The organism is Leptolyngbya sp. FACHB-8 (assembly GCF_014695575.1).
Lineage (GTDB): Bacteria > Cyanobacteriota > Cyanobacteriia > Elainellales > Elainellaceae > Vacuolonema.
Genome location: NZ_JACJOO010000087.1, coordinates 173014 through 220687, shown reverse-complemented (window position 1 = coordinate 220687; position 47674 = coordinate 173014). Strand labels below are relative to the sequence as shown.

27 protein-coding genes and 1 pseudogene (1 of these 28 cut by a window edge) are annotated in these 47674 nt (G+C 48.2%); 14 read left to right on the top strand and 14 right to left on the bottom strand.

Going from position 1 to position 47674, the window contains the following annotated elements; all coding sequences use genetic code 11:
* Positions 1 to 145 precede the first annotated feature (145 nt).
* Together H6F91_RS25660 and H6F91_RS25655 are read right to left on the bottom strand one after the other, a co-directional pair.
* A complete protein-coding gene (locus tag H6F91_RS25660) occupies positions 146 to 1927 on the bottom strand; it encodes an EAL domain-containing protein (protein WP_347280087.1) in 1782 nt (593 codons plus the stop codon).
* 17 nt (positions 1928 to 1944) lie between these two features.
* Positions 1945 to 5376, bottom strand: a complete 3432-nt coding sequence (locus H6F91_RS25655; RefSeq protein WP_190773236.1) for a PAS domain-containing protein — start codon at positions 5374 to 5376, stop codon at positions 1945 to 1947.
* Between the two features lie 1120 nt (positions 5377 to 6496).
* Here H6F91_RS25655 and H6F91_RS25650 point away from each other — a divergent pair.
* The 5 genes from H6F91_RS25650 (at position 6497) to H6F91_RS25630 (ending at position 16225) form a co-directional block, all read left to right on the top strand.
* A complete protein-coding gene (locus H6F91_RS25650) occupies positions 6497 to 8767 on the top strand; it encodes a PAS domain-containing protein (RefSeq protein WP_206754979.1) in 2271 nt (756 codons plus the stop codon).
* Positions 8768 to 9061: 294 nt separating this feature from the next.
* On the top strand, positions 9062 to 9565 hold the full coding sequence (locus tag H6F91_RS25645; protein ID WP_190773234.1) for a type IV pilin-like G/H family protein: 504 nt from the start codon (positions 9062 to 9064) through the stop codon (positions 9563 to 9565).
* A gap of 324 nt (positions 9566 to 9889) precedes the next feature.
* Positions 9890 to 12145, top strand: a complete 2256-nt coding sequence (locus tag H6F91_RS25640; protein WP_190773233.1) for an O-linked N-acetylglucosamine transferase, SPINDLY family protein — start codon at positions 9890 to 9892, stop codon at positions 12143 to 12145.
* Between the two features lie 16 nt (positions 12146 to 12161).
* Entirely contained in the window at positions 12162 to 14429 is a 2268-nt protein-coding gene (locus H6F91_RS25635) for an O-linked N-acetylglucosamine transferase, SPINDLY family protein (protein WP_190789542.1), read from the top strand.
* Positions 14430 to 14548: 119 nt separating this feature from the next.
* On the top strand, positions 14549 to 16225 hold the full coding sequence (locus H6F91_RS25630) for a glycosyltransferase family 2 protein (protein ID WP_190773231.1): 1677 nt from the start codon (positions 14549 to 14551) through the stop codon (positions 16223 to 16225).
* A gap of 128 nt (positions 16226 to 16353) precedes the next feature.
* On the opposite strand, the gene H6F91_RS25625 is transcribed toward H6F91_RS25630, so the two are convergent.
* Together H6F91_RS25625 and H6F91_RS28090 are read right to left on the bottom strand one after the other, a co-directional pair.
* Positions 16354 to 17460 carry a transposase gene (locus H6F91_RS25625; protein WP_347280086.1) on the bottom strand — a complete coding sequence of 369 codons (1107 nt, stop codon included), beginning with the start codon at positions 17458 to 17460 and terminating at the stop codon, positions 16354 to 16356.
* Positions 17461 to 17478: 18 nt separating this feature from the next.
* Positions 17479 to 17721, bottom strand: coding sequence for a hypothetical protein (locus H6F91_RS28090; protein WP_242035981.1), 243 nt, complete (start codon positions 17719 to 17721; stop codon positions 17479 to 17481).
* A 1-nt stretch (position 17722) separates the two neighbouring features.
* Between H6F91_RS28090 and H6F91_RS25620 the strand changes: the two genes are divergently transcribed.
* A complete protein-coding gene (locus tag H6F91_RS25620) occupies positions 17723 to 18013 on the top strand; it encodes a hypothetical protein (protein WP_190773230.1) in 291 nt (96 codons plus the stop codon).
* A 507-nt stretch (positions 18014 to 18520) separates the two neighbouring features.
* Entirely contained in the window at positions 18521 to 19021 is a 501-nt protein-coding gene (locus tag H6F91_RS25615; protein WP_190773229.1) for a type IV pilin-like G/H family protein, read from the top strand.
* Positions 19022 to 19411: 390 nt separating this feature from the next.
* On the opposite strand, the gene H6F91_RS25610 is transcribed toward H6F91_RS25615, so the two are convergent.
* Both H6F91_RS25610 and H6F91_RS25605 read right to left on the bottom strand, forming a co-directional pair.
* On the bottom strand, positions 19412 to 21553 hold the full coding sequence (locus H6F91_RS25610; protein WP_190789541.1) for a glycosyltransferase: 2142 nt from the start codon (positions 21551 to 21553) through the stop codon (positions 19412 to 19414).
* Between the two features lie 376 nt (positions 21554 to 21929).
* Complete coding sequence (locus tag H6F91_RS25605; protein ID WP_190773227.1) at positions 21930 to 23678, bottom strand: GGDEF domain-containing response regulator; 1749 nt, start codon at positions 23676 to 23678, stop codon at positions 21930 to 21932.
* Positions 23679 to 24992: 1314 nt separating this feature from the next.
* Here H6F91_RS25605 and H6F91_RS25600 point away from each other — a divergent pair.
* From H6F91_RS25600 to H6F91_RS25590, 3 genes are all read left to right on the top strand, one after another.
* The gene (locus tag H6F91_RS25600; protein WP_190773226.1) at positions 24993 to 25895 is read left to right on the top strand and encodes a manganese catalase family protein; all 903 of its coding nucleotides are present in this window, start codon (positions 24993 to 24995) and stop codon (positions 25893 to 25895) included.
* Between the two features lie 407 nt (positions 25896 to 26302).
* Positions 26303 to 27406 carry a spore photoproduct lyase family protein gene (locus H6F91_RS25595; protein ID WP_199308050.1) on the top strand — a complete coding sequence of 368 codons (1104 nt, stop codon included), beginning with the start codon at positions 26303 to 26305 and terminating at the stop codon, positions 27404 to 27406.
* A 316-nt stretch (positions 27407 to 27722) separates the two neighbouring features.
* The gene (locus H6F91_RS25590) at positions 27723 to 29978 is read left to right on the top strand and encodes a DUF1796 family putative cysteine peptidase (protein ID WP_190773225.1); all 2256 of its coding nucleotides are present in this window, start codon (positions 27723 to 27725) and stop codon (positions 29976 to 29978) included.
* 14 nt (positions 29979 to 29992) lie between these two features.
* Here H6F91_RS25590 and H6F91_RS25585 read toward each other — a convergent pair whose 3' ends face one another.
* From H6F91_RS25585 to H6F91_RS25575, 3 genes are all read right to left on the bottom strand, one after another.
* The gene (locus H6F91_RS25585) at positions 29993 to 33184 is read right to left on the bottom strand and encodes a PAS domain S-box protein (protein ID WP_190773224.1); all 3192 of its coding nucleotides are present in this window, start codon (positions 33182 to 33184) and stop codon (positions 29993 to 29995) included.
* Positions 33185 to 33319: 135 nt separating this feature from the next.
* Positions 33320 to 33949 (bottom strand): 2OG-Fe(II) oxygenase, encoded by a 630-nt coding sequence (locus H6F91_RS25580; RefSeq protein WP_190773239.1) that lies wholly within the window; start codon positions 33947 to 33949, stop codon positions 33320 to 33322.
* Positions 33950 to 34078: 129 nt separating this feature from the next.
* Positions 34079 to 36316, bottom strand: coding sequence for a HEAT repeat domain-containing protein (locus H6F91_RS25575; protein ID WP_190773223.1), 2238 nt, complete (start codon positions 36314 to 36316; stop codon positions 34079 to 34081).
* Positions 36317 to 36868: 552 nt separating this feature from the next.
* On the opposite strand from H6F91_RS25575, the gene H6F91_RS25565 reads away from it, so the two are divergent.
* From H6F91_RS25565 to H6F91_RS25555, 3 genes are all read left to right on the top strand, one after another.
* Positions 36869 to 38905 carry a general stress protein gene (locus H6F91_RS25565; protein ID WP_190773221.1) on the top strand — a complete coding sequence of 679 codons (2037 nt, stop codon included), beginning with the start codon at positions 36869 to 36871 and terminating at the stop codon, positions 38903 to 38905.
* A gap of 602 nt (positions 38906 to 39507) precedes the next feature.
* Complete coding sequence (locus H6F91_RS25560; RefSeq protein WP_190773220.1) at positions 39508 to 41808, top strand: hypothetical protein; 2301 nt, start codon at positions 39508 to 39510, stop codon at positions 41806 to 41808.
* Positions 41809 to 41971: 163 nt separating this feature from the next.
* Positions 41972 to 42478, top strand: a complete 507-nt coding sequence (locus H6F91_RS25555; RefSeq protein WP_190773238.1) for a BON domain-containing protein — start codon at positions 41972 to 41974, stop codon at positions 42476 to 42478.
* Positions 42479 to 42560: 82 nt separating this feature from the next.
* Here the strand turns inward: H6F91_RS25555 and H6F91_RS25550 are convergent, their stop codons facing one another.
* Together H6F91_RS25550 and H6F91_RS28660 are read right to left on the bottom strand one after the other, a co-directional pair.
* A complete protein-coding gene (locus H6F91_RS25550) occupies positions 42561 to 43775 on the bottom strand; it encodes a pre-peptidase C-terminal domain-containing protein (RefSeq protein WP_190773219.1) in 1215 nt (404 codons plus the stop codon).
* 888 nt (positions 43776 to 44663) lie between these two features.
* Positions 44664 to 44771 (bottom strand): annotated as a pseudogene (locus H6F91_RS28660) (helix-turn-helix domain-containing protein); the annotation flags it as partial.
* A 421-nt stretch (positions 44772 to 45192) separates the two neighbouring features.
* Between H6F91_RS28660 and H6F91_RS25545 the strand changes: the two are divergent.
* The gene (locus H6F91_RS25545; RefSeq protein ID WP_190773218.1) at positions 45193 to 45726 is read left to right on the top strand and encodes a pentapeptide repeat-containing protein; all 534 of its coding nucleotides are present in this window, start codon (positions 45193 to 45195) and stop codon (positions 45724 to 45726) included.
* A 139-nt stretch (positions 45727 to 45865) separates the two neighbouring features.
* Here the strand turns inward: H6F91_RS25545 and H6F91_RS25540 are convergent, their stop codons facing one another.
* The 3 genes from H6F91_RS25540 to H6F91_RS25530 all read right to left on the bottom strand — a co-directional run.
* Complete coding sequence (locus H6F91_RS25540; protein WP_190773217.1) at positions 45866 to 46051, bottom strand: hypothetical protein; 186 nt, start codon at positions 46049 to 46051, stop codon at positions 45866 to 45868.
* A 162-nt stretch (positions 46052 to 46213) separates the two neighbouring features.
* On the bottom strand, positions 46214 to 46912 hold the full coding sequence (locus H6F91_RS25535) for a 2,3-bisphosphoglycerate-dependent phosphoglycerate mutase (protein WP_190773216.1): 699 nt from the start codon (positions 46910 to 46912) through the stop codon (positions 46214 to 46216).
* A gap of 204 nt (positions 46913 to 47116) precedes the next feature.
* Positions 47117 to 47674, bottom strand: partial view of a glycogen/starch/alpha-glucan phosphorylase gene (locus tag H6F91_RS25530; RefSeq protein WP_190773215.1) — the end only. It continues 1947 nt past the right edge of the window; only the last 558 of its 2505 coding nucleotides appear in the window; its start codon lies off the right edge, out of view — the gene reads right to left on this strand; it ends in the stop codon at positions 47117 to 47119.

Sequence of the window (47674 nt, the reverse complement as noted above, 5' to 3'; positions counted from 1 at the left end):
AAACTCCTGACCTCGGAACTCGACAAGATTTCCCCTGAAAGGGTTGCGTCATTGACGTCCTACGATTTCATTCTCGAAGCCCTATTTGGCGCAGCTTCATATTAAAACGGTATTATTACCCGTATTTCAGCGTGATTGAGAACCTCTATGGGACTAACGATACCGAATGTTGGGAGAGAAATGGTAGAACCTGTTCTTCGGGCAACGGTCTTGAAAAGAAATACCCTTGCCCGTAATCACAACCTAACCCCTGTAAATAGCAAACTTGCTGTTCAGTTTCTATACCTTCGGCAACAGTTGTCATTCTTAATGCACAACTCAGTGTTGCAATGGCTTCCACAATTTTGCCGTCATCACAACTCGTAATTTTGTTGACAAATGAACGGTCAATTTTGATACTATCCACTGGAAATTGGCTGAGGTAACTCAGGGATGAATAGCCCGTCCCAAAATCATCAATGCTGAGCTGAATATCGCGGGCCCGCAGTTCCTTAGTGAGCGCGATCGCCGTCTCCGGGTTCTCCATAATGGCGCTCTCTGTAATCTCTAGTTTCAGATAACGCGGGTCTAGTTGAGTTTCCTCTAATACTTGTTCAATGTCTTCGAGTAGAGTTGGGTGGGCAAACTGACGCACTGACAGGTTGACACTCATAATTAAATGAGAGGAATGCTTCCGCCAGACCTGGAGCTGCTCACAAGCCATCCGTAGAACTTCTATTCCAAGGGGCACGACCAGGCCAGTTTCTTCTGCACAGGGAATGAACTCAGCCGGAGACACCAATCCCCGCTCGGGATGCTGCCATCGGACTAACGCTTCAAACCCAGCAACTTGCAGTGTCTTCAAATCCATAATCGGCTGGTAATGCACCAGAAACTCTTGTCGTTTGAGTGCCCGTTGCATATCCTGTTCTAGTTGCAAGCGCCAGAAAGCCGAGCTGTGCATCTGTCGTTCAAACAGTTGGTAGCTGCCCTTACCCTGTTTCTTAGCCCGATACATGGCGGTATCCGCCTCCTGCAACAGCTCCTCGGCCATGCAGTGCTTCTCCTCACGAATCGTCATTCCCAGGCAGGCCGTTGTGTAAATCTCAAACCCATCCACCTCAAACGGCGAGTTGAAATCCCCCAGGATCCGGTTTGCCATGCTAAAAACAGCGTCCTGGTTCTCGACATCCTTGAGAAACAGGCAAAACTCGTCTTCCCCGGTACGGGCTAGCACATCTCCTGGCTTTACCAGAGTTTGCAGACGCTCTGCAATGCTCGTTAATAACTTATCGCCCGTACCGTGACCGAGGGATGCGTTGATCAGCTTGAATTGATCACAATCCAAGTAGATAAGGCCACACTTTCCTTCATTCCAGTTATTCTGCAGCTCCTGAGTGATGGCTTGCAATAAATAAGTGCGGCTCGGTAGCTGGGTCAGGGTGTCATAGAGAATAATGTTTTCTAACTGAGCTGTTCGTTCACGAATTTTTTCTTCTAATTCTTCGTTAAAACAGCCAAGAGCATCATTCGCTCCCTGCAACTGCACACACAACTGCTGAATTTCCCGATATTGGAAACTAATCCGCAACATGGAACGAATGCGAGATTGCAGTTCCATGCGTTCCAACGGTTTACTAATGAAGTCATCGGCTCCAGCATCTAAGCATTTCGCCACATCTTCCTTGGCGGTGAGAGCCGTCACCATAATGATCGGGATGGTACGCCATTGGGGGTGCGATCGCAAATAGCGGCAAACCTCCAGTCCATCCATCTCGGGCATCATGACATCAAGCAGAATGACGTCCGGCGAGTAGTGCTCTAAGCGCTCAATCGCTCGGCAACCGTTGGAGGCATAGTTCAGGTCATAGTCTTGCCCCTGAAGCAACACCTCAATAACGTCAAAATTTTCGGGTTGGTCGTCTACCACCAGGATAGATGCCTGCATGTTCATCAACGCTCCCTTTAGGCGTGCAAAAGTGTGTGAATGGTACTGGCCAAATGTTTGAGACGAACAGGCTTGGTCAGGTAATCGTTGGCCCCTGCAGCTAGGCACCGTTCGCGATCGCCCGGCATTGCTAAAGCGGTCAGCGCAATAACAGGAACCGTTGCATAGTTATCATCTGTCCGCAATTGACGAATAACTTCTAAGCCATCCATACCGGGCATTTGAATATCCATCAGAATCAAATCAGGCATCTGGATTTTCATGCTCTCCAAAGCATCTTGCCCATTTTTAGCCAAGATCAAACGGTAGCCCTGGTGTTTTAGATAATCGAAAATGCTGTCAATATTGGCTCGATTGTCATCAACAATGAGAATTACTGGCAATTCCTGCCTGCTTATGCCAACATTTTCCAAAGTATCAGCAGCTTGTGTACCAGCTCTGGAAAAACCGCCCCCTATCAAAGCGGAATCTGGCAGTAAACCTGGATCCTCCATCTCCACCTTGTCGCTGAAGCCGTGCGCATCCCGGCAGGGGAGGGAAACCGTAAAGCAGCTGCCTTGGCCCACTTCACTTTTCACCCACACCTGCCCACCATGTAGCTCAACAATGCGCTGCACCAGAGCTAGGCCCAAACCTGTACCGCTCTGCTGCCGGTTGAGGTTACTGTCAATTTGGACAAAGGGTTGAAATAGCTTGTGCTGATCCTCTAAAGCAATGCCAATGCCTGTATCTATCACCCGGAAATAGAGATAGGGAGTTGCTGAGGTATCTTCTCTCCATACCTGCAAGTGCACCTGCCCTCCGGCGGGTGTAAATTTGACGGCATTGGTCAGCAGATTGATCAGCACCTGACGTAAGCGACGATCATCCCCACTAATCATGGAAATATCATCGGCAACCTCGGTTGTTAGACGGATCTGTTTTTGCTGGGCTGCCTGACGCACAAAGGTCATGCTGGTGCTGCATAAGTTGGGGACTAAAACTGGCCCCATATCTAATTCCAGCTTGCCAGCTTCAATTTTTGACAGATCTAGAATTTCGTTGATGAGTTCTAGAAGATGATTACCGCTGCGCTCGATAGTGGCGATCGCCTGGTTCTGCCGCTCATTGACAGTTCCAAAAACTTGCTCCTGTAAACCCTCAGCCATACCCAAAATGGCATTCAGCGGCGTTCGCAACTCATGGCTCATATTTGCTAGAAATTCATCTTTAAGGCGTGTGGCTCGCTCCAGTTCACGATTGGTATGGTCTAACTGCTCATTGGTTCGCCGCAGTTGTTGCTCTGCCTGCTTACGCTCGGTTACATCAAAACTAATGCCAATCATGCGTTCTGGGCAGCCAGCCTCTCCCCGCTGAAGCCGAGCACTAGCCTTGATGTAGCGGATTTGTCCATGAGGCTGTTGGACTCGAAATTCTTCATCAAATTCCTTTTCTCCCTTTATGGTTTGAGTAAGAGCATGCTCAACCAGGGAGTAATCCTCAGGATGAAGCATCTGTAACCAATTTTGGCCGTTAGCAATAAAGGATGCTCGCTCAACGCCATAGAGTTCATACATGCGATCGTCCCAGATCAACACGTCCTCAGCTATGTTCCATTCCCAGATACCAATAGCTCCCGAACGAATTGCCAAAGTCAACCGATCGGACAGATTCTGCATTTGCTCCTGGGCCTGCCGCTGTTCCGTGACGATTTCGGTTGTGATCACGATACCCCCAATGCTTCCATCAGGTCGATGCCAGGGACGCGCTTCCCAATAAATCCAATCGACCTGCCCGTTGGCACGGGGGTAAGGGTAGGCTTCTCGTGTTTCGACAGCCCCCGCCAGACACCGCTGATGGGCCTGCTTCCATGGAAACGGAAGATCGGGAAAAATTTCGTAATGGGAATGGCCAATCAGGGGGCGATCGCCCAGTTCATAATCCTGTCGCCAGCGATTGCTCACCACTAGATAGCGAAAATGCTCATCTAACATGGCCACGGCGACTGGGGCATATTCCACAAACAGCCGAAGTTTGACTTCATTTTCCTGCAATGCTAGCTCTATCTTCTTGCGAGGGGTGATGTCATAGCCAACCGACTGGTATTCCACAACCGTACCTTGAGCATCAAAAATGGCGCGATCTGTCCAGATTTGCCAGCAACAGGTGCCATCAGGAAGAGGGTCGCACTCCTCATAGGTTGCTGTTGGCTTTTCAGGGGTCAGTCCTCGTAATTGCTCCTGCACCATCACTAAATTAGTGTCGGCAATCACATCCCAGAAATTTACCTGGTCATACTGGTTAGGGTCGAGGTTGAAGGATCGGCAGTAGGCTCCGTTGGCGAAAGTCAAATGGCCATCCGGTAGAAAGCGGCAGATCAACGCCGTTTGATCTTCGACAATAGCCCGATACCGAGCCTCGCTCTTTTGAAGGGCTAACTCTGCCCGCTTTCTGGGAGAGATATCAACTTCTGAGCCCACCATACGGAGCAGATTCCCTGCGTCATCCCAAAGCCCCTGCCCCCGATCCAGAATCCAAACACACGTTCCGTCTTTGTGCAGAATCCGATACTCTGACTGGAAATAAGGCGTCTTTTGGGCTATGTGATCGGCAAAAGCAGCCAGAACGCGATCGCGATCCTCAGGATGAATACTTGCTTTCCATTCATCAGGTGCTGTGCCACCTTCATGGTCCTCATACCCCCGCACTGCTTTCCATCGTCGAGAGCGAAAAACTTCGTTAGTCTTGAGATTCCAATCCCAAATACCTGCACTGCTAGCTTCCACGGCCAGTTGCCAGCGCTCCTCGCTCTCCTGTAAGGCCATAGTTCGGCGTTCAATTCGCGCCTCAAGCTCCTGGTTTAATTGCCTCAGGGCAGCCTCGGTTTGTTTTTGCTGCGCGACTTGTCCCAGCTGGCTGGCTATTAATTGCAGCAACTCAACAGAGGTAAGATTTTCCTTCTGAAGCTGTTCAGAGAAAAACACCAACACTGCCACAATTTCATCCGATGCTAGAACCGGAACCCCACAAGCTGTCTGGATTTTCGCGTGATGATTGGTTGCACCACACAGTAAACTTTCTTCAAGTTCTGATTGATCTGTAATCCATTCAAGGTGGCGCGATCGCCCGACTCGCGCCACAAGAAACTCTCCAAGGCAACTCTCGGGCTGCGTACATGGGTTCGAACGGTGACAGTAAGCCGTTCTCAGTATGAATTGTGCTGAGTTTGCTCCTCGTAGCCAAACCTCTCCACAATCCCACCCCACCATCTGGCAAATCCCCATCAGCGCTGCATCTAAAGCCGATTCCCAATGGGGTGATTCACTGATGGCCCGAAGCAGACGATAAACTCTATGAATTTCTGGCTCTTGATGACCAGAATTACTACCAAGATCAGGCAATGGATTTGCTTCCGAATTGAGGGTCAAGACGATTGGAGATGGGAGGCGATTTGAAGAGGAATGACTCATGCCCAGAATTTAAAAGTCACACATTATTGGTAATGACGTGAAAGCTTGAAAAATTTCATCTCAGGAACACAGTAGAAGGTATCGAAAAGCCTTAGAAATGAATGGTCCTTGTGGACGAAGCCCAAAATCAACTTTTCAACACTCTCTTAGGACATGAAGCGCTCTATAAGTATAGGATTCCCAGTCGTGTTCCAAAAGCTATTTTTTTAACAACGATTATTAAATTACTACACCCTAATAGAAAAATACTTCCTGGAGATGCTCTAAACGGATTAACTTTCGTAAAGCCAACCCTGTTTTAGCCAGTACTTGAGATGTTGATTAACCTGGTATATCCATGAAATCAACAGGTTAAATACTGATAGACTGAGAGCTATACTGAGATGAATTAGTTTTCGATAAAATTCATCTGTAAATTACAGTATAAAGTGATTAGAGGAAATAATCAAAACCGTATTTTTTCTGAATTAGCTTGTTCACTATAGCTATAGAACTTTAAGAAAAAGCAGAAGCAAGCGCGAGGGACTCCACCCCTACTTTCTTGGTATTTCAATAAGGCTTGCGATCGCCCTATTTCAGGGTCATCAGTACTCTTACAACTACATGGAAGCTAGATAGTGAACTCCTAATATGTGAGAACCTCTTGCGTAGGAAGGAATGCCATTTCTGGCACTGAAACGTTGCCGCAAAACCGGACTCTGTATCGGACTCATTCACTTTCATGTCATATTCAACAACTTATTGAAGAACAAGGGGCTACCCCCCCCTATCGGGTGTCTTTATGAAGGATTGGTATTTCCTTCCATTCAAGCTCTATCTGTATTTACAGCGCTTTTCAAGCGCTTAAAACTCGGTTGTTTCTGTGAGAGCCGCGTGGGAGTGCGACTCTCACAAAAACAACCGTGGCTGATTCAAGCGCAGAGCGCCGTAATTCTTTTCAAAGCAAGTAGTCCCTTGCTCTTCCCCGTTACCCAAATCTCTATGGGATTCAGCTTCCAACACTGGGAATTCTAAAAGAGTCCGGATAGAATCGTTAAACGGCGGGTGAGAACTTTAGATACCGTCTAATACCGAAGTGCCGTCCTTAAGTTGGCGTACCTCAGAGCCGGATCAGACTGCCATGGATGTTGGGGAGGTTTCGTCGGAATTGTTGCCTGAGTTTATGCCTTCCAGCTCGAACATACCCCAGACAGAGTTACAGCCCCTGCTGGCGATCGCCCTAAACCAGATACCCCAAGCGGTTTATATCAAAGATGACCGCCATTGTCTGGTGTGGGCAAACAATGCGTTTTGCGAATTTGTTGAAAAGAAGCTGGAAGCATTACTGCAACAGCCAGATTTTGAGATTCTCAAACCGGCCCATGGTGTTATTCCTGCCACTGAAGCATTACAGCCATCTTCCCCTTCTCCCACCACTCCTCCCATTAGGTGTCCGGAAGAACGGGCCATCTGCAAATCTAATGGCGAACTTCGCATCGTCACGCTGAACACAACACCGCTACCCGACACGGCACGCCCCTGCTGGCTAGTTAGCCTGACCGACATCACTCAACAAAAGCTTCAAGAACGTGCTCTGGAGCGGCTCACCTACCTCTCTGAAACTATTAGCCAGGCTGTCAACGAAGGGCTATGGGAAATTGAGGTTTCTGCAAAGCGGCCGACCCATGCCTACTACGAGATCTGGTGGTCACAGCAATTTCGCTCATTGTTAGGTTATAGCGATGAGACCGATTTTCCAAATGGGTTGGATAGTTGGATTCAAATCATTCACCCGGACGATCGAGAGTGGGTGCTGACAGAATTGCAAGCCCATCTGGGCGATCGCACCGGCCAAACCTCATTTGATGCGGAGTATCGCATGTTTACCAAAACGGGGGAAATCCGGTGGTTCCGCTCGATCGGCCGAGCCGTACCCGCTGCCCCCAATGCCCCCTGGCGCACGATCGGTATCCTACGAGATACCACTGAACGCAAGCTAGCCGAGGCTGAAACTCGACAGCAGCAACGAATTTTATTGTCCGTTCTAGAAAATATTCCTCATCGAGTCTGGTTGCAAGATAAGGCAGGCCGTTATCTGGCTGCTAATCAGGCCTTCTGTCAAATTTGGCAAAAAACTCCTGAAACCCTTATCGGCAGATTCAACCACCAGATCGTCCCACCCGAGCAGCTCGAGAAATTTCATCAAGAAGATGAGGCTATCCTGACGACCGGCGAGCCATTGACGCTGGAAGAAGAGGTAATGATCGCCAGCGGTGAAACCCGTTGGTTTTCTACCAGCAAAACACCATTACGGGATGAAGCCGGACACATCATTGGTATTACGGGCATATCGATGGACATTACTGTCCGTAAGCAGGCTGAAGAGGATATTCAGCGCATTAATGAGGAACTAGAAAAGCGGGTTGAGCAACGCACGGCAGCCCTGGCGAAGCTAGTCTCGAAGCTGCAGTTTGAGGTGAGCGATCGCCAAAAAGCTGAGGCGGCTCTGCGCCAATCAGAAGCAGAGTTACGCCAACAGGCCATGGATCTAGAGCAAGCGCTGCAACAACTGCAAAATACGCAGGCCCAATTGGTGCAGAGTGAAAAAATGTCGAGCCTGGGGCAACTGGTTGCCGGTATTGCCCATGAAATCAATAATCCCATCAACTTTGTTTATGGAAACTTATTACATGCCAGCAACTACACTCGGGATTTGTTGCAACTGGTAAAGCTGTACCGTAGCTTTTACCCCACGCCTCCTAAAGAAATCATGACCCTTGCCAACCAGATGGATCTGGACTTTGTCATGGGCGATTTACCAAAACTGGTATCCTCCATGCGTTTAGGAGCCGAACGGATTCAGAAAATTGTCATGTCGCTGCGTAATTTCTCACGCATGGATGAGGCCGAGTTTAAGGCCGTGAACCTGCACGAGGGGCTAGAGAGTACTTTACTCATTCTGCAGAACCGAATTAAGCCACGTCCCAGCTTCCCTGGAGTGGAGTTACAGCGTGAGTACGGGGAGTTACCTTTGGTCGAGTGTTACGCCAGCCAGCTCAATCAAGTATTTATGAATATTTTGAGCAATGCTATCGACGCCCTGGAAGAGGCGGTCGAGAGCCGGGCGGAAGAAGGGAATGCCTTTATCCCACAGATTCGAATTCAAACTGGTATATGCCGGGAGAATTGGGTAGCGATCGCTATTTCCGATAATGGTCTTGGTATCCCCGAAACCCTTCAGTCCCGTATCTTTGACCCCTTCTTCACCACAAAGCCCGTAGGTCAGGGGACGGGACTCGGTATGTCTATTAGCTACCAAATTGTCACAGAACGCCACGGTGGCCGTTTAGTTTGCGAATCAGAGCAGGGGGACGGAACTACCTTCCGGGTTGAAATTCCAATTAAGCAATAAGCAGCTATAAAAAAAGAATTAGTTCTCAATGGGGTGATCTCTGCTCATTCAAGTTTTCGTACCCTTTTGGAAACGAGGGCTTGAGTGGGTATGGGCAGGACATATTTCAAAACATAATCCCTTTTTTCAGTAATTTCGGTTAAATTCATTAGATAAGGAAAGTGTTTTCATGAAGCCCCGATGAAGTTACAGGGGTACTTTTATGAAGTGCTTTTGTATTCAGGGCTGTATCTCTATTTTCAGGGTGTTGCAATGTGATAGAAGTCCAATTGCCGCCGAAGCTGAGATCCCTCCATGAAAACCGAGTTTCAAGCGAAGTTCCTGCAACACCTCATTCAACATCCCTCTGAAAGAGGCTTTACGTTGATTGAGCTGTTGGTTGTGATTGTCATTATCGGTATTTTGTCAGCGATCGCGCTCCCCTCCTTTCTAAATCAAGCGAATAAGGCTCGTCAATCCGAGGCAAAGACCTATGTAGGCTCCATCAACCGTGCGCAACAGGCCTACTATATTGAGTACGGCCAGTTTGGTGCCAGCATGGCAAGTTTGGATGCAGGAATTGACCTGGAAACTCAAAACTATGAATACACCATCAACGGCAACCGTAACGGAGATGCAGTGATTGATGCAGTAGCCAGGAAGGAAGCACTAAAGTCCTATGGAGGGCAGGTGAAAGTTGATGGCAATCTTTTAAAGAGTCTTGTTTGCGAGTCTGATATACCGGTTCAGACTGCACCCAGTTGGGATCCAGCTGATTGGCCTGATTGCCCAATCGGGTTTCCCCGGGTCAACCAGTAACACGAACCTGAGTTCGGCCTGAGTTCGTCGCCTGAGCCCGGTTAAGAACGTTTTCGATGGTGCCCAAAGTGCAAGCATCGAGAATGGTGATTTTTGACCGGTTGGAAAGTGCACGTCAGCTCACCCCAAACCAACGTTACATTCGTTCAGACGATCTTTCTGAAACCCTTGACTTTGCCCGCATTTCGTACATGCAAAGTCAAGGGTTCTGTTTTTTGGTGCAAGATATGAGTATTAGAATCTGCCTTGCCCCTGTAATATGCGGGATTATACAGGGCACTCTAATCAATGACATTTTGTGCTTAGTCTCTTTCTGCACCCATCATGCCCTCTTCAAACATAGTTTCCCTGGATGAGCTACAACGTGCTAGTCAGCAAGCTCTTCAAACTGACAACTTTGAAGAAGCCATTACCTATCTTGAACAAATAATTGAGAAACAACCCCAGGCTATACAGTACCGCTTACCCCTGGGCTTGGCTTATTTGCTGATAGGGCAGGAAGAAGCGGCTCAGTTAACGTGGGCGATCGCCTTTTCAGAAGTAGATGAAGCTGACGGAGAATTCCTTCTCGGAGAGCTCGTTCAACTCCTTCAAGCCAAAATTGAAGCTTATGAACGGCAAGAAAAGTGGGGACTTGCTGACCTTCTCTATCAGCATCTCCATCAACTCACACCTACAGATACCAACTCTATTCTTAAAGGTATTCAAACAGCCTTAAAAGGGGAATTGTTGAGCCGTGAACGCTTGGAAAACACAGGGCTGCTGGAAACTTTAGAAACAACTATTCAGCAACCTGAAGCCATCGATTTAGAATTGTTAGACGCAACGCTACAGGAAGTTATTATTCGGGATGACGGGAATCGCGATTTGCTCAGTTGGATTGAAGAGACAGCTCGCTATTTACCTAACCCGGAAGCTGTTACTCATAAGCTTTATGAAAAATCGATCCAGGTTCGGATGCGAAGCCCTTATAACTCTAATTCTTCTAAAGCTTTAGCGTATATTGATGCAGCACTTCGCTTAGACGGAACAAACTTCGGTCTAAAGCATGAGCGAGTTTTCATTTTTATTAAAAGTGCACGTTATCAAGAAGCTGCCACAATGGCTGAAGCACTCTTGATGGACTGTGAAAACAAACAGGAAAAAGTTTTTGCTAAATGTCTTTTGCTTGATGCCCTCATTCATCTATCAGATCGATGGAATGATAGTCAAAGCCATCTAGAAGACATCTTGCAACTTCTTAGGGAGCTGATTCAGGAATACAGCGAAAACCCTGGTTTATATATGCCTAGTGCACTGGCAACTCGGTCTTTGTTTTTCTATCAATATATTAAAGATAACCCCGTTGAATATCGAAGTTTACAGAACCAGCTAGCCCAAATTTATGTAGATAGCATTCAAAAACAGCATGAGGAAAAAGCAGTTATATCCGATCGGGTCCAAGTCTTAGGTACGTCCCGTAAGTTACGCATTGGTTTTCTTTCGGAATGCATGACAAAGCACTCTGTAGGGTGGCTTAGTCGATGGATTTTTCAACATTATGATCGTGAGCGATTCGAGTTTTACTGTTACTTCAAAATCTATACGACCCGCCCCGAAGGGTTAGACGATTTCAGCCAGGAGTGGTTTGCTGACCTATCCACAGGGGCCTGTATCGTGTATGGAGATCCTGAGGAAATTGCAAAAATTATCAAACAGGATGACATTGATATTCTGGTTGACTTAGATAGCGTTACCTCTGAAAAAAATTACGCTACGTTTGCCTTAAAGCCTGCTCGTATCCAGGTGACCTGGTTAGGGTATGACGCTACTGGTCTCCCGACTGTTGACTACTTCTTAGCAGATCGGTTTGTGCTACCCGACCATGCTGATGATTACTACACGGAAACCATTTGGCGAATGCCGACAACCTATATTGCCGTTGATGGTTTTGAAGTGAGTGTCCCATCATTACGACGAGATAAGTTGGATATCCCTGCGGATGCTGTGGTGTATTTCAGTGCACAGACCGCTGCAAAACGCCACCCTGATGCGGTGCGATGTCAAATAGAAATTCTCAAGCAAGTTCCTAACAGCTACCTGCTTCTGAAGGGGAAGGGCGATGCAGATGCGCTTCGCAATTCATTCCTGCAAACAGCAGAAGAAGAGGGTATTGCAGGCGATCGCTTTCGGTTTCTACCCCCTGTTAAGCATGAATCAACTCACCGTGCCAATTTAAGCATTGCCGACGTCGTCCTTGACACCTTTCCCTATACAGGGGCCACAACTACCCTGGAAACCTTATGGATGGGCATTCCTCTGGTCACCCTGGTTGGCAATCAATTCACCAGCCGCAACAGTTACGCCATGCTTCGTCATGCTGGAATTGAAGCAGGCATTGCCTATTCACAGGAAGAATATATTGAATGGGGGGTGCGGCTCGGCTCGGATGCAGCCTTGCGAGAGCAGGTGAAGCGTCAGCTATGGCGATCGCGCCAAACATCCCCACTGTGGAATGCTAAACAATTCACTCGGGATCTAGAAAATGCCTTTGAGCAAATGTGGCAGCAATATCTAGAAACCTCGTCTCAGTCTAACTAATGCAATCTTTTCAACTATGAACTCACCAGAAGTTTTAAAGGAAAAAGGACAGCAAGCTCTCCAGGGTGATGATTTTCTGACTGCTGCTGCTTGCTTTGAAGCACTCGTCGAGCAGGAACCAGAAATACCTCAACATCATCTGGCTTTAGGCCTGGCTTATCTATTAGCTGGGCAGGAAGAAGCAGCTCAGTTGGCTTGGGCGATCGCCTTTTCAGAAGTGGATGAGAACCATGAAAATGAACTTTTTCAGGAGCTAATAAAACTCATTCAGACTAAAACCCAGAACCTTGAGCAGCAGGGGAAATGGGAATTAGCTTACCTGCTATATCAACATCTCCATGAAATTAATCCTCTCGATGTAAATGTAATTCTTCAAAGCATTCAGGCTGCTATGCAAGGGAATCAGTTTGATTCGAACCTACTCATCTGCTCTGGGCTGCTTGAGGCACTGACCAGCCATACCGACCAGTCCGTCTCTATAGACAGTTCCTTAATGGAGACTGTCTTAGGAGATGTACTTGCCTGGGATGTGGAAGATCCAGAAATTCTGCCATGGATTGAGAAGGTAGCCAGTTATCTGCCTGATAAAACAAAAATTGTCTATCGTTTAAACGAAAAAGCTGTACAGCTCCGTCAACGAAGTATTCTTCATGAAGACTTTGATATCGCCCTTACTTATGCAGAGGCAGGGCTGAGATTGGATCCAAAACATTTTGGCTTAAATCATGAACGAATCATGATTTATATCAAGAGAAGAGACTTTAAAAAAGCCGCTTCTCTTGCAGAAAAACTATTTTTAGAGTGTCAAAATCTTCGGACAAAAATCCGTACAAAAGGTCTTTTAATTGAAGGGTTATTTCATATTCCTGAACGTTGGCAAGAGGCAAAAGAAGAACTAGAAAGCTTGCTGCTATTACTAGATAGTTTTATTCAAGAGTATGAAGGAAAAAGTGATTTCCAAATAGCCCCATCCTTCTTACTACGAAACTTATTTTACTTTCAATATATTCAGGATGATCCTAAGGAATGTCGAGTCTGGCAAAATCGGTTATCCTCCTTTTATCTAAAGACTCTCCAAAATCAAGAAAACACACCAGGAGCAACGGCGATCGCTTCTCCCGTGTTTTCTCACCAAAATCGCCAGACAACTCAGCGAGAAAAGCTAAGAATTGGTTTTCTTTCAGAATTTATGGATCAACATTCCATCGGCTGGCTGAGCCGATGGATTTTTCAGCATTATGATGCAAGTCGCTTTGAGTTTTATGCCTATTTTCAGAGCCATGAATTGCCGCTTAATGGGCTTTCGACCTTCAGCGAAACATGGTTTGCTCGACCCGCAACCCGCTCTTTTGCCGTTTATGGGAAACCCCATGAAACAGCCCAGAAGATCTATGACGATGAGATTGATATTCTGGTGGACTTAGACAGCGTCACATCAGAAGATACTTATGCTGTCATGGCGCTTAAGCCTGCCCCTGTACAGGTAACATGGCTAGGTTACGATGCGAGCGGTTTACCTACGGTAGATTATTTCCTGGTCGATCCATTGGTGGTGCCTGACCATGCTAATGAGTATTATGCTGAGGCACTTTGGCGCTTGCCGCGAACATATATTGCTGTCGATGGTTTTGAGGTAGGAGTGCCATCTTTACAGCGAAAAGCCCTAAATATTCCATCAGATGCTGTAGTTTATTTCAGTGCCCAAACAGCAATCAAACGCCACCCTGAAACTGTGTCCTGCCAGCTCCAAATCCTGAAGCAAGTTCCCAATAGCTACTTATTGCTGAAAGGTATTGGTGATAATAACTCTCTCCGCAATGCCCTCTTTCAGGCGGCTGAGATGGAGGGCATCAGTCGCGATCGCTTCCGGTTTCTAGAACTCGACAAAGATGAAGCCACCCATCGAGCTAACCTGAGTATTGCCGACGTTGTTCTCGATACCTTTCCCTATACCGGGGCTACGACAACCATGGAAACCCTATGGATGGGGATTCCTTTGGTGACACGGGTAGGACAACAGTTTGCCAGTCGTAACAGCTATGCAATGTTGCGCCATGCTGGAATCGAAGCGGGTATTGCTCACTCTGCGGCGGAGTATATTGAGTGGGGGGTACGCTTTGGCACCGATGCGGGACTACGGGAACAGGTACAAGCTGAATTATGGCGATCGCGCCAAACCTCTCCCTTGTGGAATGCCGAACAATTTACTCGCGATATGGAAAGCGCCTTTGAGCAAATGTGGCAGCGCTATCTTAATAGTGATGGAAAAAACTCTATGAAATAAACTTATTAACACAGAAATACACTAGCTTCTTTAAATACTCTAAGTCATTTGGAACACCTAGATGAATTAGGAAGTAGTTCTTGAACCTTGAGCCATATTTTAGTTGAGGAGTAAAAACGATGCAAGTTATTGGAATTTCCATGGTGAAGAATGAAGAGGATATCATAGAGAGCTTTATTCGTCATAACTTGCAATTTCTGGACGGAATTATTGTTTTTGATAATTGTTCAACGGATTCAACACGGTTGATTCTTAAACTGTTAATGCAAGAAGGTTTACCAATTTGCTTATCTGATGATTATGAATATGCTTATTTTCAGTCTGAAAAAATGACAAACTTACTCAGACGGCTTTGTTTTACCAGTCCCATAGACTATGTCATTCCTCTAGACGCTGATGAGTTTATTGATTGTGAAAGCTATGATGTTTTTGTAGAGTCATTGAATGAAATTGAATCTCCTGGGGTTGGTTTTTGGGGTTGGAAGACATATGTTATTTCCCCCAAGCTAGCCAATGACCAGAGCCCAAAAGCTCAATTAGATCAGTTCAACTTTTTCAGAAACAGAGAAATTCCTCAATATTACAAAGTAGTTTTAAGAAATCCAGAACTCTGCATTCATGATCTCACACTTACTCAGGGAAACCATAATACTTCTTCGTCATATGATATCTCAAAAATCAAGCTGAGAAATTTATCACTCGCTCATTTCCCGGTTCGCAGCAAATTTCAAATTACTAAAAAAGTGATCTTTGGTGAAATTGCCTATCAACTTAAGGATAAAAAACAAAATTTTCATGATCCAAACGAGACTAGGCAATGGCGAAGTTTATATCAAAGATTAAAAGCAGGTGAAAATTTTTCAGAAAGTGAATTGGTAAATATTTCGCTCAACTATGCACAAACTCCTGGCAATTCTCAATGGCCCGATAATATTCGGAGTGGAAAATTTAAACTGGTTGGCTCGGAAAACCAATATGATGAAGTAGTTAGTAGTAATCTCTTAATGGAAACAGTAAGAAGCTTTCAGAACTATATTAAAGGCCCAGAAATTCATTTCAATCCTTATGAGCTATACAACACAGATGTCGAACCAGGAACCTTTAGTGAACAGAATCAGTCTATTAATACTGCTTTTGAGCCGGATTGGCATCTAAAGAATCTCTTCTTAGATATTCCTCCGTTTCGATATCTATACGAGCGATTTTCTCCGGTGAGCGCTCTTGATATTGGCTGTGGGCTAGGTCAGTACTTGAAATTACTAAATAATTTTGGAGTAGCCCAAATAGCTGGTATTGATGGAATAGAGCCTGAAGCTTTATATATACCCGCATCCAATTATTTAACTCATGATCTACACCAACCATTAGAATTATCTCAAAAATTTGATTTGGTGATTTGTAGCGAGGTGGCAGAGCATTTAAACCCTGGTAGTGAAGCAGTCTTACTTGATAACATTGAAAGGCATGCTGGACATATAGTCCTTTTCTCAGCCGCTGCTCCTGACCAACCAGGTTATGGCCACATAAATTGTAAGCCCTTTGCATTTTGGGCGGAGCAGTGGGCATCCAGGGGTTGGGTACCCTTACTCTTTGAAACTTTATGCTTCAGGACTTTATCTACATTTTCCTGGCTTCGTAGAAACCCTGTTTTAATGGTTAGGGCAGAAGATGAATCGGATATTCTTCCGACATGGTTGCCCCTAGTACTAATTCACGAGGAGGATTACGCATACAAACCGCAACCACCTGGTATCATTATTAACCCTTTAGCTCACACCATTCCAGAATTACAATAAGTACTCTAGGGTTGAGGTTATGGGGATTGAAAAAAGCTATACCACTTAGCAGCTGGACAGTGCAAAGTTATTGGTACCCCTCGATAGTGGCACCAATGCGCTAACTCAAGCTTATTCAGTGATGGAGATTACCCAGCTTTATCGGCGAGCAATTGAGGCAGAAGTAGAGTAGGTCTACTTCGTGAAAAAATCAGTGGATGTTGATGCTGAAGCGTCAGGCGCACAATTTGTTCGCTTGGATAACCGTGTTCGGGTAGGGTTCGGAACCACCGAGGGAAATTCTTCCAAATCGATTGAGGCAATTCTAGCGCTAAGATTTGCAGCACACCGAGGGTGATCGCATGGAGATTGACAAAGCGTTCAAAGGCTTCCACTTTTTGCTTAATTTGGCGTTGTTGAGCCGGGTCATAGTCTTGGAGGCGAAGATTGGACGGGAACTGCGGTGTCTTGTCGAGCAGTTTGAGCCAAAACTGATAGGCAAAGCCACCTAGGAGCAGAACCAACGTTCTAAAACAAACTTCAATCTTGAAGCGCTTGCCGTAGGACTCAATCACCTGTGTTCCGGTAAGTTTGACATCGCTGGAGAGCAGAATCATGCGCTTGCCGTTGGGCAATTGGGTCAAGACAAATAGGACGCTCGCCTCTGGGCTATCCCAGAAGAATTCAAAGCACTGATAGTAGACCATTGTGGGTTGACCATAGAGCCAGACGACAGCTTTGAGACACGCCTCTGGAGGGGCAAATAGGTCTTGGAGGGCAATCTTGCTCCCCCATTTGCGTGGGCGGCCCCGACCGGACTTGCCAGGAAGTGAACTGAACGGGGCACGGGCAACAGTAGAAATTCGCACACGGCTAATCAGGTGCAGTCCATGGGCACGCAACGATTGCAAAACGTTCGCCGAGGCATAGTAGGCATCGAGCAATGCATAGCTCCCCACACTCATGTAGCTGACGCACAAGTGCGCCATCTTATCCACCAGGGTCAACTCCTGCGATTCAGACTCTGCCCCTTCAATCCCATCGTGCAATTTGAAGACGAGCGGCACCGCAAACAACGCCGTACCGCACCCCATCAGCAATCCCAAGGCACTGAAATAGTGTCCGCGAATCCATTCGGGTTTGCTCACATCACTCGATTCTTGGTGCAGTCCCTTCACCCCTGGCATCTTGCGCCCTTCCTTGCCCACTTTGATGCCATCACCGACGTACAAGCGCTCACCCTGCAAACGGTTCACAAACGGATGTTCGCCCAGCTACTCTGCCCACGCCTGGCACAAGCTATCGATACAAAATGCACTGGAATGGAACCAATGCAGGGCTTGATGATAATAGCCTTCGCTCAATCCCAAAGCATTGAGGTAGCTTGTCACCGCAGGTGGTTGCGTACTCAACACCACGCCCCAAAACAACAGGACAAACCACTCGAAGGTTGCTTCACGACGAAAGACGGGACGAAACTGGAGCAAGATTTGCTCAATGCGTTGATAGAGTTTCATAATGAACGTGGCTGATTGTTGTGTATTTCAGCCAGTTTCCGACATTCCGCCCGGTTTGGGACTGGAATGTCCTTTTTTTATCTTCTACCTTCAATTAGGAGGAGAACTTCGCACTGTCCAGTTAGCAGGTGGTATAGCTTTTTTCAATCCCCATAACCTCAACCTCGACCCAGCTTACAGCTATTTTCGATCGCCTGAGGTCTGGTCATTTTTGTGGGAGCCGCGCGGAGCGCGGCTCCCACAAAAATGGCTGTGGTTTACTCAAGCGGGAACTGCTGTAAAGGATGTTTAAAGAGTCGGTTAGTCAGGTAAAAAAAGCCAGAAAGCTCTCTCGGTATTAACTGACGTTCGGACTAAATTTGCCTATCGAATTGCGAAACGCACTCTAGAAGTGCGTTTCGCAATTCGATAGGCTTTCTGGGTTTCGTAAGCTGAGAATCTAGCTACGCGAGCTTTTCAGCTTACGAAACCCAATTTAGTCCAAAGTCTAGATATGACTATGGCTTTACAACACACCTTAAAACATGAACACAGTATCGCCTGGTGCCCAGTCATGAGCTAGAAACAAGAACACAAAAAAGGGAGGTGGAATCTCATACAACGCCTGAGCAGGTAGTTATAGAGCGATCGCTACATTTGACTACAGCCCCTCCAGAAGCCCATTTCAGGGCAAGACCAACCTTGGGAGAAAGAGGACGAAAGATTTTTTTGAGGGGGTGATATGAAACTGATCGCAGGTGGGCAAGTTATCTCTAGGAGTTAGAAACCCATATCCCGCAACTCAAGGAGACACACTCTAATGAAAACCGAACTGAAAGCCAAATTCATCCAACACCTCGCACAGAAGCGTCAAGATTCCGGTTTCACCCTGATTGAACTGCTGGTGGTTATCGTGATCATTGGTATTCTGTCTGCTATTGCTCTACCTTCTTTCTTGAACCAGGCAAACAAAGCTCGCCAGTCTGAAGCGAAGACCTACGTGGGTTCCATCAACCGTGCCCAGCAGGCTTACTTTGTTGAGTATGGTACCTTCAGCCCTGATGGAGCAAGCTTGGAAGGTGGCATCGCTTCTTCCACCCAGAACTACACCTACGTCATCTCGGGCAACAGCACCGAAGGGACTATCCAAGCATCTGCTCGGAAGAACGCTCTGAAAGCTTATGGTGGGCGTGTATGGGTTAGCGGTAATACCACCCCTGGTATTGTTTGCGAAACTACAGCTTCCACTGGCCCTCAAGCCGCGCCTGCCATGACTGGCCTAACTGCCTGTCCCGCTACTGCTCCGGCTGTTGGACAGTAATCTTTAGCAGAAGGTTGTCACTGTCACAGACAGCTTCTTGCTTTACCACTTCATTACACAACTGGAGTCTTGCACTCCAGTTGTTTTTGTATATAGCGTTTGCAAGGACGTTAATTCAGTAAGGTGGGCTGGATTAATTCGCACACCACGAGCATAATGCTGCAGTGCATTTGTGAAGTTTTTTCCCCATTTCTTTTTGAAACTTGGGCTGGGGTACATCCCACACTACCCGAGTTTCAAAAAGAAATAGGGGAAAAGGCATAGGGAAACAGTAATAATTTTAGAAATAGAATCCCAATACTTGAGGGGGAAGGCTGACTCCGTCAGCCTTCCCCCTCAAGTATTGGGATTCTATTTTCTTGCGAGTTCCTAAGTTTAGATGTCTGTCCTCTAAAAACTTAAGTAATCGCTGGTTTCCAAATCCTTTAAAGAAATAGATGGTACAGATTCAAGACCTGAAGGGGCTAGGTGACTATCTTCCAGGAGAACATGGGCTGTAATGTGAGACGCTACAGCTTTCAGTTGGGGAACTTGAGCTGAGGTGATTAATATAATATTTGGTTCTCCTTCAGATTCATCAATTTCCACCTCTTCCAGAACGGACATCATAACCGTAGCCAGCAGTAAATCGATCGCCTCTATATCGACATCTTCTGAAGTAATGAGAGCCGTTATTGAGCGTTTTTTAGGATGCGACACAATAATTTGTAAAAACTGGGCAAGCTGTTGACTTAAAGAATCTTCGTCGGCTTCCCAGTTGGGGCATAGGAGCAAGTTAACGGAGCTTAAACTGCCCTCATCTATGGCACTGGCACCAGAAATAAGACTTCCATCGCCCCCTAGTTCAGGCTGTTTAATTGCCTTCAAGATAGCTCGAACATGAACAACTTCTTCCTCTGAGTACTCCTCCTCTAGACTTACCAGGGTAAAGGCTCCTCGAAAGCCGTAATTCTGGCAAAGGTTCCAGTAGGGAGGATATTCAACACAGTAATATTTGAAGGAATTAATGTTCCAAAAACTCACATGGGTTGGGTCTTGAAAGGCTCCCCGGCCATCCGTAGATGGAACGCGAATATCAACGATCGCATCATGCTGACATATACGCCAGATCTCATTCATCGTGTGGAGGCGATCGGGTAGGTGCTCCACGACATCGTAAGCTTTGACCACTTCTACACTGTTGTCCGCAAAGGGAAAGCGGCGATTTAAATCTGCCACTACATCAACACCAGGGCCAGGAGAAATATCTACCCCAATGAACCCTTCGGCTTTCCAGCCGCCACAGCCTAAGTCAACTCGTAGAGATTCTGTTGCTCCTGTAGACATAGTCGTAATAGTTCTTAAAATGTAATCGACTACTGTAGAGTAAGTGCACTTCTTCGTTACATCCTGATGTAGAGCGGCTGCAATTTCTAACCGCTCAGATTGATGGTCAGGGTGGAGGTAGTAGCGAAGCTTGCCGTTCAATTCCTCAATGCTTCGGTAGGAGATTTCCTCAGCAACACTAGTGAGTTTTTGCAAGTCCGATCGCCAATCCGTCAGCACAAAACCACCCACTGCCCCCACATCAATAACCCGATTAATCACCGCCGTATCAAATTGTAGAGAGGTGATATTAAGGTTGATTTGGGAGTTGCAATAGAGATTGCGTGCCTGTGCATAGTCGGATAGGGGAGGATGATAGCGAACCGTTTCTTTTTCAATCCTACGGTTCAAATCAACCTTATGTAAGTAGGCTGGATCGCCTCCGATGATGTCCATCTCAACATCTTGAATTCGTCGAATGATTTCGCCTCTGGAATGCTGAGAATAAATATGTAGCAACGAAATATAGAAGTGTTTAAGACTAAAAAAATCAATAGGATTTTTGGGATCAGCATAGGTCGTAGCAAACTTGACGGCTGAAGGTTCTAAAGCCGTATCTAAATCAGCAATCCGTTGCCATACATCTGCCCGTACCCGATGGGCAAATGGCATATCCCACATCTCATCTCCCAAAGATGGTAGGACGTGACCTACAAAAGATACGTCGTACTGATAAGTATGGGGAGGTGATAAGTATGAGTATTCAGAGACATGAGAAACTGTAAAAGCATGAGATATTCCCAAACTTCTCAAGTCTAAATAATTGGAATACTCCAAGCAAAAATGATAGGTTCTCTCTCGGTGGTTACAAAAGGCAGTAAGCAAATGCTTAATTTCATTCAGCTCCAGTAAACCACTAAATAAGGAATCATGATGAATGAAAATAATTTTTGTATTAATGGCTTCAAACCCATAACCCTCTACCGCTTCCATATACCGGCATAAGGAGGACGAAGAATTAGTGATTAAAACAAAATCAAATCCCTGATCATTGATGTAGTTTATGTAACTGGATTGTGTAAAATTCGATGGATTTAATAGCTCGACCGTATGCCCTAACTGAGCCAGTGCTTCAACAAACCCATCAATAAGCCGTTGGTAGATTCGAGTGGGCGATCGCTCGACACAAAACCGGTAGGATTGGGAAGGCGCTGGCGTGGTTGTCATAGTTGCTTCTGAACGTGAAAACGAACTGGACTCAGTACAGCATAACGGGAGCAACAGGGCTCTATCACTATAGCTCTACCTCAAAGAATCAGACCCACGTAGGGTTATTTTTGAGAAGCCGTGCTCCACAAGGTGCTTTAAAGATGGCCCGTCCTCGTTTGATTGTGTAAGCCTACAAGTACTCGACGGATAGAAACATAAAATCTCAAATCCTATGCTACCTGCTGCACAGGTGATATAAGGTTTCGGGGTTATAGCTTGGACGGAAGCAGGAATTACGCACGATTGCTAGGTATGGTGTGCGAAACACACCATACCTAGCAATCGTGCGTAATTGAATGCAAGACACGAAGCGACCAAAGGGAATATGACTGTGTTACCGGGAAAATTCAGGGCGGCGAGACTGAAGGTAATTCACAAACTCCTGGTTAGAGAGGGGGGGGCAGAGGAATCGCCCCTGGGCTGCATAACAGCCGCTCTGTCGCAGCAGATTCACCTGGTCGTCAGATTCCACTCCTTCAGCGATCGCTCGCAATTGCAAACTCTGGGCTACGGCAACAATCGCTCTCACGATAGACAACGCCTCGGGATCATGAGCAATGTCGGCAATTAGCGACGTATCGATCTTCACTCCCTCCACTGGAAGCCGCCGCAAATAGCTGAGGGAGGTAAACCCAATACCAAAGTCATCAATCACGGTGCGAATGCCCATATCTTTGAGTTGGTTGAGTAGGGTTACGCCGGCTTCAACGTCTTCCATCAGGTCAGATTCCTGCACATCAAAGACCAAGAGGTCAGGACTGAGCCCGGTTTGTTCCAAAATTTGAGAGGCTGATTCGACCAAGTTGAAGTGGTGCAGGTGTTGGTTAGAGAGATTGACCAGCAATTTGATAGGCAATTGATTATAGGTCTGCCAGGCCTTTGCTTGCTGACAAGCAGATTGGAGGATCCAATGCTCGATACGATCTAGAAGTTCGAGTTCCTGAGCGATCGCCAGAAAGCTGCTAGGGTAGAGTACGCCTATCTCCGGACAATGCCAGCGAACATAGGCCTCTGCTCCAATGATGCGTCCAGTAATTAGATGTAGTTGCGGCTGAAATTGGAGTTGAAATTCACCATTTTCCAGTGCTCGCGGTAGTTGCCCGGTGATCCATTGGCGTTGAGTAACTTGGGCATCTACCTCTAGGTTGTAAAATTGGTAGCGGTTCTCACCCGAGCGCTTAGCCTGCTGCATGGCTAAACGAGAATGATGGATTAAATCATTAGGGTATGTCCCATTGTCGGGGTAGAGAGCAATACCCACACTAAGTTGAACACTCACCCACTGCCCCCGAACCCAGTAGGTTTCCAGCAGGTGTTTCAACAAATTCTGAGCCTGTCGAGCAACTTCCTGACGGCGTGTTACTGATTCATAAATGACACCAAACTCGTGGACGCCCAGACGGGCAGGGGTATAGGGCTGATCAACATTGCTCTGGAGGCGTTGGGCGATCGCCTGCAGCAACTCATCGGCAAATTCCTGCCCTAGACGCTCATTGACCACTCGGGAGTTGTCAATGTTAAGGTACAACACTGCGAGAGACGTTTGGTTTGCCTGAGCTCGGCTGATGGCTTCTTGCAGGTGATGGTGAAATAAAATGCGGTTAGGTAAACCCGTCAGAGCGTCTCGATAAGCCAGTTGCTTCAGGTTATCGACCGCCTGCTTCATCGCATCCACATAAGGTTGGGTAATAGCGGCCTGCTTATTCAGGCGAGCCGCAATAGCGGCCAGCAATTCCTGACGAGTGAAGGGTTTGGTGATGTAGTCATCAGCCCCCATTTCCATACCTAAGCGGAGATCTGAGCGATCGCTCTTAGCACTTAAAAAGATGAATGGAATGCGGGCAGTGGCAGGGTTACCCTTAAGAGCTTCTAGTACCTGATAACCATCCCATCCTGGCATCGAGATATCACAAATAATCAGGTCTGGGTCTTGTTCCTGGGCAGCCTTCACACCGGACTCACCATCCTTTGCGGAGACCGCCTCCATAGACTCCATCTGTAAGAATTTAAGTATGGAATTCCGGATAATCGCGTCGTCTTCGATGACCAGAATTTTCTTCACAACTACACTTTGCTCTCTCATAGCTAAACCGAATGGCTCTTATTGTTTGTTTCCTGTAAAGCTTGAGCAGTCGTTTGAAGATGCGGGCAGGCTCATCTGAAAACTATTCCCCACAATGTTTTCAACCTATTCTTGAGGCAGTTTGAGAAGGAATAGGGCAGATGCCTAAATCACCTTGGGAATACCTCCAACATTCCTGGCTCAAGCAATGGTTTGTTAGAGTGATGACAGTTGAGATGCGACCGAGGCATAGACCGATCAGCGAGGGATCGTTGCCAGAAGTAGTAATTTCATGAACCTGCCGAGCTTCCCTGATGAAAATCACAGAAGTTCGGAACGGCTGGCTTCACTCTGCAAAGCTTGCAGTTGTGGAGTCAGCAAGCACAACACCCGTCTTACTATGGTGCCCATTTCCTGGTAAGGAATACGATATTTTTGCGGATTATTAAGTAAAAATTGTAGGCCAGGAAAATTAGACTCCGTATTTCCCGATCGGCTTTATCTGATTTTCAATATTATTTTGCGCTACATACCATCCAAGCAAATTGACATCCAATACTTTATGCCCCTCTCCAAACTGATGAGGTGTGAGGGATAGGTGTGGGACTTCGTACCGCACCTATCCCTCACACCTCATCAGTTTGAAAAATGCTGTAGAAAAATGTTTTTGTAGCTTTTAAGTAGCTCACCTCAATTAATTAGGAGACACAGAGGCTGTGCAGTTCGTTTCACGCGGCACATAGCATCTTATGTTGGTGGCGCAATATTCTGGACAGTTTTTGTGAAACCCTTGATTTTGCGTGCGCTTCACGCACGCAAAATCAAGGGTTTCACAAAAACTGTGCGAACTAATGCTATTTACGATTCTGAAAATATCATTAACAGAATGCTACAGCACGGTTCAAAGATGAGTACGTTTTGCTCAGCAATACTGTGAAGCAGAAGTAGGGATTGTTTCTATTGATAGAGTATCTGTATCGCCTATTGATTGATTTGATGAAGCACTGAAGTTTTTAAATTAAAAAAGACTTCAGGCAGTAAAAGCCTTCATTTGGAGCGGATAGATATTCCTTATAGGCATAGCAACCTGAGCCTTCATGGAAATAGTTTGACTCCTTCTGATTCTTCAGAACGTAGCCGCTACAAATGATTAGTAGCGCTTGTAGAACTGGAATTACACTCATTACCCAGTCAAGCACGGCTCATCAGTTTGGGCTTGTGAGTTCGTTTTTTTGAGTCTCCAACCTATTTTTCCACTGCATCAAGTTATTTGCCGAATACTTTATCCACTCGTGAATCGTCTGTCTGTAATTCACTTTCTAGGAGAAGAATTCCATGTTTTTACACACCAAGCGGTTGCAGTATTTCACGCCACCCGAAAGCCCCGACCCCATCTATGCCAAAAAGATGCAGGAGTTGATTGGTGGCGTTTTCGGTGAAATGACAGTGATGATGCAGTACCTGTTTCAGGGCTGGAATTGCCGGGGGCCTGCTAAGTACCGTGATATGTTGCTAGACATTGGTACTGAGGAAATTGGGCATATCGAAATTCTGTCCACAATGATTGCCCAATTACTTGATAATGCTCCTGTCCAAATGCAGGAAGATGGAGCAAAAGACCCTGTTGTGGGCGCTGTCATGGGTGGCGAAAAGCCTGAGGGCGTCATCATGGATATTATGGGAGCAGCCATGAACCCTCAGCACAGCATTGTGTCGGGACTAGGGGCCATGCCTCAAGACAGTGTTGGTTTTCCCTGGAATGGTCGCTTTATCATAGCTAGCGGCAACTTAATGGCAGACTTCCGCTCTAATCTTCATGCGGAATCTCAGGGGCGGTTGCAAGCTGTGCGGCTCTATGAAATGACCCGTGATCCTGGCGTTCGGGACACCCTCAGTTTCCTGATTGCCCGTGATAGCATGCACCAGAAGCAGTGGTTGGCTGCGATTGAAGAGTTAGAAGCTGATGGGTTGGAGTCGACTCCTGTACCTAGCCGTTTCCCCACCGAGCTGGAAAAATCGGAAGCGGCCAACCAGTTCTGGAATAACTCGGAAGGAACTGAGAGTGCAGAAGGCCGTTGGGCGAAGAATGGCTTTGAGTATGTCGCAAATCCTCAACCTCTGGGAGAAGAGCCTGTTCTGCCGCCCGGAAATGCCCGTCTGTACACCACTACGGGTATTGCTACCCCCACACAAGACTTAAAATCTGGTTCTACCTCTCAGAAGGGAACAGCCAAGTAGAAGTCTGTTTTAAGTTATGCTGTATGTAGAGAATACACGGTAGAGCTTTGTAACACCAAATCTCTAGATTCAGTAGATCGTAAACGAGCGTTTTGGGTGTACGAGGTACACCCAAAACGTGTCAGAACCTAGAGGAAAGAACGCTTTGCACTCGATTTTCTCTGGGTTCTAGAACCTGTTCTAAGGGTTGTTTTTTCATGTGCTTCGCGTACAAAAAACAACCCTATCGATATTGTCATTACTAGGCCCGCAGAGCATTGTCCACTCTTCAATGGCCGGGTTAACGGGTTCATCAAGAATCTCCCATGGGGAGTAGAGTTTTACACCTTACGATTCGTTCTTTTGCTGCGGGGAAGACGTTAGGGTGGCATCAGCAGACCTGATAGACGTTTTGGAGTTTTTGGACATTGGCTAGTTCTCTGAAAAATAGGGGGATTGGGAGCGATCGCGATCTTGTTCGCCTCCTAAACATAAAGCTGATTTACCATGAGCCCGATGTGCTTGAGTTCAAGCGTGGGCAGGAGATTTTTGCAAAGTACCCTGATGCTCAACGCATTGAAGTGCCATCCCACTGGAATATTCCAGAACTGCATGGTAATGAAGGTTCTGTAGATGATTGGAACCGCATCAAACATACCGTGCTTGTTTTAGGTGTTAAGAAGTCTTTGACTGCACGTCCTAATACCCGCTCCTCAGACTTTGTGGCACCTTCTCATGCAAATGGCTGTGCAATGGCTTGTGCTTACTGCTATGTTGCTCGACGCAAAGGTTATGCAAATCCAATTACAACGTTCGTAAATATTGAAAAGATTACACGATACATTCAACGCCATGCTGCAAAGCAAGGATTGAAGACGGAGCCGAATCAGGCTGATCCGGATTGTTGGGTGTATGACATTGGAGAAAATAGCGATTGCTCCGTAGACACAGCGATCTGCGATAACGTGAAGGATTTAATTCATCTATTTCGTGACATTCCAAATGCAAAAGCAAGCTTTGCCACAAAGCGGGTAAATCGTAATTTATTGGATTATGATCCACAGGGGAAGACGCGGATACGATTTAGCTTGATGCCTGCGGCGATCGCTCAAGTGGTAGATGTGCGAACATCAGCCGTGGGCGATCGTATTGCTGCCATCAATGACTTTGTGGAGGCGGGGTACGAAGTTCATCTCAATTTCTCCCCTGTTATCTTCTACGAGAATTGGTTGGAGGAGTACGAAGCTCTATTTAAGGAACTGGATGATGTGTTGAGCCCGGCAGCGAAGGCCCAGTTAAAATGTGAGATTATCTTTCTAACTCACAACGAGCAGTTGCACGACGTCAATATGAACTGGCATCCTCAAGCAGAAGCGATGTTGTGGCGACCTGAACTGCAGGAAGCCAAGATATCGGAAACTGGAGGGCGTAATGTGCGTTATAGAAGAGGGCTTAAGGGCACATGGGTTGAGCAATTTTGTGGGTTACTACAGCAGACACTGCCTTATTGCACCATTCGCTATGCGTTTTGATTCGAGTCTTGCCCCTTCAGGTGGTTCTTCAAGCCTATGAATAGGGTGTAGAGAAGGAACCACACACCCCTCCTCCACACCCTATTCAAGACCCTGGAAGCCCTACTTTTTGTGCACTTTGCGCACAAAAAGTAGGGCTTCCAGGGTCTTGTTTTAGAAAGGAAGGAGAAGCTTTTTGGGGCTAACCTGCCTATAGGGGGATTCTGTGGTGTCAATTCTGTGACATACCTTTGGCCTGTTCCATGGTAGGTTCAATTCAGTTTTGCGGTTTATCTGCCTGTCTCACACTTAGTCTCGATTATCTGGAAAAAATACTATGTTTCACTTCCAGATCAGTGCGCAAACCAAGGTAGGTGAATCGATCGGTCTGGTGGGTTCTATTCCCGAATTGGGCGAATGGGATATTAACCGCTGTGTCCGCCTACAAACTCGTGCTGGTCAATACCCCATCTGGCATGCTGATATAGAAATTGGGCCTCAGCCTGCCCTGGAAACTGCTGAGCGTCAAGCCATTGAGTACAAATATGTACGCTTCGGTCCTGATGGCCGGGTGAACTATGAGGCCTGGGGTTGGAATCGGTGGCTTGGGCTAGAATCTATCACCCAGGCTGAGGGCCAAACGCTAATTGTGGATGATGGAGCCTTTGGCTTTGTACAGCCCTACCCCTTTGGTTATCTGGAAAATTACACGAGGCCGCTACCTGATAAAGCGCCGGATGGTTTAAAGGTAGTTGTTTTGGGTAGCTCGGTTGCGTTGGGGCATAAAGCCTGGATGATGGACGGGTGGGCCTCCAAATTGGAGCAGGCACTTCACCAGGAGTATGGTCACCAACTCGTGAACCTGTCCGAGTTGGGAGCCGATGTCAGTCGTACGATCGCCCGTTTCCCCTCTGTGGTTACACCCGAGCGACCCGACATTGTAGTCATTGCCCTTTCCCTCGGAAATGAAGGGTTTGCTTTTTGCCCTCCCGGAAAGCGACAGGCAGTGCAGCAGCACTTTGAGATCGGCTTGCAGCAATTGATCAAAATGACCTGGGAAATCGGCGCACGTCCTATTCTAGGTGGCGTTTATCCCCATGGTGCGTATTCTCCAGAGCATTATCGGTTGCTGAAGGAGACGCAGCAGCGGATGGTGAGTTGGGGCATCCCAGTGCTCGACTGGTTGGAGGCGGTGGAGGATGGCCAGGGACGTTGGAAGAGTGGAGCTTCCTATGATCCAGCCCATCCTAATACCTATGGGCATCAGCTCATGTTTGAGGCGATCGCCCTCCCTTTTTTTCAGCAAAACCGTGACACCTGGCTCCAGGAACAACAGCAGCCTGAAGCGGTTCTCATTTATCGGGACGAAAAAGGTTTTCAAATTTCGGCACGAGTGCTGGAGCGAAAACTGCGGATCACCAACCCATCCCCTTACCCTTATACCATTGCCCCCCATTGGCACAATTTACAGCGGGAGTTGCAAAGCAAGGCAGGATTACGCCCAGGTATTTACTGGACAGAGGATGCCACAACAGGGGAACCGACGTGTATTTCTGTGGGCGAGGATGGGGCGATCGCGACCACTCTGGAAATCCCTCCGGAATCAGATCAGGAATATTGTCCTGCTTTCAATTTTTGGCTACCCGACAAAACTCGCCTACTGTTTTATGACGGTCAGTTGGGGATTTTGCAGGAGGATGAGCATCACATTCGAATCATCAATGAATCGGACCATACTTTCAACATCCATCCCATGTGGAAACAGGTTCGGAGTGCCCTAAAGGCATTACCCCAAGGTGTGTATAGTGATCCGCTGAATCCCGATGCGCCTTTCCGCACACTAATGGTTGGCAATGAGGGTTTGGAGAGCCGGGTGAAAGCACCTGCGAAGTCCGTTTTGCGCTTGCAGTATCAATGTTCGTTAACGGATATTAGTCGGATTGCATTGGTACCATTGGGCGATCGCTGTGCCATTCGCATGGTGCTCTACAAGATGGAGTATGACGGACCTGCCTTCCCCTTCGATCTGACGCGCACCACGCAGATTAGTGATGTAGCAGACATGATCGAAAATAAGTTTGAGGATATGTGGAACCCTGACTTTTTGCATTACAACTTTGATGCAGGGCGTATCTACCATGGCAAGTGGTCGGGGTTGTCTTTTGCTCATGAAGTTGAAGAAACGGATGATCCACTGCAAGATATAAAGCCCGTGTATGAGCGTATGCGCACGCGTTATTCGGCACGGTCCAAACGCTTTTGGTATACTCTTCAGCATAGTGACAAGATTCTGTTCATGCGAACGGGCAGAGCTGACCGCAACGGTGTGATTGATCTGATCACAAAGTTAGAGAAACACTGTAACGGTAAGCCTTTTCACCTGCTGCTCATTTCGCCGCAATCTTCAGAAGAGTTTGCAGGCCTGACCAGTGTCCTACACTATAACCTGGAGTTTAACCCCGATCGGATGTATGAAGATATGGGGCACTGGATGTATTGCACCGGCATTATGCAAGGGATTTTAGAATCCCTGGGAGTGTCTAGTAAAAATTTGTTCTGGTGTCCTCCAACACCTCCAAAAACGGTGGCATAGAATTTATAAGGATCCTAACGGTTTTCTAGAACCTGGGTGATCGCCTCTATCAAAACTTCCGGTTCAACGGGTTTAGAGAGATGGCGTTGAAAGCCAACAGCCAGGGCTCGTTGATGATTGGCTTCACCCGCGTAGGCTGTGAGGGCGATCGCCGGGATTTGTCCCCCCTGGTCTTCGGGCAAATTCCTAACTTGTCGCAGAAAACTGTAGCCATCCATCTCCGGCATGCCAATATCGCTGATGAGAATATCGGGTTTGAAGTCTGCTAAAGCAGACAATCCTTCCTGGGCCGAAGCGGCTATCTGAACCATAGCCCCCGATTGTTCCAACACTGTATGGATGAGCTCTCGCATGTCTGCTTCATCATCAACCGCTAAAATGCGGAGGTTTTCTAAACAGGCACGAGGGGTTAGACAACGGGAGCGTGCTCTGAGGGCGCTTCGTGCAATAGCCTGTTGGGCTGAGGGACTCAGTACAGGAAGTTGAGCAATAAACGTGGCTCCCAGTCCTTCCCCAGGGCTTTCGGCACGAACGCTACCCCCGTGTAATTCAGTTAGGTGACGAACAATCGCCAGGCCCAGACCTAACCCACCAAACTGACGGGTAGTGGTTCCGTCTTCCTGGCGAAAATGATCGAAAACGTGGGGCAAGAATTCAGGCTTAATCCCTTTTCCAGAATCCTGGACAATGATACATGCCTCTGTACCGACTTGCTCTAGGCAAACTTCAACGCGACCACCATTGGGCGTGAACTTGACAGCATTAGAGAGCAAGTTCCAGACAATTTGTTGAAGCCGTGCTCCATCTCCCGATACAGGCCCAACATCGGGTAAAAAGCGGGTTTGGATAGTGATATGCTTCGCCTCAGCGGCCAAGCGCACTGTTTCGAGCGCAGCTTCGATGATGTTGGTCAGGTTGACCACTCCCACGTTCAGCGTCAATTTGCCTCGCAGAATGCGGGAGATATCCAATAAATCTTCAATTAATTGGGCCTGGAGTTTGGCATTACGCTCAATCGTATCAAGCGCCCGTTGAATTGCGGTGGAATCAAGTTGACGGGTTTGCAGAAGCTTTGTCCAGCCCAGAATAGGATTGAGCGGCGATCGCAACTCATGGGAGAGCACTGCCAGAAATTCGTCTTTGATGCGATTGGCAGTTTCGGCCTGGGTACGGGCGGCTTGTTCTAACTGGAGGAGGCGATCGCGCTCCTCTTCTGCCTGTTTGCGCTCATGGATATCCATCGCGGTGCCAAACCAGGAGATCACCTGCCCATCCTCATCTTTCAGCGGCACCACACGGGCCAGATGCCAGCGGTAGGTTTGATCAAACCGTTGTAGCCGCATTTCCATTTCATACGCTTCACCCTTTTCAAGGGATTGGGCTCTGGCAGCACGAATGATGGGCCAATCATCGGGGTGAATCTTTTTCGCCCACTGTTTTAGGCTTTCCTCCAGGGACATTCCTGTGTAATCGAGCCAGGTTTGATTGAAGAATTGCACCTGGCCGGCTGCATCATTCGTCCACATTAATTGCGAAACAGCATTCGCCAGAGTGCGGTAGCGGTTTTCGCTGCTGCGTAATGCTTCTTCCGCCAGTTTGCGATCAGTAACGTCAAAGTTGACCCCAATCATCCGCACCGGCTTGCCGTCGCGACCCTGCACCACCATACCCTGGCTGGATAACCAGCGCACCCGACCATTGGGCTGAATAATGCGAAACTCCGTTCGATAGCTGCTGGCTTCTGATAGAACACGGGCGTTGGTTTCCTGAACATGGGGCCAGTCATCAGGGTGAACAAAGTTAAAAAACGTGTCTGCGTCTAATTCAATTTGATCCTTATCAACCCCAAAGATTTTGTACTGGTTCACATCCCAGCGCTGCACATTGGTGTCGAGATTCCATTCCCAGGCACCCATGTGGCCGGCATCCATGGCTAACCGCAGACGCTCCTCACTATCGCGTAGCTCTTGCTCAACGCCTTTGTATTCGGTGACATCGCGCACAACTGCCAGCACCGTTTGAATAGCATCTCCCTCAATGATTTCGGGAACAAATTGGGCCTGATACGCCCGCATTTGCTGGGCGAGATTGGGAAACTCAAATTCCAGGGTACTGGCCTCTCCGGTCTCAAATACTTGGCGCAACACGGTATCCCAATTCTGAGACGTGGCACTTGTAAACCCAAGCTCGGCTCCCGTTTTACCAATAAAATCCTGCCGTGGCAGGCCCAGAGCTTGTTCGATAGTAGGGTTGACGTAGAGGTGGCGGAGGTGGCGATCGTAGCGAATGATGATATCTGGCGTATTTTCAACCAGAGTGCGAAACTCGTGTTCCCGCTGACGTAGACTATCTTCCGCTTGTTTGCGATCGCCCACATCTCGAAAGAACACCGAAATCCCCTCAGGCGAAGGAAACGCCGTCATCTCAACCCAACGTTTCAGAGGCGTGGAAAACGTTTCAAAATGAACCGTAACCCGCTCTCTCATCGCCCGCTCAAAATGCTGGGCCATGTCAGCATTCTGGCTCAGCACATCGGGAAATACCTCCTGCCAGCGGCGACCCAGAAGTTCTTGGGGCGATCGCCCTGCCATCTTGGCTGCGGCTGCATTGACATAGGTATAGCGCCATTCATAATCAAAGGCGATAAAGCCGTAAGTAATACTTTCGAGCAGGTTAGTGACCTGCTGCTTAGTAGCTTCGCGTTCTCGTTCTGCACGCTTGCGATCAGTCACATCGCGGGAAATGGCAATGACGCCCACTGTTCTCTGATCAGAGGTGCGCCAGGGAGTGAGAATGTACTCGTAGTCGTGGGTTCCGTGGATTCCTGTGTATTGAATTTCGGCCTTGATCGGCTGCCCCGTTGCCATGACGGTTTCCCGTTGAGCATCAACCCGGTGCATCTGGTCCACGGGCAGCCCAGCTTCCCCCCAAGTTTTGCCCAACAACTCTTCTGGGTCATAGCCCATAATCTCCGCACCGCCCTGACTCACATACTGGTAGCGACCGGCACGGTCAAATACATAAATATGGTCGACAGAGGCGGCAAGAATAGCCTCTAAAACCTCAGATTGGGCATGAATTTGCCCCTCCCATTGCTGCGCCAGTTCTGGCGGAGATGGATACGACGACAGGACAGGAGCCACCTCAACTCCCCACCCGTCGACCTCGGGTTGAACTGGATTATTTTTATTCCACTGCTCAACCATGGGCTGTTGGTATAGAGGGGCAAGACTACGGCAACATCCGCACAGAGTTCCCTTAGGGTAGATAGGATAATTTCCGCAGGTGGGATGCTGCTCCAGTAATATGCCTTTCGATTATGCCGAGTAAGGCTGATATCGTTACCTACCCCGAGAGGGATGTTTTGTAGAGGCCGGCTTGCCCTGGCTGGCTCGGGATTCGATGGTAAAGGCCGGAATTTGATGCAATTCAGTGTCACTGAGATGGTATTGCTCACAAACAAGACTCAAACGGCTGCCGGAGGAAGTAACCGCATTCACGGAATGAGTCAGGTCTCCCTGGAAGTAAAGCAAGGTGTTGGGGCGAGGTTTGATTTGGGCGATGGATTGGCGATCGCGCTGCAACACTAACTCCCCGCCTTGCAGATTAGACGGCACCGTGACATACAACACGCTCACAACCTGGGGTGGATCGATGGTTTTGCAATAGGAGCGCAGGGAGCGATCGATGTGGGGGTCAACGCGAGAACCCTGGGTGAGTTGCAAGGGATTGAGATAAAAGGCGTTGCAGTCGGGCAACAAAGCTTGATCGAGGTAGGGTTTGAAGTAAGGAAAGCGCCGCTCAACTTCGGGGATATGCGATCGCAGAAACACAACCGAGAAGCCTTTGGTGCTGACAAAATCGCGGTTGAGGTTATTGGTGGCAAAGTAGGAGCAAGCAGAGACTTCGCCACGAAGGGTGGTGAGGTAGCCTTCGGGAAAGACGTTGGCTTGCTGGCGGTAGTATTTCATGAAGTAATCGACTGGGGTAATTACAACCTTATCAAGCCTTGGCGATGGGGGAGTAGTCATGTTCCTGATTAAACATGCTCGCCATTCTTCTCAAGCCTTTGATTTTGCGTGCACGTCGCCCATGCAAAATCAAAGGCTTGAGAAGAATGGCGAAGGTATTAGTTCTAACTCGGCTAATTGTTTTGTGGCGTATTCTCGAACTTGTTCATGGGGATCATTCTGGGCGCGATCGCGCAATAATTCCCATGTCTGAGGATGATTGACGTAATAATGGACGAGTGCTTTCAGGGCGGCTTTCCGAGGATTTTCTTGCCACTTATGTCTAGGCTCAAAGGGATCATCTTGGGCGCGATCGCATAACAACTCAAACATCTCAGAGGCGGTGTTCCAACCCCGCACCAACTCATCAATTGCCGCACATCGTACAGTCCCATGCTCATCAAACTGGGCTAGTTTTTTGAGAATCGCCAGGGTTTCTGGATCGGCTCTCCAGCCTCGCGCCATTCCTTGAAGTGCCTCGCATTTCACAAACACATCTTCATCGGATTGAGCAAGGTTTTTGAAGATTGCTAAGGTTTCTAAGTCTTTTCTCTTACTTCGTACTAATCCCTCCACAACCACATGCCGCATGACCTTATCCTGATCGGCTTGAACGTGTTTTTTGATAATTGCTAGGGCCTCTGGGTCATCATTCCAGCCTCGCGCTAGCTCTCTCACTGCTGTATTCCGTACAAATGAATCTTCATCAAACTGAACACACCTTTTAAGAATAGCCAAGGTTTTTGGGTCGTCTTTCCAGCCTTGAGCAAGTTCCCGAATCGCGGTAGACCGCACAGTCCAGAAACGGGTCTGGGTCAGCTTTTTAAGCCAGGATAAAGTCTCCAAACGGTCTCCCCAGCCTCGTGCTATCTCTTGCACCACAGTGGTTGAAGGGAAATCATTTTGCCAATCACGTTGGTCCAGTTGGACCAGTTTTTTGAGCCAGGATAAAATCTCTGGATCATTCCTCCAGCCTTGCGCTATACCCTTGATTGCTTCAATCTGCGCAATCCTATCTTCATGGGATTGAGCCAGTTTTTTGAGCCAGAGGAGCGTATCTGGGTCATCTTTCCAACCTCGCACGATCTCCTGCACCACGGTATGCTGAAGACCACGCTCATCGGTATGGATACTGTTTTTGATCAGGGTTAGGGTCTCTGGGTCATTTCTCCAGCCTCGTGCTAACTCCTGTATTGCCACAATCCGAACGGCTCCATCCTCACCCGTTTGGATGTGTTTTTTGAGAATGGCTAAAACCTCTGGGTCATCTTGCCAGCCTCGCGCTAGCTCCTGCAACACGAGTCGTACATACATATGCTCATTGGATTGAGCGTAGCTTTTGAGCATGGCTAAAACTTCCGGGCTGTGTCTCCAACCTCGTGCTAATTCCTGCACTGCTACAACCCGCACAACGGGTTCACTATCAGAACAGGCACGTTTGAGAATGGCTAAAACCTCCAGGTCAGTTCTCCAACCTTGGGCCAACTCTTGTAGCACCGTACCCCGCAGCCTGGGTTCACCATGGGCTTGGGCATAAGTCTTAAGCCAGAGTAGGATGCGAAAGTCATTTCTCCAGCCTCGCGCTAGCTCCTGCACAGCTACACTTCGCACTTCCCACTTCTGATGGAATTGAACGCAGCTTTCGAGAATGGGTAAAACGTCTGGGTCATCTCTCCAGCCTTGCGCTAACTCCCGAACTGCCGCACTCTGCACAGCCCAACTCTCATGGAATTGGGCACAGGTTTTGAGCCAGGGTAAGGTCTGTGGGTCATCTTTCCAGGTTTGAGCGATCGCCTGCACCGCTGCTGTCGGAATATATGACAAATAATCAAACCGGAAACACTCTTTCAGCCAGGGTAATGTTTCGGGATCATCCTTCCATAGGGCCGCAATGGTTGTTACGAGTGTCGCCGCCAACTCAGCATCGAACGGGTAGGGATACTCTAGTTCAACTTCGCGTTGTAAGGTTTTGCGCAACCGTATGGAGGTCTGAGCGATCGCTGTCTTATCCTTTACTTCAGCAAAACATCTTGCAGCTAGAAGCAGATGGCTAAGTCCCGCTTTTTCCAAATAGTCATGTTGCTTTAAAAACTGGCTTCTATTAACGTTTTGGGTTAGCAGAAACTCAATCATTTTTCCCGCCAACCTGGCATCAATCAGACCGGCGGTAACTCCCAGGGCGTCATGCCAGGCTTCATCCTGCCAGTGCTTACCAAAAATCTCATGATGCAACTGTCGAGGAGATGCCTTTGCCAGGTCTCCTGGGATTGGTTGGAATACCACTTCTGCTGTTCGCTTCATCCCCAAAAGCGCCAACCAATCCACCATTGTTGCTGACTCTCACAACGTTTTTTCTACTATGGCATCGGGATGGGCGATCGTCATGCCCTCTTTACTCAGCAATAAGCAGCTTAAGTTTACCCATGTAGGAAATACTTCGCCCCATACACCTTCATGGGCAAACTTCAACCGTCGAGTACGAAATTCTGTGTATCCATCAGGTACAGATTTACTAATTAGCAAACGGCTCAAAAGGTAGAGGATGAAAACAGATTGAATCGATAATTTATAAAGACTGAAGTTTTCTAGTAATAGGCATCATCCCATTCAGGACAGGTCTATGGAATAGAGAGTGGGCAAGGAAAAGTCATAGTGTCGACTCTGTGAGAGTTTATCAATCAGAGGTATTTTCTATTTCTGATTTGCTCTGTTTTGCAGTTTATTACTGTAATTTTTGGGTCGTAGCAGATTGAAATAACTACCTCAATTTATTTTGTTTGAGCTTGTAAGTAAACCCGGATAACAGGCTTATTGGGTAAACAGGTAATAGAAAAGCCTTTAAGTTTTTGAAATTAGGTGTGATTGCAGAGGTAATTCGCGATGGTAGCCAGCCGTTCCCATACAACTAGTAACAGACATCGTCGGGCCATTGGAACGTTTCCAAACCGCCGCATAGCAACGCAAGCTCTGCATGAACTGCGAGACTCCGGCTTTCCTATGGAGCGGGTTTCCATCATTACGCGCGATCGCGATCGCAAAGGAAAGCTCAGCGAAATTGCCCACGAGACGAAGGCGGATGACGGCGCAGCTCTGGGTGCTGCCGCCGGTGGTGCATTGGGAACGCTTGCAGGCTTGTTAGTAGGTCTGGGTAGCCTAGCTATTCCGGGAATTGGCCCTGTAATGCTGGCAGGGGCAACAGCAACGACGATCGCCACAACTCTGGCAGGCACGGCCATTGGAGCAGTAACCGGCAGTTTGTTGGGAGCACTGGTTGGTTTAGGGATTCCGGAAGAAGAGGCGAAAGACTATCACGATCGCATCGTGCGAGGCGAATACCTCATCATGGTAGAGGGAACCGATCGCGAAATTGCCCAAGCCGAGTACATTCTGCATCGCCGTGGGATAGCTGCCTATCGAATTTATGACATGCCTGCCTCTGCGGCTGCCTCGACCACACCCGCCGTAACAGCACCGGTACAGCATCACTCTATGCAAACCCAACCGTTTCTGCCCAGACCCATACAGCGGTATGGCACCATTGCTGTTGGCCGTAGCAAGCATGGAATTACCACGTTTCCAAATGATCAGATAGCGGGAGGAGCGATCGCAGCCCTGGGACAAGCTGGGTTTCCTCTAACGAACCTGTCGGTGATTACACGCCGGGTAGAGTACCCCAATTTGTTTGTAGGAGTTGACTTGCGCGATCGCTTCGAAACAGCTCGCTACGGAGTCCCTACCGATCGCGCTCAACAATATGACGAGCAATTGGAGCGGGGAGAGTGCCTGGTGATTGTCAGCGGAGGGGAGCAGGAGATCCAGTATGCTGCCGACGTTTTGGCGGCCTATGGAGTGACTTCGTGGCAGGTCTTTGACCCCATGCGGATTAACTCAACGGCAACACTGGGAGGAGATGCTAGGGTTGAGCGCCCCCAACCTGCTGTTGCCGAGGTAGAGCCTGTTACAAATATGCCCCCGGTGCCACCAGTGCCCCCACCAGTGCCTCCAGTGCTACCAACTCCTACTGAAGTTCAAAGTGAAACTGTACATTCAAAACGCACAATTCCAACCATCGAAGTCATCTATACAGCTATCGCGAAACCGGCTCCGCCTCCGCCTCCTGCTGGGGTTGTTCTACCTCCAGTCTCTACACAACCGCAACACTATCGAGCTGTGGGGGTCTTTTATCAACGGCGAGGAATGGAAAGCGCTTTGTCAGAACTGCGGACTATAGGCTTTCCCATGGAACAGGTTTCTCTGCTTGTGAAGGAGAAAAACCGTTCATCCCAGAGTGTCGATGTTGACTCTCAACCCCAAAAAGGCAGTAGAGCCAGTAGAAACACTCGAACAAATTCAGCAACCCCAAGTTTGGACACCCTTCTGGTGGGAATGGGAACTCTAACCATTCCTGGAATCGGGCCTGTTATTGCAGGAGGCGCGACGGCTATGGCGATCGCTGCAACTCTGGTCAGTACCAGTACTATCGGCAACGGGGATGAAAGTTTGGTTAAAGCCTTGATGCAGGAAGGGGTCCCTGAGAACTTTGCACGGGTGTATGGCGATCGCTTCCACAAAGGAAATGCTCTCGTCATTATTGATGGAAGTGATGCAAGTATCCTGCGCGCAGAAGCCATTCTGAAACAGCACCATGTTCATACATGGGAAACGTTTGGCGCAAATTATCCTCGTACTAATGTGATGCCACCTTCGGAAGCAAACCCAGATGGACTGCTTCCCCAGCATCCTGAGCCCTATAGTAATAAACGTCTCGGTATTGAGGAACGAGCTCAGTCTGTCCGGGGCATTGATGGGAGTGAATCATACTGGAATGATCAGGGCGATCGCCCTCAAACAGTCAAAAAAGTGATTACTCCTATGCCAGAAGTAATCATGATTGATCATCGAAATCAAGCTCAATAAGGGCTGTTGCAAATCTGGCTTGTTCACTTTAGAACGTTTGTTTCTGCAAGCACTTTACAAACGGGAAAATACAGCATTTTCCGCTCCCGTGAGGGATGGGTGTGGAACAAAATCCACATCCATTTCCCATACCTCACCAGCTCAGAAAGGCTAATAGATAGTTCAGATTCTCAAGGACTGTTCTATTAAACACCTTTTGAGGCGTACCTCTCCAACACCCCAAACAGCCCGAAAGATAGAGGATTACAACTATTTGAGCCGATAGCTTAAAAGAGGTACAACAAAATACAAGCAGGGTCAGCCATAAAAGAGCTGTTATTGAACAAAGCGTTATGCAATGTCATCAATCGGCCTCTATGGCTTACAGACGTTTTTGCCAGTAGCGGTCGAGAAGTTGGCTCTCAGGTTGCATACATCGGTTACAGGAATGAAAACCGGCAGGGGGAGACTCCATATAGCTATAAACAACGCATAAAAGCTGAACAAGCATTATCCCGTCTCGATGGATTGGACCCACGAACCCATCAGAACAGCAATTTTAGAAGTTAATCATTAATTTTTTAGCACCAGATGAATTTGTAGTTATTGCAGAGGTGGAAAACATGGTATTTGGTCATTCTGATTCGGGTATGGGTAGACATCGGCGTGCGATTGGAGCATTTCCGAACCAGCGTGCGGCCGAGGAGGCTCTGAGCGACCTGCGAGCTTCCGGTTTTCCCATGGAGCGGGTTTCTATCGTTGCCCGAGGTCCACAGCCCCGGGAGGAGAGAGCCCATACAAGCCACGTCGGCAACAAATCGGATGAAGGAGCCATATCGGGCGCTATAACCGGAGGTCTACTCGGAACTCTAACGGGGTTACTGGTAGGCCTGGGCACGTTAGCCATTCCAGGGGTAGGGCCGATCATGTTGGCTGGGGCAATAGCAACCGCTGTCGCCACCACTCTCGCAGGCACTGGAATTGGGGCCGTTGCTGGCGGGCTCTTGGGTGCTCTGATTGGTTTAGGTATTCCTGAACGGGATGCGCGGCACTACCACGATCGCATTATGCGGGGAGAATACCTGCTGGTCGTAGATGGTTCCGATGACGAAATCGCCCGCGTCGAGCAGGCTCTGCACCATCGCAGGATTGATGCTTACAACGTATACGACGCGCCCGATACCGGAACCCGTACTCTGGAGGAACCATACTACCGTCACTCCCGCCATCACCACGCCAACCATCATCCTATGGCTGGGTCTTCTGTGGTTGTGCATGAGACACCAGGCCCCCATGACGTTCATGTTCATGACGAGTCTCTCCCAATCCGGTCATTGGAGGAGCCCTTCTATCGGCGTTCTCGCCATAGCCACCCTGGGGTTCACCAACCTGTTGTTACTGGGGCACCAGTGCCAGTGCCAGTGCCAGTGCCAGAGGCTTCAGGAACTGGCGTGAGGCAGCGCGCGATCGCCAGCTACGCCAATCGCCACAATGCAGAAGAGGCCATCACTCGGCTGCGTCATGCCAACTTCCCCCTTAGCGGTGTTTCCTTGATTGCACGACGCATCGAGCACCGAGACGCATTTTCTGGGTTGGATCTGCGCGATCGCTTAGAAGCAGCCCGTTACAACATTCCAGGCAATCGCACTCACGTCTATGATGAGCGATTAGATCGAGGAGATTATCTGGTTGCTGTCAGCGGTACTGAAGAAGAAATTCACCGTGCAGCCGCCATTCTGGCAACCTGTGGCATGACCTCCTGGGATGTTTTTGACTCAACCGTTGAGCATCCGGCTACAGGGCCATCCAAGCCAGATACGGTCGTCGATCAGCCGCCTGTCAGTGTGGCAGGTACTAGCCCCTTACCACCGGCTAGTAAGCCTGCTCCTCCGCCACCTCCCGCGGCGATGGCATCATCTTCGACACCTGTGCCGTCCCCAACAGTTAGGTCATCCTCCCCTGTCCCGCCACCTCCTGCGGCACCCGTGTCATCCTCGCCCGTCCCACCGTCGCCAGTTACGCCTGTATCATCCTCAGCACCCGTTCCGCCGCCACCCGTGACGGCCATGTCATCCTCAGCACCCGTTCCACCGCCGCCCGTAACGGCTATGTCATCCTCAGCACCCGTTCCACCCCCACCTTCTACGGCGAACCCGTCGCCTGCTGCGGCTCGCCCGTCCCAACATTACCGGGCTATTGGCCTATTTACGAAACGGCAACATACAGAAGCAGCCCTCTCTGAACTGAAAAATTCCGGCTTCTCCATGGATCAGGTTTCTATCCTGGCCCGGGATACAGGCCGAGGCTCTAGTGTGGCCGGGGTAGATATCAACCAGCACGCAGGCAACAAAGCCGATGAAGGTGCCAAGGCTGGTGCCACGACGGGCGCTGCTGTAGGTGGCTTAGGAGGTTTTCTAGTGGGCCTGGGAGCCCTTGCCATTCCAGGCATCGGGCCGGTTGTTAAGGGGGGCGCTGTCGCAACGGCGATCGTCACTGCCCTGGCAGGCAGCGCAATTGGTGCTGCCGCTGGGGGAATTGTTGGGGCTCTGGTTGGCCTGGGTATTCCTGAACATCGAGCTCGCATTTACAATGAGCGATTTCATCGCGGTGATGATCTGATCATCATCGATGGTAACGAGGCGGATATTCGTCGTGCAGAACCGATTCTGAAGCGGCACCACATTCACGAATGGGAAAGCTTTGAGGCTACAAAAGTGCAAACCCATGGAGCAACAACCCCTGGTGTTCGCCGGGACGGTACTGTAGTCGAGCGCCCTCCCGCCCGAGAAAGCGATCGGTTGGGCATTCGTGATGAACGAAGCGTTACGGAACGGCGCGATCGCACACAGCAGAAAAACATCCGACCCAACACAGATCCTGAGGTGATCATTGTGGACAACCGACAGGATCCTCGGCAGGGATAGGAGAACGGTGTTCGGGCAGCCGCTCAGCCCAACTCTCATTAACGCGATGGGCAACGCATGAGGCTACCGCCTTGGAGCCAGGCAGGAAAGGCTACTCCCAGAAAGATCGGCAATGTTGCCCATCGCGTTATTTGAACAATCCGTATTCATTCAAGGAGTCACCATGAAAGCATTACCGATGTTGTTATTAAGTAGCACCCTGCTACTGGGTGGTGTCGCCTGTAGCAACACAGCTCAAACAGCCCCGGATGCTCCTGACCAAACCTCCCAGCTTGGTCAGCCACCTGAAACAAATGAAGCGCAGAAAATTGAAGGGGATGGCATGAGCGATCTCCGCCGTCGGCAGTTGGAGTCTGACATCCGTGCCCGAGAGCAGCGGAACAATGCCACAGGCGGCGATACCGAGCGGGCCGATGCAGATCTTGAGAGCGAGGTTCGCAGTAAACTGGAAGCCAATTTGCCGGCCAGCCAGTTAACGGTAGACTCGCAGGATGGAATTGTGACGATTTCAGGAACGGTTCCGACACTGCCCCAGTTCGACCGCATTGATCCACTGGCCCGAGAGATTAAGGGAGTAAAGGATGTAACGGTCAATGCCACCGTAGCTCCTGCTCAACCTGACGGTAGTAACAGCGAAAAACCAGCAGATCCAACCGTTCCAGTCGGTTAATCAGAAAACAGCGCATTGGCTTAAAAGAGAGCATTGGGATTAGCCCAATGCTCTCTTTTGTTCAAGAGATGATCACGAATATCTAAACGTACTGAAACGCTGAGCTGGTCAGATCAAGAGCACCTACAACGTTTTGGAGGATGGCGATCGTTTCAGCTCTACCGCTAGCCCCATCCAGAACAAGAGCCGCGCTTTGGATTCCCGAGTAATCAACAAAGTAATCCAGAGTATAAGAATCGGCTGAGCCATGTAGTTGAATTGTGTCCCTCAAAACGTTGAAATCTGTAATGAGAGCATAGTCAAGATCGCCCGTCGAGGAAGGATCTCCATCATCATAGAAAGCGCTTTCTTCGTCTCCCAGTATGAACGTATCTCTTCCGTTCCCCCCGGTTAAATAATCGATTTCGTAATATCCCCCCCATCCCCGTAGAAGGTCATTTCCATTTCCCCCTTCGAGATAGTCAGAGGCATACCCTCCATCAAGCTGGTCATCTCCTTCACCGCCAGTAAGCCAATCATCAGCGTCTCCACCAAAGATTGTGTCACTACCACCTCCACCAAATAATTGGTCATAACCAAAATCGTAGTTTTCGTCTTCGTCACCGATGATCAGGTCGGCACCACTTCCCCCGGAGATCGTGTCATCCCCGCTCTCTCCCAGGAGTTGGTCATTCCCTTGCCCACCGTCAATCGAATCGTTTCCTAGCCCACCACTTACTACATCGTTACCTTCACCCGCATTTACCTCATCACCGCCACCGAGAGCGGCAATGAGGTCAGCACCAGCCAAACCCGAAATTGTGTCATCAAACTCTGTTCCAGTCAGGCTATCAGCTTCGGGCGTACCAATGATGGGTGCATCGACTGAGAGAGTCATATCAAGGGTGTAATTACCCGTGGCACCGCTTGTACCACTTGCTCCAGTAACGGGGTCATACCAACTATTGCCATAGCCACTCACGCCAATGTAGTAGGTACCTGATGTAGTGGCAACAAAGTTAATGAATGAATCATATGACCAAAGCTCATCAGGAGCCGCGCCATCATCGCTGAATGCCACTTCGACTCCATTCTCATCAAACAGCCTTAAAACAGAATCGGTTAGATCTTCTGGATAACCAAAGGTATCAATATCAATCGTTAACCGATCTCCTGCATTCAAAGTAACCTGAAAGATATCAACATCAAGATCAGCATTGGCATTGTCCCCAATAGTTTCAGTAATAGAGACAAAGGGGGTCTCCAAAGTCAGTTCAGCGGCACTTGATTCAAGAAGGGTGTCATTAGGTTCTGTCATAGATTTCATCCCTGAAGAAACAGTTTTCAGTAGCTTTAAAACCGAGAAAACGTAACCTAAAGAAATTCAGACAGCACGAATCCTTGAGTCTCTATTTAAGGTTTACCTTTAGATGCAAGCCAGTAATAGAGCCGATTAGAGCAGCTAGATTCAATTACAACTAAGCACCAGTAATCAACTAAAACAGCGACAAAATTAGACGTGCATGAAGTGCAAGAACGGTTATCAGTTCATGTCAGTTTCATAGGACATACTTCAAAGACAAAACTATCTAGAACGCAAATATATACAAAACTATACAATTGCATTATTTACCTTCTTATGGAGCCAATCTAAACGTTAATTTCTATCTATATTGGTATCTAAACTGACTCAGTGTAGGAGTTAGTATATGGCGCCAGGTGCCACATACCAACTCCTACACTGAGTCAATTCAAATGACGATGTATATAAACTGACAAGTAGGTTAGCTTACTGCAAGTAAACGCACACCCTGTAGCAAAACCTTAAGGCCGTCTCCAAACCGAATACTTGGAGCAAGATCGACACAATCAACACCTCATAGCATGCCGGATTAAATACCGATGATAAAAGTGGCGCGATGCAAATCGTCGTACCACTTTTATCATCGGTATTTAACCTTACTTGTTATCAAACAGCGCAAGACAGTGCGCTGTGACTAACTCAAAAAATTGCGAGGGGATACTATCGGCCTCTTCGGCATCTTTAAGTAAAACTATCAGTTGTAACAGTCATACATAACCCCTCCAATCCGCAATAACGGCAGTATGGGACAGCGATCGCTGTCCCATTGCAGGATCGCCAACAATCACGCGATTGGACGTAATGGGTAACGCTGAAAGTTATAGTATCCTACTCATAACCTGGGCGCGTCGAAAGCCCCGTCTTCCTAGGAAGGCTGTTAATGTGGCGATCGCCAATCTCAAGCTCATCCGCCAAATACTTACTTAACCAACTTGCCGTCCACCACTTGAAGAGAATTATTTTGTCTATAGCGGAATAAAAAACACTCCCCTGAGTTTTGGAAGATAAACAATAGTAGAGCTTGACAGCATTCCTGTATGAGTTGCAAAGCTGAAGCATCCAAGCTGCAGGTGCTTCGTGCTCTCAGCCCAAGCAAAGATTAAATCGGAATAGTGCTGTGCTTACCCTTCTTTTCAAAAATTACTTAGGATTACTGTGGTTACTTCCTATTTATGAGCCTTAAGCGGGAGAGAGATAAGCCTCGACCAGTTTATGATCTGCCACAAGGAATATGGTTTTTGGAAGAAATTCGGTGGATGATGAAGAGGTGTGAGGAGTACGAAATGCATAAACCTCTGGAGTCGAAACAAGGACAGACGCCCAGAGGTTTTTGCTATAGAGCTATACGCACAGAGATTAAGGAAACTCATTCATGGAACTCATAGAAATTCTGGATGAATATTCCAAAGGCAGAAGAGACTTTAGTGGTATTAACCTGAGCGAAGCCAGCTTAGTAGGAGCCAATTTAAGTGGCATCATCTTGGATGAGGCGGATTTGAATGGAGCCAACTTGAGTTACGCCAACCTCAGCAATGCTCGTTTACACCATGCTGACCTCAATGGTGCTGATCTAACCAACGCCAATTTGCGGGGCGCAGACTTACAGGACGCCATTTTAGATGGAGCTATTTTGCATGGTGCCGTATTGGACAATACCAACCTGAGCCATTCCGAAATGGCTCTAGCTGATATAACCGAAGCCAGTCTGAATGAAGCCGATTTGAGCCAGGCCGATCTACGTGCAGCTAATCTAGAACACGCTGACTTGAGTGGCGCCAACCTATCCATTGCCGATCTTTCCCAAGCCAACCTACAAGCAGCAGAACTGAACCAGGCAAATCTGAGCGGTACTAACCTGGAGAAGGCTAATACGGAGGGCACAATTTTGGATGAGGGATCTCCATAACTGTTGGAAGTATTAGTTTTTCGTGTCTCCACGTATCCTCAGCTCTAGAGCCAAAACCCGGAAGGGCGATTTTTCTGTCGCGAAGAAACAGAAAAATCGCCCTTCCGGGTTTTGGCTCCAAAAAGGTGCAAGATGATAGCTACTCAATCGTCTGTTGGCTTGGCTCGATTGCCTGCATCGAGAAAGATTCAAGCCATGAAGGGGGAATCGTTTCGACAACTGATTGAAGCTTCTGATTCAGGCTATTTAACCGTTCACGAACATCGTTGCTATCGGCAGTAAATAAGGCGATGTATCTTGTTTCAAATCCTTCTGGGCGTTTCATTACAAATCACACCTAGCTTTCCCTTGCTTAAGCAGAACTTGTCTCCATAGTGTGCGATTCAAATTTGTTAAGGTTCTATCACAGGACAAACGACTTCATATATCCCAAGGTTAATATCCAGCATTTGGCTTCACAGCGCTGCCATTTATGCAGGAGGATGTTTTAGGCAACCAAAATTTGTTTGCCCTGAATAGAGCCGTCAGGATTAAATTCATAAACAATTGGAATTCCTGTACCGAGCTCAAGCTGAACAACTTCTTCTGGAGTCAGTTGATCTAGATGCATAATGATGGCTCGCAAGGAATTACCATGAGCCGAAATTAAAACATTATCGCCTTGCATCAGGTGAGGCATAATGCGGCTCTTAAAACAGGGAACAACCCGTTCTTGGGTATCTTCCAGGCTTTCGCCACCGGGAGGAGCTTCATCATAGGAGCGACGCCAGAGTTGCACCTGTTCGGCACCATAAATAGCAACGGTTTCAGCTTTGTTTTTACCTTGTAGCTTGCCGTAGTAGCGCTCGTCTAGAAAGGCATGGGTATAGATGGGAAGTTCTTGTTGGTGGTCACCTTCATATTTATCCCAGCCGTGCCAATCAGAATCATCGTCCTCATGTTTGATAATAGGAATTTTGCCACCACAGACGTCATCACATTCCGTCAAGATGATGATCGCAGTTTCGATCGCCCTTATCAACTTACTGGTAAAACAAACGTTGACACGATAGTTCCGGAGCTTGGTAGAGGCAATTGTTGCTTCAGCACGGCCACGTTCACTCAGGGGTACATCAACCCATCCAGTGAATCTGTTAGCGGCATTCCACAAGCTTTGGCCATGACGAGTCAAGATGAGAGTTGACATGGTGGGTTCCTTTGGCTCTGGGGTTGGGTCTTGGAGGCTCTGCTTGGGGGCGAAGCGCCCCAAGAACCCCTGACTGAGGACAAAACGCGTCCCCAGCACCCTCCGTAAGGGGTTATCGGTAGGAGGTGAATGTGGCGCTTCGCATCGGTCGGTAAGGATCTGGTTTATGAGGGCTATCGTGTAGATACGTTGAGTAGAACTTGTTCAGTCGTGTAGTTCGACGGGGACTGGAGAGGCTTTCCAGATGTCATGACAATATTCCTGGATGGAGCGATCGCTCGAAAACTTACCCATCCGTGTTGTGTTCAAGATTGACATCCGTGTCCAGTCGTCGTTATTCAAGTAAGCGGCGCTAACCCGATCCTGACACTCAATATAGGACTGGTAATCTGCCAAAAGCATATAAGGGTCGGATGAGAGTAAATTATCCACTAGCGGACGAAACAGACTGCTATCTCCCTGAGAGAAGTGGCCAGTGGCAATTAAATCAATAACCCGTTTCAGTATAGGGTTGCTGGTGTAATAGTCCTGAGGACGGTAGCCCTGGGCCCGGAGAGCAGCGACTTCCTCAATTTTCATGCCAAACAAGAAGAAGTTATCTTCGCCCACTTCTTCGCGAATTTCTACATTGGCTCCATCTAGAGTGCCAATAGTGAGTGCGCCATTCATCGAGAACTTCATGTTGCCAGTGCCAGAGGCCTCCAGACCAGCCAGGGAGATTTGTTCGGAGAGGTCAGCAGCCGGATAAATACGTTGGCCTAA

Excerpts from the sequence above, each read along its gene's own strand:
- H6F91_RS25660 (WP_347280087.1), bottom strand. The coding sequence starts at position 1,927 with ATGCAGGCATCTATCCTGGTGGTAGACGACCAACCCGAAAATTTTGAC.
- H6F91_RS25655 (WP_190773236.1), bottom strand. The coding sequence starts at position 5,376 with ATGAGTCATTCCTCTTCAAATCGCCTCCCATCTCCAATCGTCTTGACC.
- H6F91_RS25650 (WP_206754979.1), top strand. The coding sequence starts at position 6,497 with ATGGATGTTGGGGAGGTTTCGTCGGAATTGTTGCCTGAGTTTATGCCT.
- H6F91_RS25645 (WP_190773234.1), top strand. The coding sequence starts at position 9,062 with ATGAAAACCGAGTTTCAAGCGAAGTTCCTGCAACACCTCATTCAACAT.
- H6F91_RS25640 (WP_190773233.1), top strand. The coding sequence starts at position 9,890 with ATGCCCTCTTCAAACATAGTTTCCCTGGATGAGCTACAACGTGCTAGT.
- H6F91_RS25635 (WP_190789542.1), top strand. The coding sequence starts at position 12,162 with ATGAACTCACCAGAAGTTTTAAAGGAAAAAGGACAGCAAGCTCTCCAG.
- H6F91_RS25630 (WP_190773231.1), top strand. The coding sequence starts at position 14,549 with ATGCAAGTTATTGGAATTTCCATGGTGAAGAATGAAGAGGATATCATA.
- H6F91_RS28090 (WP_242035981.1), bottom strand. The coding sequence starts at position 17,721 with ATGAAACTCTATCAACGCATTGAGCAAATCTTGCTCCAGTTTCGTCCC.
- H6F91_RS25620 (WP_190773230.1), top strand. The coding sequence starts at position 17,723 with ATGAACGTGGCTGATTGTTGTGTATTTCAGCCAGTTTCCGACATTCCG.
- H6F91_RS25615 (WP_190773229.1), top strand. The coding sequence starts at position 18,521 with ATGAAAACCGAACTGAAAGCCAAATTCATCCAACACCTCGCACAGAAG.
- H6F91_RS25610 (WP_190789541.1), bottom strand. The coding sequence starts at position 21,553 with ATGACAACCACGCCAGCGCCTTCCCAATCCTACCGGTTTTGTGTCGAG.
- H6F91_RS25605 (WP_190773227.1), bottom strand. The coding sequence starts at position 23,678 with ATGAGAGAGCAAAGTGTAGTTGTGAAGAAAATTCTGGTCATCGAAGAC.
- H6F91_RS25600 (WP_190773226.1), top strand. The coding sequence starts at position 24,993 with ATGTTTTTACACACCAAGCGGTTGCAGTATTTCACGCCACCCGAAAGC.
- H6F91_RS25590 (WP_190773225.1), top strand. The coding sequence starts at position 27,723 with ATGTTTCACTTCCAGATCAGTGCGCAAACCAAGGTAGGTGAATCGATC.
- H6F91_RS25585 (WP_190773224.1), bottom strand. The coding sequence starts at position 33,184 with ATGGTTGAGCAGTGGAATAAAAATAATCCAGTTCAACCCGAGGTCGAC.
- H6F91_RS25580 (WP_190773239.1), bottom strand. The coding sequence starts at position 33,949 with ATGAAATACTACCGCCAGCAAGCCAACGTCTTTCCCGAAGGCTACCTC.
- H6F91_RS25575 (WP_190773223.1), bottom strand. The coding sequence starts at position 36,316 with ATGGTGGATTGGTTGGCGCTTTTGGGGATGAAGCGAACAGCAGAAGTG.
- H6F91_RS25565 (WP_190773221.1), top strand. The coding sequence starts at position 36,869 with ATGGTAGCCAGCCGTTCCCATACAACTAGTAACAGACATCGTCGGGCC.
- H6F91_RS25560 (WP_190773220.1), top strand. The coding sequence starts at position 39,508 with ATGGTATTTGGTCATTCTGATTCGGGTATGGGTAGACATCGGCGTGCG.
- H6F91_RS25555 (WP_190773238.1), top strand. The coding sequence starts at position 41,972 with ATGAAAGCATTACCGATGTTGTTATTAAGTAGCACCCTGCTACTGGGT.
- H6F91_RS25550 (WP_190773219.1), bottom strand. The coding sequence starts at position 43,775 with ATGACAGAACCTAATGACACCCTTCTTGAATCAAGTGCCGCTGAACTG.
- H6F91_RS25545 (WP_190773218.1), top strand. The coding sequence starts at position 45,193 with ATGGAACTCATAGAAATTCTGGATGAATATTCCAAAGGCAGAAGAGAC.
- H6F91_RS25540 (WP_190773217.1), bottom strand. The coding sequence starts at position 46,051 with ATGAAACGCCCAGAAGGATTTGAAACAAGATACATCGCCTTATTTACT.
- H6F91_RS25535 (WP_190773216.1), bottom strand. The coding sequence starts at position 46,912 with ATGTCAACTCTCATCTTGACTCGTCATGGCCAAAGCTTGTGGAATGCC.